The organism is Citrobacter sp. RHBSTW-00524 (genome assembly GCF_013747755.1).
GTDB classification, from domain to species: domain Bacteria; phylum Pseudomonadota; class Gammaproteobacteria; order Enterobacterales; family Enterobacteriaceae; genus Citrobacter; species Citrobacter braakii.
This window is the reverse complement of the sequence record NZ_CP056421.1, coordinates 1,034,226-1,091,896: the sequence shown is the minus strand read 5'-3', so window position 1 is coordinate 1,091,896 and position 57,671 is coordinate 1,034,226. Positions and strand designations below refer to the sequence as shown.

The 57,671-nt window shown below is 51.8% G+C and carries 51 protein-coding genes and 2 pseudogenes (2 of these 53 cut by a window edge); 25 read left to right on the top strand and 28 right to left on the bottom strand.

What is annotated here, in order from left to right; genetic code table 11:
- From queD to HV229_RS26230, 3 genes and pseudogenes are all read left to right on the top strand, one after another.
- Positions 1–362: the 3' portion of a 6-carboxytetrahydropterin synthase QueD gene (gene queD / locus HV229_RS05290; RefSeq protein ID WP_016154218.1), read on the top strand. It extends 1 nt beyond the left edge of the window; the window shows 362 of its 363 coding nt (coding positions 2–363); only part of the start codon is in view: it crosses the left edge, with 2 bases visible at positions 1–2; its stop codon occupies positions 360–362.
- A gap of 81 nt (positions 363–443) precedes the next feature.
- Positions 444–512: pseudogene (locus HV229_RS26235) on the top strand (carbohydrate kinase); the annotation flags it as partial.
- Positions 513–624: 112 nt separating this feature from the next.
- Positions 625–738 (top strand): annotated as a pseudogene (locus tag HV229_RS26230) (hypothetical protein); the annotation flags it as partial.
- Between the two features lie 55 nt (positions 739–793).
- Here HV229_RS26230 and queE read toward each other — a convergent pair.
- Entirely contained in the window at positions 794–1,465 is a 672-nt protein-coding gene (gene queE, locus HV229_RS05280) for a 7-carboxy-7-deazaguanine synthase QueE (RefSeq protein ID WP_181547020.1), read from the bottom strand.
- 113 nt (positions 1,466–1,578) lie between these two features.
- Positions 1,579–2,235 carry a winged helix-turn-helix transcriptional regulator gene (locus HV229_RS05275; RefSeq protein WP_047357915.1) on the bottom strand — a complete coding sequence of 219 codons (657 nt, stop codon included), beginning with the start codon at positions 2,233–2,235 and terminating at the stop codon, positions 1,579–1,581.
- Between the two features lie 383 nt (positions 2,236–2,618).
- Between HV229_RS05275 and HV229_RS05270 the strand changes: the two genes are divergently transcribed.
- From HV229_RS05270 to HV229_RS05225, 10 genes are all read left to right on the top strand, one after another.
- Positions 2,619–3,251 (top strand): winged helix-turn-helix transcriptional regulator, encoded by a 633-nt coding sequence (locus HV229_RS05270; RefSeq protein ID WP_181547018.1) that lies wholly within the window; start codon positions 2,619–2,621, stop codon positions 3,249–3,251.
- A 403-nt stretch (positions 3,252–3,654) separates the two neighbouring features.
- Positions 3,655–4,185 (top strand): fimbrial protein, encoded by a 531-nt coding sequence (locus tag HV229_RS05265; RefSeq protein ID WP_046276152.1) that lies wholly within the window; start codon positions 3,655–3,657, stop codon positions 4,183–4,185.
- 88 nt (positions 4,186–4,273) lie between these two features.
- Entirely contained in the window at positions 4,274–4,948 is a 675-nt protein-coding gene (locus HV229_RS05260; protein WP_047418162.1) for a fimbria/pilus periplasmic chaperone, read from the top strand.
- A gap of 59 nt (positions 4,949–5,007) precedes the next feature.
- Entirely contained in the window at positions 5,008–7,587 is a 2,580-nt protein-coding gene (locus HV229_RS05255) for a fimbria/pilus outer membrane usher protein (RefSeq protein WP_181547017.1), read from the top strand.
- Positions 7,588–7,647: 60 nt separating this feature from the next.
- Positions 7,648–8,616: a fimbrial protein gene (locus HV229_RS05250; protein WP_181547016.1), complete on the top strand. Its 969-nt coding sequence runs from the start codon at positions 7,648–7,650 to the stop codon at positions 8,614–8,616.
- Positions 8,617–8,655: 39 nt separating this feature from the next.
- The gene (locus HV229_RS05245; protein ID WP_080859156.1) at positions 8,656–9,192 is read left to right on the top strand and encodes a fimbrial protein; all 537 of its coding nucleotides are present in this window, start codon (positions 8,656–8,658) and stop codon (positions 9,190–9,192) included.
- A 31-nt stretch (positions 9,193–9,223) separates the two neighbouring features.
- Entirely contained in the window at positions 9,224–9,724 is a 501-nt protein-coding gene (locus HV229_RS05240) for a fimbrial protein (protein ID WP_181547015.1), read from the top strand.
- An 80-nt stretch (positions 9,725–9,804) separates the two neighbouring features.
- The gene (locus HV229_RS05235; RefSeq protein ID WP_181547014.1) at positions 9,805–10,830 is read left to right on the top strand and encodes a fimbrial protein; all 1,026 of its coding nucleotides are present in this window, start codon (positions 9,805–9,807) and stop codon (positions 10,828–10,830) included.
- A 39-nt stretch (positions 10,831–10,869) separates the two neighbouring features.
- The gene (locus tag HV229_RS05230) at positions 10,870–11,385 is read left to right on the top strand and encodes a fimbrial protein (RefSeq protein ID WP_181547013.1); all 516 of its coding nucleotides are present in this window, start codon (positions 10,870–10,872) and stop codon (positions 11,383–11,385) included.
- Between the two features lie 249 nt (positions 11,386–11,634).
- Complete coding sequence (locus tag HV229_RS05225; RefSeq protein WP_181547011.1) at positions 11,635–12,270, top strand: LuxR family transcriptional regulator; 636 nt, start codon at positions 11,635–11,637, stop codon at positions 12,268–12,270.
- Positions 12,271–12,317: 47 nt separating this feature from the next.
- Here HV229_RS05225 and eno read toward each other — a convergent pair whose 3' ends face one another.
- The 5 genes from eno to rlmD all read right to left on the bottom strand — a co-directional run bounded on the left by eno (position 12,318) and on the right by rlmD (position 20,122).
- Positions 12,318–13,616 carry a phosphopyruvate hydratase gene (gene eno / locus HV229_RS05220; protein WP_003034129.1) on the bottom strand — a complete coding sequence of 433 codons (1,299 nt, stop codon included), beginning with the start codon at positions 13,614–13,616 and terminating at the stop codon, positions 12,318–12,320.
- Positions 13,617–13,703: 87 nt separating this feature from the next.
- Entirely contained in the window at positions 13,704–15,341 is a 1,638-nt protein-coding gene (pyrG, locus tag HV229_RS05215; protein WP_016154233.1) for a CTP synthase (glutamine hydrolyzing), read from the bottom strand.
- Positions 15,342–15,566: 225 nt separating this feature from the next.
- On the bottom strand, positions 15,567–16,358 hold the full coding sequence (gene mazG, locus HV229_RS05210; RefSeq protein ID WP_016154234.1) for a nucleoside triphosphate pyrophosphohydrolase: 792 nt from the start codon (positions 16,356–16,358) through the stop codon (positions 15,567–15,569).
- 130 nt (positions 16,359–16,488) lie between these two features.
- A complete protein-coding gene (gene relA, locus HV229_RS05205) occupies positions 16,489–18,723 on the bottom strand; it encodes a GTP diphosphokinase (protein WP_016154235.1) in 2,235 nt (744 codons plus the stop codon).
- A gap of 100 nt (positions 18,724–18,823) precedes the next feature.
- The gene (gene rlmD, locus HV229_RS05200) at positions 18,824–20,122 is read right to left on the bottom strand and encodes a 23S rRNA (uracil(1939)-C(5))-methyltransferase RlmD (protein WP_065554335.1); all 1,299 of its coding nucleotides are present in this window, start codon (positions 20,120–20,122) and stop codon (positions 18,824–18,826) included.
- Between the two features lie 57 nt (positions 20,123–20,179).
- Between rlmD and barA the strand changes: the two genes are divergently transcribed.
- Positions 20,180–22,927 (top strand): two-component sensor histidine kinase BarA, encoded by a 2,748-nt coding sequence (gene barA / locus HV229_RS05195; RefSeq protein WP_047357900.1) that lies wholly within the window; start codon positions 20,180–20,182, stop codon positions 22,925–22,927.
- Positions 22,928–22,986: 59 nt separating this feature from the next.
- Here barA and HV229_RS05190 read toward each other — a convergent pair whose 3' ends face one another.
- The 8 genes from HV229_RS05190 to syd all read right to left on the bottom strand — a co-directional run bounded on the left by HV229_RS05190 (position 22,987) and on the right by syd (position 31,390).
- Complete coding sequence (locus HV229_RS05190) at positions 22,987–24,129, bottom strand: glycerate kinase (protein WP_016154238.1); 1,143 nt, start codon at positions 24,127–24,129, stop codon at positions 22,987–22,989.
- An 81-nt stretch (positions 24,130–24,210) separates the two neighbouring features.
- Complete coding sequence (gudD, locus tag HV229_RS05185) at positions 24,211–25,551, bottom strand: glucarate dehydratase (protein WP_103284169.1); 1,341 nt, start codon at positions 25,549–25,551, stop codon at positions 24,211–24,213.
- 20 nt (positions 25,552–25,571) lie between these two features.
- Positions 25,572–26,912, bottom strand: a complete 1,341-nt coding sequence (locus HV229_RS05180; RefSeq protein WP_029139643.1) for an enolase C-terminal domain-like protein — start codon at positions 26,910–26,912, stop codon at positions 25,572–25,574.
- 2 nt (positions 26,913–26,914) lie between these two features.
- Positions 26,915–28,267, bottom strand: a complete 1,353-nt coding sequence (gene gudP / locus HV229_RS05175) for a galactarate/glucarate/glycerate transporter GudP (protein ID WP_016154241.1) — start codon at positions 28,265–28,267, stop codon at positions 26,915–26,917.
- Between the two features lie 365 nt (positions 28,268–28,632).
- The gene (locus HV229_RS05170) at positions 28,633–29,082 is read right to left on the bottom strand and encodes a flavodoxin (RefSeq protein ID WP_131405302.1); all 450 of its coding nucleotides are present in this window, start codon (positions 29,080–29,082) and stop codon (positions 28,633–28,635) included.
- A gap of 19 nt (positions 29,083–29,101) precedes the next feature.
- Positions 29,102–29,884, bottom strand: a complete 783-nt coding sequence (truC, locus tag HV229_RS05165) for a tRNA pseudouridine(65) synthase TruC (RefSeq protein WP_003825671.1) — start codon at positions 29,882–29,884, stop codon at positions 29,102–29,104.
- Positions 29,884–30,213, bottom strand: coding sequence for a YqcC family protein (locus tag HV229_RS05160; RefSeq protein WP_065554333.1), 330 nt, complete (start codon positions 30,211–30,213; stop codon positions 29,884–29,886). Before HV229_RS05160 ends, truC begins: the two co-directional genes overlap by 1 nt.
- A gap of 631 nt (positions 30,214–30,844) precedes the next feature.
- Positions 30,845–31,390, bottom strand: a complete 546-nt coding sequence (syd, locus tag HV229_RS05155; protein WP_016157357.1) for a SecY-interacting protein — start codon at positions 31,388–31,390, stop codon at positions 30,845–30,847.
- Between the two features lie 68 nt (positions 31,391–31,458).
- Between syd and queF the strand changes: the two genes are divergently transcribed.
- From queF to xni, 5 genes are all read left to right on the top strand, one after another.
- On the top strand, positions 31,459–32,307 hold the full coding sequence (queF, locus tag HV229_RS05150) for an NADPH-dependent 7-cyano-7-deazaguanine reductase QueF (protein WP_016154246.1): 849 nt from the start codon (positions 31,459–31,461) through the stop codon (positions 32,305–32,307).
- A gap of 113 nt (positions 32,308–32,420) precedes the next feature.
- Positions 32,421–33,785 carry a nucleotide 5'-monophosphate nucleosidase PpnN gene (gene ppnN, locus HV229_RS05145; protein ID WP_003840366.1) on the top strand — a complete coding sequence of 455 codons (1,365 nt, stop codon included), beginning with the start codon at positions 32,421–32,423 and terminating at the stop codon, positions 33,783–33,785.
- 562 nt (positions 33,786–34,347) lie between these two features.
- Positions 34,348–35,637 (top strand): HAAAP family serine/threonine permease, encoded by a 1,290-nt coding sequence (locus HV229_RS05140; protein WP_016154247.1) that lies wholly within the window; start codon positions 34,348–34,350, stop codon positions 35,635–35,637.
- Between the two features lie 53 nt (positions 35,638–35,690).
- Positions 35,691–37,058 (top strand): L-serine ammonia-lyase, encoded by a 1,368-nt coding sequence (locus tag HV229_RS05135; RefSeq protein ID WP_019077586.1) that lies wholly within the window; start codon positions 35,691–35,693, stop codon positions 37,056–37,058.
- Positions 37,059–37,195: 137 nt separating this feature from the next.
- Entirely contained in the window at positions 37,196–37,951 is a 756-nt protein-coding gene (gene xni / locus HV229_RS05130) for a flap endonuclease Xni (protein ID WP_016154249.1), read from the top strand.
- Positions 37,952–38,042: 91 nt separating this feature from the next.
- Here the strand turns inward: xni and fucO are convergent, their stop codons facing one another.
- The 7 genes from fucO to HV229_RS05095 form a co-directional block, all read right to left on the bottom strand.
- The gene (gene fucO / locus HV229_RS05125; RefSeq protein WP_115190285.1) at positions 38,043–39,191 is read right to left on the bottom strand and encodes a lactaldehyde reductase; all 1,149 of its coding nucleotides are present in this window, start codon (positions 39,189–39,191) and stop codon (positions 38,043–38,045) included.
- A 27-nt stretch (positions 39,192–39,218) separates the two neighbouring features.
- Entirely contained in the window at positions 39,219–39,866 is a 648-nt protein-coding gene (gene fucA, locus HV229_RS05120) for an L-fuculose-phosphate aldolase (RefSeq protein ID WP_003034062.1), read from the bottom strand.
- A gap of 141 nt (positions 39,867–40,007) precedes the next feature.
- Positions 40,008–41,006 carry a LacI family DNA-binding transcriptional regulator gene (locus tag HV229_RS05115; protein WP_016154251.1) on the bottom strand — a complete coding sequence of 333 codons (999 nt, stop codon included), beginning with the start codon at positions 41,004–41,006 and terminating at the stop codon, positions 40,008–40,010.
- Between the two features lie 66 nt (positions 41,007–41,072).
- Positions 41,073–42,653 carry an FGGY-family carbohydrate kinase gene (locus HV229_RS05110; protein ID WP_181547009.1) on the bottom strand — a complete coding sequence of 527 codons (1,581 nt, stop codon included), beginning with the start codon at positions 42,651–42,653 and terminating at the stop codon, positions 41,073–41,075.
- Between the two features lie 53 nt (positions 42,654–42,706).
- Positions 42,707–43,657 (bottom strand): ABC transporter substrate-binding protein, encoded by a 951-nt coding sequence (locus HV229_RS05105; protein ID WP_016157361.1) that lies wholly within the window; start codon positions 43,655–43,657, stop codon positions 42,707–42,709.
- 73 nt (positions 43,658–43,730) lie between these two features.
- Positions 43,731–44,714, bottom strand: coding sequence for an ABC transporter permease (locus HV229_RS05100; RefSeq protein ID WP_003034055.1), 984 nt, complete (start codon positions 44,712–44,714; stop codon positions 43,731–43,733).
- 3 nt (positions 44,715–44,717) lie between these two features.
- Positions 44,718–46,217: a sugar ABC transporter ATP-binding protein gene (locus HV229_RS05095; RefSeq protein ID WP_046276142.1), complete on the bottom strand. Its 1,500-nt coding sequence runs from the start codon at positions 46,215–46,217 to the stop codon at positions 44,718–44,720.
- A 463-nt stretch (positions 46,218–46,680) separates the two neighbouring features.
- Here HV229_RS05095 and fucI point away from each other — a divergent pair, with 463 nt between their 5' ends.
- The 4 genes from fucI (at position 46,681) to fucR (ending at position 51,184) form a co-directional block, all read left to right on the top strand.
- On the top strand, positions 46,681–48,456 hold the full coding sequence (gene fucI, locus HV229_RS05090; protein WP_181547007.1) for an L-fucose isomerase: 1,776 nt from the start codon (positions 46,681–46,683) through the stop codon (positions 48,454–48,456).
- Positions 48,457–48,555: 99 nt separating this feature from the next.
- Positions 48,556–49,974: an L-fuculokinase gene (gene fucK / locus HV229_RS05085; protein WP_131405305.1), complete on the top strand. Its 1,419-nt coding sequence runs from the start codon at positions 48,556–48,558 to the stop codon at positions 49,972–49,974.
- 1 nt (position 49,975) lies between these two features.
- On the top strand, positions 49,976–50,398 hold the full coding sequence (gene fucU / locus HV229_RS05080) for an L-fucose mutarotase (protein ID WP_047414360.1): 423 nt from the start codon (positions 49,976–49,978) through the stop codon (positions 50,396–50,398).
- A 57-nt stretch (positions 50,399–50,455) separates the two neighbouring features.
- Positions 50,456–51,184, top strand: coding sequence for an L-fucose operon activator (fucR, locus tag HV229_RS05075; RefSeq protein ID WP_181547005.1), 729 nt, complete (start codon positions 50,456–50,458; stop codon positions 51,182–51,184).
- 35 nt (positions 51,185–51,219) lie between these two features.
- Here fucR and rlmM read toward each other — a convergent pair whose 3' ends face one another.
- From rlmM to HV229_RS05055, 4 genes are all read right to left on the bottom strand, one after another.
- On the bottom strand, positions 51,220–52,320 hold the full coding sequence (gene rlmM / locus HV229_RS05070; protein ID WP_003034040.1) for a 23S rRNA (cytidine(2498)-2'-O)-methyltransferase RlmM: 1,101 nt from the start codon (positions 52,318–52,320) through the stop codon (positions 51,220–51,222).
- Positions 52,313–52,708 carry a DUF423 domain-containing protein gene (locus tag HV229_RS05065; RefSeq protein ID WP_003034037.1) on the bottom strand — a complete coding sequence of 132 codons (396 nt, stop codon included), beginning with the start codon at positions 52,706–52,708 and terminating at the stop codon, positions 52,313–52,315. The genes rlmM and HV229_RS05065 overlap by 8 nt, the downstream gene beginning before the upstream one ends.
- 18 nt (positions 52,709–52,726) lie before the next feature.
- Entirely contained in the window at positions 52,727–53,644 is a 918-nt protein-coding gene (gcvA, locus tag HV229_RS05060) for a glycine cleavage system transcriptional regulator GcvA (RefSeq protein ID WP_016154260.1), read from the bottom strand.
- Positions 53,645–54,007: 363 nt separating this feature from the next.
- Positions 54,008–54,235, bottom strand: a complete 228-nt coding sequence (locus HV229_RS05055; protein ID WP_016154261.1) for a YgdI/YgdR family lipoprotein — start codon at positions 54,233–54,235, stop codon at positions 54,008–54,010.
- 192 nt (positions 54,236–54,427) lie between these two features.
- Here HV229_RS05055 and csdA point away from each other — a divergent pair, with 192 nt between their 5' ends.
- Together csdA and csdE are read left to right on the top strand one after the other, a co-directional pair.
- Positions 54,428–55,633 (top strand): cysteine desulfurase CsdA, encoded by a 1,206-nt coding sequence (gene csdA, locus HV229_RS05050; protein WP_115190282.1) that lies wholly within the window; start codon positions 54,428–54,430, stop codon positions 55,631–55,633.
- A complete protein-coding gene (gene csdE / locus HV229_RS05045; RefSeq protein WP_181547002.1) occupies positions 55,633–56,076 on the top strand; it encodes a cysteine desulfurase sulfur acceptor subunit CsdE in 444 nt (147 codons plus the stop codon). The genes csdA and csdE overlap by 1 nt, the downstream gene beginning before the upstream one ends.
- Before the next feature lie 47 nt (positions 56,077–56,123).
- Here the strand turns inward: csdE and tcdA are convergent, their stop codons facing one another.
- Complete coding sequence (gene tcdA / locus HV229_RS05040; protein WP_019077596.1) at positions 56,124–56,930, bottom strand: tRNA cyclic N6-threonylcarbamoyladenosine(37) synthase TcdA; 807 nt, start codon at positions 56,928–56,930, stop codon at positions 56,124–56,126.
- Between the two features lie 39 nt (positions 56,931–56,969).
- On the bottom strand, positions 56,970–57,671 hold the 3' portion of the coding sequence (gene mltA, locus HV229_RS05035; protein ID WP_019077597.1) for a murein transglycosylase A. Its footprint extends 396 nt past the window's final position; only the last 702 of its 1,098 coding nucleotides appear in the window; its start codon lies beyond the right edge, outside the window — the gene reads right to left on this strand; it ends in the stop codon at positions 56,970–56,972.

The following is a 57,671-nucleotide window of genomic DNA, read 5'->3' as shown; positions in this document are numbered from 1 at the left end:
TGTCCACCACCTTGTTTAAAGATTTCACCTTCGAAGCCGCTCACCGCCTGCCGCATGTACCGGAAGGGCATAAGTGTGGCCGCCTGCATGGTCACTCATTTATGGTGCGTCTTGAAATTACCGGTGAAGTCGATCCGCATACCGGTTGGATCATGGATTTTTCTGAGTTAAAAGCCGCGTTTAAGCCAACTTACAACAGACTCGATCACTACTATCTGAACGATATTCCTGGCTTAGAAAACCCAACCAGTGAAGTACTGGCCAAATGGATTTGGGATCAGGTTAAACCGGTTGTCCCTCTGCTGAGTGCCGTAATGGTGAAAGAGACCTGCACAGCAGGCTGCGTGTATCGCGGGGAATGATTGTATCGTCTGTGGCAACGGTCAATTTTACTTAACTAACACTCTGTTAGGGTTATGTGCTCTGGATATCTGGAGCACGACATGTCTGACGATTTCGATATTATTATTATCGGTGCAGGGATAGCGGGCACCGCTTGTGCTTTACGCTGCGTGCCCGCTATGTGGTACTGGCGGAAGGGGCAATAACCTGCTGGCCGAGCGTTATGGATTCCTGCCTCGTCCCTCGACAACCGCAATGGCATTAGGCATTAAAGAGACTTTGGCGCTGAACAAAGGGATTTTCCGTGATTTAACCCAGCACACCGATGTGGTCCTGAAAAAGTCGTATGAAGTGTTGCATGGCGGCCTGGATAACGTTAATTCGATTCAGAGCTGATCTAACGCATAAGGTTGTCCGGCCTACTCAATGCAGGCCGATAAACCCATTATCATCAGGCAATATTCAGATATTTATGGGTCTGCATCGACAGACGCCAGTTCCGCGCAATACAAGTATCAATACACAAACGCGTGGCATCTTCTTTCTGGCTGATTGGCTGTAAGGCGATGATACGCGGTTTGTCGTCGCTCAACGTAGCCAGCAGTTCATCCAGCGCTTCAATATCGCGAACGCGACCAACCGGATGTTTGATTTCATTCGCACGCTCCAGCGCCTGCGACAGCACATCATAACCGCCGCGCATATTCACCTTCGGCGATACGGTCACCCAGGTATTCGGCGTACAGCGCACTTCGTGGGTACCGCTAGTTTCAATCTGGCAGCTAAAGCCGTTCTTTTCCAGCAGGTCTGTCAGCAGCATCAGGTCATGAATGCAGGGCTCGCCACCGGTTATCACCACGTGACGGGCGGTATAGCCCTGACGCACAATGACCGCCAGCAGATCCTCGCTGCTCGCCGCGCCCCATTTATCGCTCTCTTTGGTCTTAGCCAGGATGCTGTACAGGGAAACTTCCCGATCCTCAAGCTTATCCCAGGTGTGTTTGGTATCGCACCAGGCACAGCCAACCGGGCATCCCTGTAAACGAATAAAAATGGCGGGGACGCCGGTAAAGTAACCCTCACCTTGCAGGGTCTGGAACATCTCGTTAATCGGGTACTGCATAGTCATCTCTGTGAGGGGGATAAAGCATAAGTATCGCAGATTTCAGTCATCAGGTCATGTACGGGAGCCACCGCGCCTCTGTGGCTTCAGGTGCTGTCGCCAGCGGTGATGATTTAATATTTTGAAGGTATGTTATTTATCGCTCTGAGCAGGCCTTTTTCAGTCTCGATATAATTTCCGGTCTTCAGCTGAGCCAGTATCTTCATGATGCTGCTGCGTGACAGAAAGGTACGGCTTAAAATATAAGAAACAATGCTGACATTATTTCTCACCTCTTCTGTTTCATCCATCAGTTCATAGAGCTGATAGCATATAATCTCATAAGAAGATAATGCCGAGATCTTCGTGCAGTGATCGAACATTCTTGTGGCACTATAAATTAATAGCGCGGCTACGCCTTTCCACAGGTTACTCCTGTCGATAATCCGGTTAGCATCGGCAATAGAAAGAACGCTAATATCAGAAGTCTCATTCGTTCTGATATAGAAATAATCATGCTCCAGCAACTGCGTACTTAAGCCAAATATGTAGGGAGCTGATTCTGAATTTAAGGCAATACCGTCGGCATGGCGATAAAGCGTAATGTTACCGTGATGAAGTAAAAAACATTTATGTTCCCCTTCCACTCTAAAGTTAAGTGACTGCTTATTGGCGAGCGTCAACTTATTGGCTGAAGGTGTAAGGATACTTATCAGTTGATTGATATCAGCCAGAGGCTTTTTGTGTCTGATGCTGTAACTTATTGAGGTAGCTCTTCTTTTATTATTCACAAATAAATCCCTCCATAGGCTTATGAACATCCCCCTAACGCACTCCCCTCACATAAACGATAATTATGATAATTGTTTTAGATTTTTAAAAGTTGTTTATGGGTGTAAAATTACACCCATAAACAACTTGCATAAATATCCATAATACTATTATGGGTACTGAATTCATTCTTCTTAAAAATCATCCAATTTGATATTACAGCCATTTTAGTAAAAGGAAATAAGTAATAAAACCATAAATTACTTATCAGAATTATTTTGTTATATAAACAAGATTAAATATTACTTTGAAGATATTGATTTAAAAAGAAATAAGATTAAGATCTATCGGATAATTCTGAGTCAAATTTTAAGTGAGCGTCAATCAACATGAGGAGTATGTTATGGATACCGAACATCCGGATCGCAGTCTGATCCTTTCCGCTACCGCCGAACTGCTGGAAAGCCTGACTCCTCTGGCGACTTTTGCTATTTATCCTCCCAACACCCGGTTATATCTTTATAATAATGGCGTTGCGTACTGCTATCTGGTACGAAGCGGCGTGTGCAACGTCTATCATCAGACGAGTGAAATTCTGCTGGGCACGCTGTATGTGCCAGGGATCATGGGTCTCAGTGGAACACTTTACGCCGAGGCGGGGATGTTTATTCAAACCCACAGTACCTCTGAGATCGCCGTTACCCGTACCGATAAGGTCAACCAGTTCGTCACCGAACACAATCTCTGGAGGCTGCTGGCCTGCCATAGCCTTAGAGTCACCTCACGACTGTATACGATAAATACCAGGCTCATGGCCACCTGTGCCTATGAAATTGTCCGCGTTCAGTTACAGGAGTTGATGAGTGAACCAGCGGAATACAGACATGATGTTTCTGCCGCGCAGTATATCCAGCAGAAAACCAGCCTTTCACGTAGCAGCATTATGAAAATCCTCGCCCAGCTTAAAAAGGGAGGCTATATCAGCATTGAAAACGGCATCCTTTTGACAATCGAGCATCTTCCGTTAAAGTACTAACCTATTGTATCAACGAAGAAAAATAACGTACTCATCTTCGATGAAATGTTTACCCTTATAATATTTTCTGGTTTTGTTAACTGGCAGTCGCTATTTTCCCAAGACTTACCCCCCCCCTCTGGCATAACCCTTTTATCGCGGAAAACACACAGGGTGTAAAATTACACCCAAAAAAGTGTTGCCGGATATTTTGAAATGTACAAGAATAATCTCATACAAATTATAATGTTTGACAAACCCGTTTTAAATATAAAAGCAGGGAACTGTCATTCTTATTAATATTATCATTAGAGATCTGTGAGCCTGGAAACGGGACGATATTCTATTGATAAATTTCAAAAAGCTGCCGTTTGCCTGGCAATACATTAATACTAATAAATTGAATATACTCAAGGAATAGATCATGAAAAGCAAATTACTGCCACTGGGAGTGCTGATTTCGTCTCTGGCTGGAGTTTCAGCGATGGCAGCTGACGGAGAGGTGAATTTTAACGGCGAGATTATTGATGCTGCCTGTAAAGTCACCAATAGTCCGGCCAGTCCGCTGACGGTGACATTAGGTCAGGTCAGTAAGAGCGCCTTTACCAACGCAGGCTCTACTGCTGCACCGACCAAATTCACGTTGCAGCTCACGGATTGCCCGGTAAGCGCAACCAAGGCGGCCGTGAAGTTTGACGGCTCCCCGGTAGCAGGGAGTCCTGGCGTGCTGGCCCTGACCGCAGAAACTGGCGTGGCAGGCGGCGTGGGGATTCAATTATACGACGATGCCAATACCGCGATTCCGCTGTATAACGCATCCAAACAATACCCTCTGACGTCAGGTACCGGCGTGGTGAATAATCTGGATTTTATTGCGCGCTATATCGCCACATCGACAACAGTTACCGCAGGCAAGGCTAATTCAATGGCAAGTTTCACCATTGTTTATAATTAATAGCCCGTCATTCCTGCATAGCGAAATTGTTATTCGGGCCGATGGATTATTGTCGGTCCGTCCTTACTCTTTTAATGAATGATTAATGATGAAACTTATTCCTCTCACCTTGCTGACTGCAATAATAATAACCTCAGGTTTAGCCCAGGCTGGCCTGATTGTGGGTGGCACCCGCTTAATTTACGATGGGAGTAAGAAAGAGTCTTCAATTAATGTAAGCAACCCGGACCAGGCACCTTATCTGGTGCAAAGCTGGGTCGAGCCCGAAATTAATCGCGCAGAGAAAACGCCGTTTGTGATCACCCCGCCGTTATTTCGTCTGGACGGCGGGCAGGAAAATGTCCTGCGCGTCGTGCGGGCGGGCGGGAATCTCCCGCAGGATAGGGAATCGCTGTACTGGCTGAATATTAAGAGCATCCCCTCGATAGAAAAAGATCAGGGTAAGAACATGTTGCAGATCGCGGTCAAGACGCGCATCAAACTGATCTATCGCCCTGAAGGTTTAAAAGGATCGGCGGAAGCGTTAACCCATAAGCTGTCCTGGCAGCGCCGCGGCAACCGGCTGGAGGTGAGTAACCCGACTTCATTTTATATGAATTTCCAGAGCGTTATCGTTGCAGGTAAAGAGCTGGAAGATGCCCGGTATGTTGCGCCGCAAAGTAGCGCCAGTTTTGAATTACCCACCGGTGCGGGTAATAGCGTGAGCTGGAAAATTATTAATGATTACGGCGGAATCGGCGAGCTTCATCGGGCTTCATTCTGATAAATAACAGCACAGGAATCCGGCGTAAATTATTTACCCTTCAGGGAAGGACTATACAGATGGGGAGCCCAAAAAACCTGCGCAAATATCCACAAACCAATAATATCCGCAGGCTGATTTATCTTTTTTCGACACCCTTTTTACTATTAAATTTAACGACTTTTGCCTCACACGCCAGGGAATATTTTAATCCGCTGATGCTGGAAATTGACAACCCGCATCAGGAAAAGACCGATCTTAGCGTATTTGAAGAGGAAAACGGCCAGGCACCGGGCGTTTACCGAGTCGATATCTCTGTTAACAACCAGTTTCAGGAAACCCGGGAAGTGGAGTTCAGCATGCAGCCCGGCCCGGACGGGAAAGCGCTTCTGTCGCCATGCCTGAGCGTGAGCCAGCTTAACTCGATGGGAGTCAAAACCGACCTGTTCCCGGATCTGGGCGATGCCGCCGCGCCGTGTGCCAGGCTGGACGCGATCCCCCAGGCTCGCGCAGAGTTTCGCTTTAGCGCGCAGCAACTGCTGTTGAGCATTCCGCAGGCCGCCATTGTGATGAATCCACGCGATTACGTTCCTGAAACGCAGTGGGATGATGGGATCACCGCCCTGCTGCTTAATTACAGCGTGAACGGCGCCAGTACCCGGGCGCGGGATCGTAGCGGCACGGACAGTACGACCCAGTACGCCAACCTGCGTCCCGGCATGAATATCGGTCCCTGGCGGCTGCGTAATTACACAACTTTTCAGCGGGATAATAACGGTCGCGACAGCTGGGACACCGTCTATACCTATTTGTCCCGTGATATTCGCGTCCTGAAGAGCCAGCTGGTGCTGGGAGACAGTGCCTCCCCGTCCGATATTTTCGACAGCGTTCCTTTTCGCGGCGCGCAGCTGGCGTCCGACGAGGAGATGATCCCCGACAGCATGAAGGGCTATGCACCGGCGATCAAAGGCATCGCGCGAACCAATGCGCAGGTGATTATCCGGCAGAACGGGTATGTTATTTATCAGAGCTATGTGGCACCGGGCGCATTTGAAATCAACGACATGTACGCCACCGGCGGCAGCGGTGATCTCTATGTGACGATTAAAGAAGATAACGGCAGCGAGCAGAATCTCGTCGTACCGTTTGCCTCACTGCCGGTGCTCCAGCGTGAACAGCGGCTGAAATATTCATTGACCAGCGGCCAGTATCGTTCGTATGACCGCAGCGTGGAAAAGACGCCGTTTAGCCAGGCGACGCTGATCTACGGCCTGCCCCGGGGTTTTACCCTCTATGGCGGCGGCCAGTTCTCGGATCACTATCAGTCGCTGGCGCTGGGCGTCGGTAAAAATCTGGGGGAAATTGGCGCGCTTTCGCTGGATGTCACCCAGGGCTGGTCGAAGATACAGAACCAGCCGAAGGAGAAAGGCCAGTCATGGCGGATCCGCTACAGCAAAAATATTGTCGAAACCGGGACTAACTTCGCCATTGCCGGTTATCGCTACTCGACCGATGGCTATTACACGCTGGCAGAAGTCATGGATACCTGGCGAGGCGGGAACACCCCGACGTTTTTCGAGCGCAGGCGTAACCGTACTGAACTGTCGCTGAGCCAGAATTTGTGGGAAAGAGCGGGATCGCTGTCGCTGAGCCTGATAAACGAAGACTACTGGAACAGCGGCCGGACCCTGCGGTCGATGAGCGCCGGTTACAACAATAGCTGGAACGGCATCAGTTACGGGTTTAATTACAGCTATAACATTAACTCGACGTCGCGCAGCGGGGGCTCCGGCAAAGAAAAGGTCTATGAGCGCGACCAGGTGTTCTCACTGAATATCAGCATTCCACTGAATCGCTGGTTGAGTAATACCCACGCGTCGTGGAACGTCAGTAGCAGCCAGAAAGGGAGCACCAATCACACCGTGGGTCTCAATGGTACGACGCTTGAGGGCAATAACCTGAGCTGGAGCATCCAGCAGAGTTACGGCAGCCAGGGAACGGGCAGCGGCGGCAATCTGAACGCCGACTATCGCGGAACCTATGCTGAAGTCACTGCGGGATATGCTTACGACAAAAACAGCCAGCGGCTGAACTACGGGCTACAGGGCGGGATAGTCGCGCACGCCAGCGGCGTCACCTTCGGCCAACCGCTGGGTGAAACCATGGCGCTGGTTCAGGCACCGGGAGCCTCCGGGGTTGGCGTGAGCAATCAGAGCGGGGTGAAAACCGACTGGCGCGGCTATGCCATCGTGCCTTATACCTCGCCCTACCGTAAAAACCAGGTGCAGCTGAATACGCTGACGCTGCCCGATAACGTAGAGCTGATGCAGACCACCCGCAACGTGGTGCCGACGCGGGGAGCCGTGGTGCAGGCCAGCTTTAACGCCAGCGTGGGCCAGCGCGTGATGATGACGCTATTGCTGCAAGGTGGAATGCCAGTGCCATTTGGCGCGACGGTCAGCGATACCGCGCAGAAAAGCGCCCAGGCGTTTATCGTTGGCGATGGCGGACAGGTGTATCTGACCGGTCTGGCCGACAGCGGTGAACTAAGAGTGAAATGGGGGAACGGCGCAGAGCAGCAGTGTCAGGTGCACTATTCCCTGGCTAAAGCGCCGCCGGAAAATAGCGATATTCAGATCATTAGCGAGCGATGTCATTAAGTAAATAACTAGCCGTTCAATAAAAATTTTTCTCTACCTGCTGCATATTGAGGTATACCAATGAACAAAATGCAATTTCAGAAAATTATCTGGAGCGCTGCTTTTCTGATATGCAGCTCATTTCCTGCGCTTGCCGCCTGCAATATCGAAAAACGAAAGGGGGTTATAGCCTGGGATAATATAGATATTGGTACAATCTATGCGCAACGTGATATTCCTGTGGGTCAGAAGATCGGTACGATAAAATTATTTCCGTCCTTTACTGGCTCATGGTTCGGTTGTCAGGGGGGAGAATTAATTTCAGTATCCATGTTTCGCGATGCAATTAGCGGTTTTCCCCATATCTATAATACGGGCATCCCCGGCGTCGGGATAAAGGTCTATTATACGGCGTACACGCAAAGTACATTTGATAACCCACCCAGGACAGGAACAATGGGACAGGGTGCGGTCGGTGTCGATAACTCCGGGATGGATAAGGGTGTAACGGTGGAGCTATATAAGACGGGACCGATAACATCCAAAAATATAGATAGCGGACTGTATTTTCAAAAAACCTACGATGACCTTGAGGTTATCAGGGGAATTATCGTCGCAGGTCAGGTTATTCAGTTAGCCTGTTCGCTAAACAGTTCAACGATTACCGTACCGTTGCCTGATGCATTAGGCAGTGCGTTTACAGGAAGAGGTACAACTAAAGGCGATACTGCCTTTACCATCAATCTTAACTGTGATGCGGGCACCCGGATTAACGCATCGTTAAGTGGGACGCAAAGTGCAGAGACCGCCAATGACAGTATCCTGGCGTTATCAGGGGCCGGAACGTCAGGGGTTGCGAGCGGAATCGGGATCCAATTGCTGTATGACAATACGCCCCTGAAGCTGAATAACAACATCGTGCTGAAAACCTCAGCAGGCGGTCAGGAATTCCCTCCGGGAGCCTTTACCGCACGCTATTTTCAGACGAAAGACAACGTGACCGCGGGCAGCGCTAACGCCACTGCGACGCTCAATATTACTTATCAGTAGGCGGCTCCGCCATCAGAGTTATACAAGGAGAGGAATAAAATGAATATTCATAAAAGATTCATTCATCTGGCGCTGGCGGGGCTATATCTGGGAGCGGCAATAAATATTGCCGAAGCAGAACCGGTCAATATTAATATTACCGGCAAAGTCGTCGCCTCACCTTGTACCGTTGACACCACCCAATCACAGCTCAATGTTAATTTGGGTGATAATATTCAGGCCACCGCCCTGGCACAGCCTGGTAACGTCACAACATTCAAAATCTTTTATTTAATCTTAAAAGATTGTCCTTTTGGCACAACATCGGTAACGGCTGCCTTTTCCGGAACGCCAGCAGCAAACAGCCCCGGGGATTATGCCAATACCGGGACGGCAACCAATGTTAACGTACAGCTTAAAGAGAGTCTGGGTTCCGGTAACGGTAAGTTTTTAGGTCCGGGAACCACATTAAAGCGTAATGTTGCAACCGACCGCACTGTCTCCTTCCCGATAGGCGCACGCGCCATTGCTGCAGCGGCAGACGTCATGCCCGGCACGATAGTGAGCGTTTCACAAGTCACCTTCACCTATCAGTAAACCTGACTTCTCTGCTTAACGGGTGTTTATCATGCAGCAACAAATGAAATATGTTCTCCCGGCGCTTTGTCTGGCGTGCCCTGCATATGCTGCGGAGATCAATATCGGTGGTCATGTTGTGGCTTCTCCCTGCGTGGTCGATATCGCCTCGCAAAACCAGAGCGTTAATTTCGGCCAACTCCGCTTAAATGAAATGCGCGCCGACGGAAATGCGTCCGCGTGGAAATCCTTCGAGGTGAGGCTTTTCAAATGCCCGGCAGGAACGACATCGGTGGACGTGACGTTCAACGGACAGCCGGCATCAGAAGATCCCACGTTGTATGCCAATACGGGGACCGCCGCCAACGCCGCCGTGCAAATGGCCCAGGACACGAAAAAGGCGCAGGTGCAGGGAAACGGCAGCAGCATGAACGTCCCCGTTGACGCTCAGCGCAAGGCGACCTTTTTACTGGCTGGACGGGTGATTGTCTCTGACACTACCCTCCCCGGTACGTTTAATTCCCTGGTACAAATGAATTTTACTTACCGATAAACAAAACCACCTTGCTTAGAGCCAGGCTCTGAATGGGTTGCTGAGAATAGTCACCTGAAATAGCGGTGAGGGTATGCGTTATGTTACAGATACAGAAGAATCATATATTCGTCCTGGTACTTGGGTTAACCGGTGCGTTTACTGCCTCTGTTGAAGCGGCCAGCTGTAATAATTCCGGTGGGTATTACACGTTCTCAGGAACGTTAAATTATCAACGTGACGACGCCACCATGAATGTCTTCAGTGATAAATTTGGATCTATTGGCAGCGAAGTATGGGGGTTGGGTTGCTTTGGGGATCCTGACGCCGACAGGGATGTGTACTTGCGTTTACAGGTTAATTCAGCCCCTGTTGCAGGTTATACCGATGTCTATCCCACGAATGTTGACGGAATTGGCGTTCGTTATAATTTTGCCCTGAATACAGGCTCATTGTCTTTTTGCCCGGTGCAGTTTGACGATCATATTTCAAACTCAACCCGGACTTACACCTGCCATATACTTAACAAGGACACGCAGGGTTTATCCATGGGAGCATCACTGCAATTTGTGAAAACAAAGCCCAATATCGCCTCAGGAGCAATAACGACAATACCGTCTGTAACCTCAAGCTATTCGTTAAATAATCAAAGCGGGCAGTGGGATTTAAATCCCATCTGGTCAGGTGCGGGGTCAGTGGTGGTAACGGTCCAGGCCTGTGCAATAAATAACTCGAGTATCGCTGTCCCCCTGGATCCGGTATTAGCGGATAGTTTTACCGGAGCAGGAACCACCAAAGGCGATCGGACCTTCACGATAGACCTGAACTGTGATGCGGGCGCCCGCATTAACGCATCGTTAAGTGGGACGCAAAGTGCAGAGACCGCCAATGACAGTATCCTGGCGTTATCGGGAGCAGGAATGTCAGGAGTTGCGAGCGGAATCGGGATCCAACTGCTGTATGGCAATACGCCCCTGAAACTGAATAACAACATCGTGCTGAAAACCTCAACAGGCGGTCAGGAATTTCCTCCGGGAGCCTTTACCGCACGCTATTTTCAGACGAAAAACAACGTGACCGCAGGCAGCGCTAACGCCACTGCGACGCTCAATATTACTTATCAGTAGGCAACTTCGCCATCAGAGTTATACAAGGAGAGAATTAAAATGAATATTCATAAGAAGTACATTCATCTGGCGCTGGTAGGACTGTATCTGGGGACGACAATCAGTATTGTCGGGGCCGAACCCACCAATATTAATATTACCGGGAAAGTTATTGCGTCCCCGTGTGTCGTAGCCAGTGGCAGCAATATCAATGTTAATTTAGGAGACATCCCGGCTGCAGATATTGCAGTGGCAGGCACAACCTCTGCCCCGGTTAATTTTACCATTAACCTTGCCAGTTGCCCGGTGGGAACCACCAGCGTGGTCGTGACGTTTACCGGAACGGAAGATCCCGACTTTCCGGTACGCTATAAAAATAGCGGAACGGCGAACGTTGCAATAGAACTGATCCAGGTCAGCACCGGTTACCTGAAAGGAAATAATACAAATATTACTCAATCGGTACTCGCCGATCGTACCGTTACATACAATTTACGTGCCCAGGCCTATTCCAAAGGCAATGTGATGCCGGGGACGATCTCTGGTATCGTTCAGGCCAACTTTACTTATAATTAAGTTACTATTTTGTAATTCACAATGACTTATCAGTAAACCGAACTATTTCTGTGTAAAGGATATTTATCATGGTGCAACAAATGAATTATTCTATTCTGGCACTTTGTCCCCTGTGTCCAGCGACCTTTTTACTGGCTGGTATCTGCCCCCTTCCCAATACGTTTAATTCTTTGGTACAAATGAATTTTAATTAATAAAAAATACCCTTATTATTAATAAATGCCTCTGCTGGCTTCTGGTATATTAAATATGAAAATACTTATACAGGACCCTTACGAATTTTATTGCGATGGATTGAAACATTTTTTTATAGAGATATTCTTTGGAAGAACCGCCAATAACATTATTTTTTTAACATCTTACTCCCAACAAAACTTTGATAAGGCAGATATCGTCGTTATTTCTCTGGCTCCGGGAGAGCATCTCATGTGTTTTCCTGAACTGCAGAACAGGACAACAGGCATTATTATTGGCTTAACCGATGAGGTGGTTGCCTCCCCCTCCGATCTACCCTTTTGCATTGCCAGGATCATTTTTATTCACCGACAGGACTCACTGTTGACAGTCAAAGAGAAAGTATTAACCGCCTGGCGGGAGTCAAGAAAAAAGCAAATACAGCCAGGGAAAACATTATGTTTTCATTGTCCACATAAAGTCCTGACCAGACAGCAAAGGCGCATTATGTCCTTTATCTGTCAGGGCATAACGACATCTGAGATTGCCCGCAACATGTCAATCTCAGAGAAAACGCTCTATGTGCATAAATACATCATCCGCAAAAAGTTTAACCTGCGAACGAATCATGCGCTATTTTGCTTCCTTCAGAAACTTGCCGGTAAAAACAGCCAGCAGATTTATCTGCGTCAAATTCCGCTGAACGTATAAAAAAACCCGCCGCAGCGGGTTTTTACGTTAAGAGTTAAAGAACAGGATTACGCCTGACCTTTGATCTCTTTACGACCGTTGTACGGCGCTTGTTCACCCAGAGCTTCTTCGATACGAATCAGCTGGTTGTACTTAGCAACGCGGTCAGAACGGCTCATAGAACCGGTTTTGATCTGGCCTGCAGCGGTACCAACAGCCAGGTCAGCGATGGTAGCGTCTTCAGTTTCGCCAGAACGGTGAGAGATGACAGCGGTGTAGCCAGCGTCTTTCGCCATTTTGATCGCAGCCAGAGTTTCGGTCAGAGAACCGATCTGGTTGAATTTGATCAGGATGGAGTTAACGATGCCTTTTTCGATGCCTTCTTTCAGGATCTTGGTGTTGGTTACGAACAGATCGTCACCAACCAGCTGGATTTTGTCGCCCAGAACTTTAGTCTGGTATGCGAAACCGTCCCAGTCAGACTCGTCCAGACCATCTTCGATGGACACGATCGGGTACTGTTTGGTCAGTTCTTCCAGGAAGTGGGTGAATTCTTCGGAGGTGAATGCTTTGTTGCCTTCGCCAGCCAGAACGTATTTACCGTCTTTGTAGAATTCAGAAGCTGCACAGTCCATCGCCAGGGTGATGTCTTTGCCCAGCTCGTAGCCAGCTGCTTTAACCGCTTCAGCGATTACAGCCAGAGCTTCAGCGTTGGAACCCAGGTTCGGCGCGTAGCCGCCTTCGTCACCCACTGCAGTGTTCATACCTTTAGCTTTCAGAACTTTAGCCAGGTTATGGAACACTTCAGAACCCATACGTACGGCTTCTTTCAGGGTTTTAGCGCCAACCGGCTGAATCATGAACTCCTGGATGTCAACGTTGTTGTCAGCGTGCTCACCACCGTTGATGATGTTCATCATCGGAACCGGCATGGAGTATTTGCCCGGAGTACCGTTCAGTTCAGCGATGTGTGCATACAGCGGCAGGCCTTTAGCAGCAGCTGCTGCTTTGGCGTTCGCCAGGGACACAGCCAGGATGGCGTTTGCACCGAAGTTGGATTTGTTTTCAGTACCGTCCAGATCGATCATGATCTTGTCGATGCCAGCCTGATCTTTAGCATCTTTACCCAGCAGAGCCTGAGCAATTGGGCCGTTAACAGCTGCAACAGCTTTCAGTACGCCTTTACCCATGAAACGGGATTTGTCGCCGTCGCGCAGTTCCAGTGCTTCGCGGGAACCAGTAGAAGCACCTGACGGAGCTGCTGCCATACCAACGAAACCACCTTCCAGGTGTACTTCGGCTTCAACAGTCGGGTTACCACGGGAGTCGATGATTTCACGACCGATGATTTTAACGATTTTGGACATTAGATTTTCCTCAGTACAAGTTAAACTAAAACTCCAGACAAACAATGCACCCGGATGGGTGCATTGCCGTTCTAACTTTTTTACTTCTTACTTCGCCTGACGCTTCTGATGTTCACTGGCGGCTTTCACAAAGCCGGCAAACAGCGGGTGCCCATCACGTGGCGTGGAAGTAAATTCCGGGTGGAACTGACAGGCCACGAACCACGGATGATTCGGTACCTCAATGATCTCGACCAACTGATCATCACCGGAACGGCCTGCAATACGCAGACCCGCAGCTTCAATCTGTTTCAACAGCATATTGTTGACTTCGTAACGGTGGCGATGGCGTTCAACAATTGTCGGCGCGCCGTACAGCTGACGAACCAGGCTATCGTCGCTCAACTGACACTGCTGGGCGCCAAGGCGCATTGTGCCGCCCAGATCGCTCTTCTCGGTACGGACTTCAACGTTGCCGTCTTCATCGCGCCATTCGGTAATCAGGGCCACCACCGGGTACTTACAGTCTGGCACAAATTCCGTGGAGTTGGCGTTATCCATACCCACTACGTTACGTGCAAACTCAATCAACGCAACCTGCATACCCAGGCAAATACCCAGATAAGGAACATTGTTTTCACGCGCAAAGCGCGCTGTCGCGATCTTACCTTCAACACCACGGTAGCCGAAGCCGCCAGGGATCAGGATTGCATCAAGACCTTTCAGGATCTCAACGCCGCGCGTTTCGACATCTTGCGAATCGATCAGCTTAATGTTGACGGTGACACGATTCTTCAGACCACCGTGCTTCAATGCTTCGATAACTGACTTATAGGCATCCGGCAGTTCAATATACTTGCCAACCATACCGATAGTCACTTCGCCTGCCGGATTCGCTTCTTCGTAGATAACCTGTTCCCATTCAGACAGATTAGCTTCCGGACAGTTCAAGCTGAATCGTTTACAAATATAATCGTCAAGGCCCTGGGATTTCAACAGGCCTGGAATTTTATAGATGGAATCGACATCTTTCATTGAAATAACGGCTTTTTCTGGCACGTTACAGAACAATGCAATTTTTGCACGTTCGTTGGCCGGAACCGCGCGATCGGAACGACAGATCAGAATGTCAGGCTGAATACCGATAGACAGCAACTCTTTTACCGAGTGCTGAGTCGGTTTAGTTTTGACTTCACCGGCAGCGGCCAGGTAAGGAACCAGAGTCAGGTGCATGAACAGCGCGTGTTCACGACCGATATCTACCGCTAATTGGCGAATCGCTTCCAGGAATGGCAGGGATTCGATATCACCGACCGTACCGCCGATTTCAACCAGAACGACGTCATGACCTTCGCCACCGGCAAGGACACGCTCTTTAATCGCGTTGGTGATGTGCGGGATAACCTGTACGGTTGCCCCCAGATAGTCGCCACGGCGCTCTTTGCGCAGGACATCGGAGTAAATTCGACCGGTAGTGAAGTTATTGCGGCGAGTCATTTTGGTACGAATGAAACGCTCATAGTGACCCAGGTCCAGGTCGGTTTCAGCGCCGTCTTCAGTAACGAACACTTCCCCGTGTTGGATTGGACTCATAGTACCTGGATCGACGTTGATATACGGATCCAGTTTCATCATGGTCACGTTGAGGCCACGAGCCTCAAGAATGGCTGCCAGGGAGGCTGCGGCAATGCCTTTACCCAGAGAGGATACGACCCCGCCGGTCACAAAAATATAGTTCGTTGTCATGCTGGACCTGAGAAGTTAGGGTGAAACGATGGAATTACCAAGACGGGAAAGTAGTATACCCGAACATGACGAGCGCCACAAACTTTCATTATTCCTCCTCTTCACCAGGCTCACATAAACATCGGGATGTGAGAAAATAGCCCCTTTGGGGTAAATGTTTTTGACGTAAATCAAGCGCTTGTTATTTAAAAAATCACACAAATCGCCCTTGACCGACGAAATCCCTTAGAGATCAATTTCCTGCCGTTTTACCTGTTGCCAGACTTCTTCCATAGTTTCCAGATCAACACCAGTCATTTCCAGACCCCGGGCCGCTACAATTCGCTCAACCTCACGAAAACGGCGCTCAAATTTCTCGTTCGCTTTTTGCAATGCGGTCTCTGCTTTAGTGCCTAAATGCCGAGCCATATTGACCGTCGCAAACAGCAGGTCGCCCATTTCCTCCTCCAGTTTAGCCTGGTCGACAACAGCCTGCTTCGCCTCAAACATGACTTCATCGATCTCTTCGTAAACCTTGTCGACAACCGGTCCTAATGTTTTCCAGTCGAAGCCAACATTAGAGCAGCGTTTCTGGATTTTTTGGGCGCGCATTAACGCCGGTAAGCTACGGGGAATATCGTCGAGTGCGGAATGCTGCGCCTTCTGGGCGCGTTCTTCGCTTTTGATTTGCTCCCAGCGGGTCAACACCTCAGTGCTGTTACTGGCAGAAACATCAGCAAAAACATGTGGGTGGCGACGCTCAAGCTTATCGCTGATAGCGGCGCAAATATCATTGAAATCGAAACGTCCTTCTTCCTGCGCCATCTGGGCGTAAAACACCACCTGGAACAGCAAGTCACCCAGCTCTCCACGCAGGTCGTCGAAGTCTTCCCGCGCAATTGCATCCAGCACTTCATAGGTTTCTTCGAGGGTGTAAGGGGCAATAGTGGCGAATGTCTGCTCTTTGTCCCAGGGACAACCGTTTTCCGGGTCGCGCAGGCGCTGCATAATACCGAGCAGTCGGTCGATTTGGTTCATTGGAATATCCTGAAATTTCAATACGCGAGGCCAGATAAGACGACAGCCGATATCCGGCAACATGGCAATGCCTGATGGCAACGCGAACGCGCCTCACCAGGCATGCAAACTTATCTGGCCTATAAAATAATTAATTACCGTGCAGACGACGTGCGTCGATCACATCCGGCACCTGGTTCAGCTTGCCAAGCACGCGCCCGAGCACCTGCAGGTTATAGATTTCGATGGTCATATCGATGGTAGCCAGTTGCTGTTTGGTATCACTCCGGCTGGCAACCCCCAGCACGTTCACCTTCTCGTTGGCAAGAATCGTGGTGATATCACGTAATAAGCCGCTGCGATCGTTAGCCTGGACGCGAACCACCAGCGAATATCCTGCCGAGTAGCTTTCGCCCCAAACCGCATCAACAATACGTTCCGGCGCATGGGAGCGCAGCTCGGTCAACTGTTCGCAATCCGCCCGGTGCACGGAAATACCGCGGCCCTGAGTGATAAACCCGACAATTTCATCGCCTGGAATCGGCTGGCAGCAGCGCGCGATGTGGTGCATCAGGTTACCCACCCCTTCCACCACCACGCGACCGTCGTCTTTACGGCGACTCTGCGGCGCCTGCGTTTTCTGCTGAAGCTGTTTCAGCGCGGCGGCATCCTGTTCGGCTGCGCTTGGCTTATTAAACTGCGCCTGCAGGAAGTTCACCATCTGGTTGAGGCGAATGTCCCCCCCACCAATCGCCGCCAGCAGCTCATCCAGCTCATTGAAGCTGTAGCGCGGCAGCAGGTGCTTTTCCGCTTCTTTCAGGCTAATGCCTAAATGCGCCAGCTCATCGTCGAGGATCTGGCGGCCAGCAAGGATGTTTTTGTCGCGGTCCTGTTTACGGAACCAGGCGTGGATCTTCGAACGCCCCCGACTGGTGGTTACATAGCCGAGGTTAGGGTTCAACCAGTCGCGGCTTGGGTTGGGCTGTTTCTGGGTGATAATTTCAATTTGATCGCCCATCTGCAGCTGGTAGGTAAACGGTACGATGCGCCCGCCAATTTTCGCGCCAATGCAACGGTGCCCCACATCACTGTGAATATGATAAGCAAAATCGAGCGGTGTGGAGCCCGCAGGTAAGTCCACAACGTCGCCTTTTGGCGTAAAGACGTACACTCGGTCATCAAAGACCTGGCTACGGACTTCATCCAGCATTTCGCCAGAGTCCGCCATCTCTTCCTGCCAGGCGATCAGCTTACGCAGCCATGCAATACGATCTTCATGACCAGAACGCGCCACGCCGGAAGCAGTGCCCTCTTTGTACTTCCAGTGTGCCGCAACGCCCAGTTCGGCATCTTCGTGCATCTGTTTCGTACGGATCTGAATTTCAATGGTTTTGCCGCCCGGTCCCAGCACAACCGTATGAATTGACTGATAGCCGTTGGGTTTCGGGTTAGCAACATAGTCATCGAATTCATCCGGCAGATGGCGATAGTGAGTATGCACTATCCCGAGCGCGGCATAGCAGTCCTGTAAACGCTCCGCCACGATACGCACCGCGCGCACGTCGAAAAGTTCATCGAAGGCCAGCTGCTTTTTCTGCATTTTGCGCCAGATGCTGTAGATGTGCTTCGGACGTCCGTACACTTCGGCTTTGACGCCTTCCGTTTTCATCTCTGAGCGCAAATGACCGACGAACTCATCAATGTAATGCTCGCGATCGATGCGACGTTCGTGCAGCAGCTTGGCAATACGTTTGTATTCAGCCGGGTGCAGGTAACGGAAGCAGTAATCTTCCAGTTCCCATTTTAATTGCCCGATACCCAAACGGTTGGCCAGCGGCGCATAGATATTGGTGCACTCTTTTGCCGCCAGAACGCGTTCATCTTCTGGAGCGTCCTTCACTTCACGCAGATGTGCAATCCGCTCCGCCAGCTTGATGACCACACAGCGGAAATCATCCACCATAGCCAGCAGCATGCGGCGAACGTTATCGACCTGTTCGGAAGAGACTGAATCGGTATGAGTGGCCTTAAGCTGGCGTATTGCCGCCATATCCCGCACGCCGTGGATAAGATGAACAATGGATTTGCCCACGCTCTCGCGCAGGATGTCTTCACTGACCACGTTGGCATCTGCCAGAGGGAACAGCATTGCTGCGCGCAGCGTGTCGATATCCATGCTCAACATGGAGAGTATTTCTACCATCTCCACGCCACGCCACAGCAGCAGATCCGCATCCGGATGCCCCTGTGTCTGCTGCTGGCAGTACGCCCAGGTTTCGGCTAAGCGTTCACACGACTGCTGGCTGGAGATCCCCAGACTCGCGATCCATTTCTTTGGATCAAACTCACCAGCTTTATTTATATGTGCACTTCTTACCGCAACCATTGTCCTCTCCTTAAGGGGCCTGGCCTGTCGAAGTCGACAAGCCATACCCATTGTCTTTCACGCTGCATTACCACCCGAAATCCAATGGGTACAAAATTTATTACATACGCTCAAACAGGACCATTGATTCCAGGTGTCCAGTGTGCGGGAACATATCAAGCATCGCCAGTCGCCGTATGGCATATCCCGCGTTGAGCAAAGCGTCGCTGTCACGAGCCAGCGTTGCCGGGTTACAGGATACATAAACAACGCGTATAGGTTCTAATTTTATAATATGTTGCATCACACCTGCAGCCCCCGCACGCGCAGGATCGAGCAATACTTTGTCGAATCCGTTTTTCGCCCACGGCTGCCGGGTAACATCTTCCTCAAGGTTTTCATGAAAGAATGTCACATTGTGTAATCCGTTATTCAGCGCGTTTTCCCGGCCTTTTTCCACCAGCGCCGGTACCCCTTCCACCCCCACCACGTTTGCAGCCCGGGTTGCCAACGGCAGGGTAAAATTACCCATTCCACAGAACAGATCGAGTACGCGATCTTCAGGTTGCACATCAAGCCATTCGAGCGCACGGGCCACCATTTGTTGGTTTACCCCTTCATTGACCTGAATAAAATCACGCGGGCTGAAGGTTAACCGTAGTCCATTTGAGTCATACCAGGGCGACTCTTCTGATATTGATTCCAGTATCTCGCTTTGCGGGGCCAGAAACAAAGACAGCCCCTGAGAATGCGAAAAGCATTCCAGTTTTTCTTTATCCTGAGCACTTAATGGCGCCGTGTGGCGCAAAATCATCAGGGTTCCGCTCCCCGCCTGCACCAACTCGACATGACCAAGATGGCGTAACCCTTGCAGACTTTCCAGACACGCCCGGATGTGGGGCAAGAGCGCTTCAAGCTGGGGCACCAAAATAGGGCATTGTTTAACATCGATAATGTCGCTGGATGCGGATTTGCGAAACCCCATCTGCAATTTTTGTTCTTTTGGCCGATAGTTCAGGCTCAACCTGGCGCGACGACGATAGCCCCACGGGGTATCAGCTATAACATCCGACACTTCACATTTCATTAAACGCGACAACGCCGCGCTTTTGCTACGCTGCTGCAACGAGATGCTGGCATGCTGCTGCTGGCAGCCGCCGCACACGCCAAAATGCGGGCAACGTGGCACTTCACGCTGCGGACTGTCGTTTAAACGTCGTTTTACTTGCGCGCGGGCGAACTGTTTTTTATCTTCGGTAATCACCACCTCGGCGCTTTCCTGAGGTAGCAATTCCGGTATAAACAACGCCTTTCCGTTATGGCGAGCAACGCCCTGGCCGAAAGGATCAAGGTCATTGACGGTAACGGTTATGATCTGACGCGTCGTCACGCGTCGTTTTGCAGAGTAGAATTGCGCCATCGACGAGATATATCTCTATTTAACAGTGTGACCTTAATTGTCCCATAACGGAACTCCATGACCAACTACAGCCTGCGCGCACGCATGATGATTCTGATCCTGGCCCCGACCGTCCTGATTGGTTTGCTGCTCAGTATCTTTTTTGTTGTGCATCGCTATAACGACTTGCAGCGTCAACTGGAAGATGCTGGCGCCAGCATCATTGAGCCACTCGCGGTCTCCAGCGAATATGGCATGAATCTGCAAAACAGAGAATCCATCGGCCAACTTATCAGCGTGCTGCATCGTCGCCATTCCGATATCGTGCGGGCAATTTCTGTCTATGACGAGAATAACCGGCTGTTTGTCACATCCAATTTTCATCTCGATCCGTCTGAAATGCAGCTGGCAACCGGTTCACCATTTCCCCGAAAGCTGAGCGTCACCCGGCTCGGGGATATCATGATCCTGCGAACGCCAATTATATCGGAAAGCTATTCGCCGGATGAATCTGCCGTCAGCGACGCCAAAAATACGGAAAATATGCTGGGGTATGTGGCGCTTGAACTGGACCTTAAGTCAGTAAGATTGCAGCAGTATAAAGAGATCTTTATCTCCAGCGTAATGATGCTGTTTTGTATCGGTATTGCGTTAATTTTTGGCTGGCGTCTGATGCGCGACGTGACTGGCCCGATTCGCAATATGGTGAATACCGTTGACCGAATACGTAGAGGCCAGCTCGACAGCCGCGTCGAAGGTTTCATGTTGGGCGAGCTGGATATGCTCAAAAATGGCATCAACTCGATGGCGATGTCACTTGCGGCCTACCATGAAGAGATGCAGCACAACATCGACCAGGCCACCTCTGACCTGCGCGAAACGTTGGAGCAGATGGAAATCCAGAACGTCGAACTGGATCTGGCGAAGAAACGCGCCCAGGAAGCGGCGCGTATTAAGTCTGAGTTTCTGGCTAACATGTCGCATGAGCTGCGTACGCCGCTGAATGGCGTGATTGGCTTCACCCGCCTGACGCTAAAAACCGAGCTCAACACGACGCAGCGCGATCACCTGAATACGATTGAACGCTCGGCCAACAATCTGTTGGCCATCATCAATGATGTGCTCGACTTCTCCAAACTTGAGGCGGGCAAACTGATTCTGGAAAGCATCCCATTCCCGCTGCGTAGCACGCTGGATGACGTCGTCACGCTGTTAGCGCACTCATCCCATGATAAAGGGCTTGAGCTGACGCTAAATATTAAGAATGACGTGCCGGACAACGTCATCGGGGACCCGCTGCGCTTACAGCAGGTAATCACTAATCTGGTTGGCAATGCCATCAAATTTACCGAAGGCGGCAATATCGACATTCTGGTCGAGAAACGCGCCCTCAGTAACACGAAAGTGCAAATTGAAGTGCAAATCCGCGATACCGGAATTGGCATCCCTGAGCGCGATCAATCACGCCTGTTCCAGGCCTTCCGCCAGGCCGATGCCAGTATTTCCCGCCGCCACGGCGGGACCGGACTGGGTCTGGTCATTACGCAAAAGCTGGTCAATGAAATGGGCGGGGATATCTCCTTCCACAGCCAGCCGAACCGGGGCTCCACGTTCTGGTTCCATATCAGCCTCGATCTCAACCCTAACGTTCTCGTGGATCGCTCAACCACGCACTGTCTGGCCGGAAAGCGGCTGGCCTACGTTGAACCTAACGCCACAGCGGCGCAATGCACGTTAGATATCTTGAGTGAAACGCCGCTGGAGGTGATTTACAGCCCTTCATTCTCCGGGCTGCCGAAGGATCACTACGATATTCTGCTGCTTGGCATACCGGTCACTTTACGCGAACCGCTCACCATGCAGCATGAGCGGCTGGCAAGCGCAGCGGCGATGACCGACTTTTTGTTACTGGCTCTGCCTTGCCATGCGCAGATTAACGCCGAGAAATTAAAGCAGGGCGGCGCGGCGGCGTGCCTGTTGAAACCTCTTACCTCAACCCGCTTACTGCCAGCGTTGACAGAGTATTGTCAACTGAACCACAGCGCGGCTCCGCTACTGTTAGACGAGAGCAAAATTGCGATGACCGTCATGGCGGTGGACGACAACCCGGCGAACCTCAAGCTGATTGGCGCACTGCTGGAAGATAAAGTGCAGCACGTCGTGCTCTGCGACAGCGGACATCAGGCAGTGGATCGCGCCAAACAGATGCAGTTTGATCTCATCCTGATGGATATTCAGATGCCAGACATGGACGGTATTCGCGCCTGCGAACTGATCCACCAGCTTCCTCATCAACAACAGACGCCGGTCATTGCGGTCACCGCGCATGCCATGGCCGGGCAAAAAGAGAAGCTGCTCAGCGCCGGGATGAACGATTACCTGGCGAAGCCTATCGAAGAAGATAAGCTGCATAATCTGCTGTTACGCTACAAACCCGGCGCGAGCTCATCGCTGAGGGCGCTCGCTGTTGAACCGGTCGTCAATCCGAATACCACACTCGACTGGCAACTGGCGTTAAGGCAAGCCGCCGGTAAAAACGATCTGGCGCGGGATATGCTGCAAATGCTGCTCGATTTTCTACCCGAAGTGCGTAACAAAATTGAAGAACAGCTGGTAGGTGAAAACCCTGAAGGACTGGTGGATATGATCCATAAACTGCATGGCAGTTGCGGTTATAGCGGCGTTCCCCGCATGAAAAACCTGTGTCAGCTGATTGAGCAGCAATTACGTAGCGGGAGCAAAGAAGAAGAGCTGGAGCCTGAGTTTTTAGAGCTTCTGGATGAAATGGATAACGTTGCGCGCGAAGCGAAGAAGTTGTTAGGGTAAAGATCTGATTGCCGGATGACGACGCTCACGCGTCTTATCCGGCTTTCATGCCACATCATTCAACGTAATTGCTGACCCGCTTTCAGGGTCGCGGCCACGTTTCGCGCCGTCATTCGCACGTTCTCACTCGCGTTCTTCAGCGCCTCATCCAGTGTGCAAACGGTATAGATAACGCTAAAAACCGCATCCAGCCCATGCTCATGTACAACACCGACATCAGCCGTCAGGCTGCCAGCAATGCCGATAACCGGTTTGTTGTAACGCTTTGCCACCTTCGCCACGCCAACCGGAACCTTACCGTGAATGGTCTGGCTGTCGATACGTCCTTCACCCGTAACCACTAAATCCGCATCCGCAACGCAGTCGTCGAGGTGTAACGCATCCGTCACGACCTCAATACCGCAGCGTAACTGCGCACCGCAAAACGCATACAGTGCCGCCCCCATACCACCAGCCGCGCCACCACCCGCCAGTTCCAGCACGTTGACGTCCAGATCGCGGGCAATGAGTTGCGCATAATGCGTGAGCGCCCGATCAAGACGAAGAATCATCTCCGGCGTCGCCCCCTTTTGCGGACCGAAGACCGCAGAGGCCCCCTCTTCACCGGTCAACGGATTAGTCACATCGCAGGCCACTTCAATACGGCACGCGGCAAGACGCGGGTCTAGCTGAGAAATATCAATCCGGGCGAGTGATTCAAGGCCAGTCCCGCCATGAGCAATATCGTTATTTTGCGCATCCAGTAATTTTGCTCCCAGCGCTTGCACCATCCCGGCACCGCCATCATTGGTGGCGCTGCCGCCAATCCCGATAATGATATGTTCAACGCCCGCATCCAGCGCATGACGGATTAGCTCCCCGGTTCCCCAGGAGGTCGTTTTCAGCGGATCGCGTAAACCTGCGGGAACCTGCTCCAGTCCGCTGGCGGCCGCCATTTCGATAAACGCCGAACGCTCATCCCCGGATAAACCATAAAATGCCTGAATCGTTTTACCCAGAGGGCCGGTAACATCAACATGCACAAGGTGGCCTTGCGTTGCGGCAACCATCGCTTCGACCGTTCCCTCACCGCCATCCGCGACCGGGATCTTCACGTAATTCGCCTCAGGCCAGATCTCACGAAATCCCAGCTCAATAGCCGTTGCCACTTCAAGCGCACTCAAACTTTCCTTATAGGAATCCGGTGCGATTACTATTTTCATAAAGCATCCTTACGCATGTTGACTGTGTTAAGCATACACCAGGAGAAAAACCGCCCCTTTGTGGGAGCGGTCCCAGTTCGCTTAGCGTACCATGCACGGACGCTTATTATCAAACGTCCAGTTCGGGATCAGATACTGCATTCCCATGGCATCATCGCGCGCTCCCAGTCCATGTTGCTGATACAGCTCGTGAGCTTTCATAACCTGATCCATATCCAGCTCCACGCCCAGACCCGGCTTCGCCGGTACCTGCACCATGCCGCCTTTGATCTCAAACGGCTCTTTGGTCAGGCGTTGATTGCCTTCCTGCCAGATCCAGTGGGTATCGATAGCGGTAATTTTGCCCGGCGCCGCCGCCGCAACATGAGTAAACATCGCCAGCGAAATATCAAAGTGGTTGTTAGAGTGCGAGCCCCAGGTCAGCCCAAACTCATGACACATCTGCGCAACGCGGACAGAACCCTGCATAGTCCAGAAGTGCGGATCCGCCAGCGGGATATCCACGGACTGCAACGACAGCGTATGTCCCATCTGACGCCAGTCGGTGGCGATCATGTTGGTGGCGGTCGGCAAACCGGTAGCACGACGGAATTCCGCCATGACTTCACGGCCTGAGAACCCCTGCTCGGCACCGCACGGATCTTCCGCATAAGCCAGCGATCCTTTCAGGTACTTACCAATTTTAATCGCTTCATTCAGCGACCAAGCGCCATTGGGATCGAGCGTGACGCGTGCCTGTGGAAAGCGTTTCGCCAGCGCCACAATAGATTCCGCTTCTTCTTCCCCGGCCAACACCCCGCCTTTCAGTTTGAAATCGTTGAAACCATATTTCTCATATGCCGCTTCCGCCAGGCGTACCACCGCATCCGGGGTCATCGCCTCTTCATGACGCAGGCGATACCAGTCGCATTTCTCATCCGGCTGGCTCTGATACGGCAGCGGCGTCGCGTTACGGTTACCGACGAAGAACAGGTAACCCAGCATTTCAACTTCGCTACGCTGCTGACCGTCGCCCAGCAGAGATGCGACGTTAACGCCCAGATGCTGACCCAGCAGATCCAACATGGCCGCTTCGATCCCGGTAACCACATGAATAGTGGTACGTAAATCGAAGGTCTGCAAACCACGGCCACCGGCATCACGCTCGGCAAAGGTATTGCGGACCGCATTCAGTACGTTTTTGTATTCACCTAACGTTTTGCCCACCACCAGCGGAATGGCATCTTCCAGGGTCTGACGAATTTTTTCGCCGCCGGGAATCTCACCCACGCCGGTATGACCGGAGTTATCTTTGATAATCACAATATTACGCGTGAAGAACGGAGCATGTGCGCCGCTCAGATTCATCAGCATGCTGTCATGGCCCGCAACCGGGATCACCTGCATCGCGGTTACGACTGGGGTAGTAAATTGTGCGCTCATAATTAAGTCCTTATTCAAAATTAGTGGCGGCCGAAAACGGGACGTTTACGGTCAAAAGTCCATCCAGGGATCAGATACTGCATCGGGCCTGCGTCATTACGCGCGCCGCCGGGCAGCGCCTTATAGGCTTCATGCGCTTTCTGTACCTGATCCCAGTCCAGTTCCACGCCCAGGCCGGGCGCGTCGGGTACCGCAATTTTTCCGTGTTTAATCTCCAGCGGATTTTTGGTCAGGCGGCAATCGCCCTCCTGCCAGATCCAGTGGGTGTCGATCGCCGTTGGGTTGCCCGGCGCAGCGGCACCGACGTGGGTGAACATCGCCAGGGAAATATCAAAATGATTGTTAGAGTGGCAGCCCCAGGTCAGTCCCCAGTCATCGCATAGCTGTGCCACACGCACCGCGCCGGAAAGGGTCCAGAAGTGCGGATCGGCCAGTGGAATATCTACCGAGTTGAGCATCACCGCATGGCCCATCTCACGCCAGTTGGTGGCTATCATATTCGTTGCTACCGGCAGACCGGTTGCACGGCGGAACTCGGCCATCACTTCGCGGCCAGAAAAGCCCTGTTCTGCGCCGCACGGATCTTCGGCGTAAGTCAGAACATCGTTCAGCCCTTTACACAAGGAGATAGCTTCATCCAGCAGCCAGGCACCGTTAGGATCGACCGTAATACGCGCATCCGGGAAGCATTGTTTCAACGCGCGAGCGGTGTCGATTTCCTGCTCGCCAGGCAGCACACCGCCTTTGAGTTTGAAATCTTTAAAGCCGTAGCGATCCTGCGAAGCCTGAGCCAGACGTACCACCGCCTCACTGTTCATCGCCTGCTGGTGACGCAGGTGATACCACTCATGGTTGCCCGGCGTGCTATCGAGATACGGCAGATCGGTTTTGCTACGATCTCCCACGTAGAACAGATAGCCGAGCACGGTGACCGCATCGCGCTGCTTGCCAGGCCCTAACAGTTCGCAGACCGGCACGTTCAGCGCCTTGCCCAGCAGGTCGAGCAGTGCGGCTTCCAGCGCGGCCACCGCATTAACCCGCAGTTCAAAGGTCCAGGCACCTTTGCCAAAGGTGTCAAAATCAGCGGCCTGGTTGCCTTTATGCACCTGCTGAACCACCTTATTCAGGCGCGCGACTTCCTGACCCAACACTTGTGGAATCGCGTCCACCAGCGTCTGATAAATCACTTCACCGCCCGGCGCTTCACCGACGCCGGTATTTCCGGCGTTATCGGTGAGCACGACGATATTGCGGGTAAAGTATGCGTTATGCGCCCCGCCAATATTGAGCAGCATGCTGTCATGACCGGCCACCGGGATGACCTTCATATCGGTAATAATGGGACTCGATTGTGTTGTCATCATCATTGCCCTGCGACAGGTTTCAGTTCGATACGTTTAATATCACCCACCAGCACCAGATAGCTCACTACAGCAATCAGCGCATGCACCCCGACGTAAATCAACGCACCGTTAAACGAGCCAGTGGTACCTACGATGTAGCCGATAGCAATTGGCGTAACGATACCGGAGATGTTGCCAAACATATTGAACAGACCGCCGCTCAAACCGCTGATCTCTTTTGGCGCAGTATCGGCCATCACCGCCCATCCCAACGCACCGATACCTTTGCCGAAGAAGGCCAGCGCCATAAAGCCGATGATCATCCACTCCACGTTGACGTAGTTACAGAACACCATCACCATCGACAACAGCATACCCAGTACGATTGGCGTTTTACGGGCGATATTCAGCGAACCGGTACGGCGCATCAGCCAGTCGGAAATAATGCCGCCGAGCACGCCGCCTGCAAATCCGCAAATGGCCGGGACCGAGGCAACAAAACCAGCTTTCAAAATCGACATACCGCGTGCCTGTACCAGATAAACCGGGAACCAGGTGATAAAGAAGTAGGTCAGCGCGTTTATGCAGTATTGGCCGATATAAATACCGATCATCATCCGTGAGCCCAGCAGTTGCTTGATCTGCCCCCACTTCACGCTGAACGGCACTTTGGCTTTGGCTGCCGCCTGATCCATATTGATCAGCGCTCCGCCTTCGGCAATGTAGTCCAGCTCTTTTTGGTTTACGCCCGGATGCTGGTTCGGTTCATGAATCACCTTCAGCCAGATAAAGCTGATAACAATCCCGAGACCGCCCATAAAGAAGAACACATGCGACCAGCCCACTTCGTGGGTCAACCAGCCCATGATTGGCGCGAAGATCACGGTGGCAAAGTACTGCGCCGAGTTAAAAATAGCGACCGCCGTGCCCCTTTCCTGCGCCGGGAACCACGCCGCCACAATACGACTGTTGCCAGGGAAGGATGGCGCTTCGGCTAACCCCACGAGGAAGCGCAGGGTAAACAGCGCAACGATAATGCCGAAGCCGCTGAAGATATCGACGAAGCCCTGCAGCAGGGTAAACATGGACCAGATAAAAATGGACCAGAAGTAAACACGTTTTGAACCGAAGCGGTCGAGCAGCCAGCCGCCGGGGATCTGACCGATAACATAGGCCCATGAAAAAGCGGAGAATACATACCCCATCCCTACCGCATCCAGACCAATATCTTTGGCCATCTCCGAGCCGGCGATGGATAAGGTGGCGCGATCGCCGTAGTTGAAGGATGTGACGATAAACAGCATCACCACTATCCAGTAGCGAGCGTTAGTGCGTTTTTCCGCGCTGCTCGCCGCCTGACTTAATGAACTCATTGTTGCACTCCTGAATCTTGGCTTTCGCCAGTTCATTCTGTACAGCACCTGTAGGGTGATCAGAATGAGAGGTTAGTGTGTGGCAGTTTTGGTACAGCTCAGGGCCGTTTTATTCTGACTCGCTGCCTTTTCGGGAACTGACGGGAAAAGTATATGAAGGAGTGCCTCTTACCCTCACCGTGCAAAAACACAACATTGCGGGAGGTGAATGAGGTTGTTTATGGCATAAGCCTAAGGGAATGGAAGATGCTTCACGAAATTGGCGTTTGGTGGGCGTTTTGTTGCCGGGTAGCAACGCCTTACCCGGCCTACGATCCAAAAGAGAGTAACAGGCCCGTGCAAACAAAGCGCTGCCGGGCGCAAGGTTATTTAAGCAAGGTTCCCCAGTTTTCTACCCAGGGATTGGATTCGCTTTCCGGTTCAGGATGCTCGCTGGCGTCAATCAGCAGCATTTCCCCTACACGTTGGGCGCTTTGTTCCTGCAACAGTGCATCGAACTGCTTGCCGCCATTGCAGAAATTAACATAGCTACTGTCACCCAGCGCAATTACCCCGTAATGCAGATTTGGCTGGAAACCGAGATTATCTTTGATCCCCTGAAACAGCGGCGCGATGCTATCCGGCAGATCGCCCTGCCCGGTCGTTGAGGTCACCACCAGCACATATTTTTCCTGATATGCCTGCCAGTCGCTGAGCTCGGGATCTTCGAACACCGTGGCTTTATGGCCCTGCGCCGTCAAAATAGCTTCGGCCTCTTCGGCAACCAGCAACGCGTTTCCGTACATCGTGCCGACAAAAATTCCAATTTCCGCCATAACCGTAATCTCCTGGGACTTAAGAATCTATCTGCTCATCCTGACCTGACAGCCCGCTGAACTCAACCCTTTCATTCTCAGGGAGAAGTCCACGCCAGCCAAACTGTGATAGCGCCTGCATCCAGACATCATCCAGCCCGGCGCGAATAACCAGCGGTTCGCCGGTGAAAGGATGAGTCAGCGCAAGCTGGCTGGCATGAAGCATCAAACGCTGACAGCCAAAGTGCTCAGCGGCGCTGCGGTTTTGCCGCAAATCACCGTGCTTACTGTCACCGATAATCGGATGGCGTAAGTGCGCCAGATGGCGTCTGAGCTGGTGTTTTCGACCGGTTTTAGGATCCAGTTCCACCAATCCGTAACGGGTCGTCGGATAACGTCCGGTCGCTACCGGCATCTCAACCGTCGCCAAACCGCGATAATGGGTGACGGCAGGCTGCGGGCCTTTATCATCACGGGCAAATTTATCGGCGATCTTATCCAGTTCTTCGACCAGCGGGTAATCCAGCACGGCATCATCCATCAGCCAGCCACGCACAATCGCATGATAGCGTTTCTGAATTTGATGATGTTCAAATTGCTGTGACAGCAGCCGCCCGGCTTCGCTGGACAGCCCCATCAGCAGTACCCCGGAAGTCGGTCTGTCGAGTCGGTGGGCGGTAAAAACGTGCTGACCAATTTGGTCGCGTACCGTTTGCATCACCACCACTTTCTCATCCCGGTCGAGCCAACTGCGGTGAACCAACCAGCCCGAAGGTTTATTAACTGCGACCAGCCATTCGTCCTGATACAGAATCTCCAGCATCAGGCGTTATCACTTTTAAACAGTGCATCCAACTCCTGCAATGCAGTCAGCAGAATTTCGCGTTGCGGGTGATCGGCTGCCAACGCCATTTCGTAATACGGTGCGACGGCAAAAGCCTGCGGAAGCGGCTGAGCGTTATCAATCAGCGTATGCATGCGGGGAATCAATACCCATTGCAGCCACTCAACCGGCTCCATGGTATCCATACAAAAAGGCTGCGTGCTGGTAAACAGATGCTCTGCAGGCTCATCCAACCGCCAGTGATTATGTTCACGCAGTAGCGCTTCAAGCGCGTGTAACTGCTGGCGCACACGGTCATGAGTCGTCATGAAATTAACCTCAATGATGAAAAATCTGGCGCGAAGAATAGCACTAGTGAAGGGAAATAAAAAAAGGGAGCACTGTAAAAACAGTGCTCCCGGTTCGTTTCGCAGCGTTCCAGCTACTTTTAGTGCTCCCTGCTCATCCGTGACAACTTTTCCTGTGGTCTTGCGACCTTGTTCATCCTGAACTCGTGCATCCTGCTCACATCACCCCGATGTGAAAACTTCATCCTGAAGTGTCCTGGCCATCCTGACCCGCCGAACATCCTGACCGGCTCTCATTCTCCATCCTGGAGGTGTCCCTTAACGCATCCAGCGCTTTCCGCTTCGCTTCATCCTGAAGCCTGTCCTTGTAACACCGTCCTGGTGTGTCCTGCCGAAGAGCCATCATCCTGATGTTCTCTTCGTTGTGCGACTCCTTGTCGACAGATATAGAATCGCCTGTTTCGCCTTGTCTTACAAGATGCTTACAGACACTCCCTTAAGATTATTTTCGTATGAAAGTTGACAATAAAACATTAACTTCATGAATAATAAGGAATAATTATTTTATCCGTTCATTAAGTCTTTACTTATCACCTGGCAATGTCCTACAGGGTTTGTAAGAGATCTCTCACAAGGTTCAGGGCAATCTGGATTACAGAACTGGCTTAAGCTGAGTGAGAAATTCCGCAAGTGAGTCCGCCAGCACCGTTCGTTTACGGGTTCCCAGCGTTTCCTTGCACACTTCACCGGAGAGATTGCACACCGAAATGACGTCAAGCTCATTGTCCTGGGTGGCAATAAAAAGCGTAGGCGACAGCTTGAGGCGCTTTTGCGTAACCAGGTGACCAATCAGGTTTTCCTGAACGCGCCTAAAGTCGTCTTCGCTCCAGGTTTGCAGCAGCGTTAGCTTTTCATCCGCAAACTGCGCGTGCATGTCCCCGGCAAACTGGGTGGTGTAAAAAGCGTGAACGGCTGGTTGTATCACGATATCAAAGGCGCGTTCAACCGCATTGAGGTTTTTTTCGCCTACAAAAGGCTGAGGTTGCCAGAATACCGCATCGTCTGTGGAAGAAATGATGCACGGAGAAGGTACGCCATACAGCTCTTCGCTGAGGGGCCAGCTGTTGTTTTTTTCGTACCATGCGTCGCAATAACGTGTCGTAAAGGCTGTCAACGCCTGCGCTGTCAATTCGTCCACTGATTTCTCTCTTCACAAAAGCCAGGATACACTTGTCGCATAGTGTATCTGGTTTATGACGGTGAAACATGTCCTCTTATGAAAATCATCAGGCGCTTGACGGCCTGACTCTCGGTAAATCAACAGATTACCGTGACAATTACGATGCCAGCCTGCTGCAGGGCGTTCCACGCAGCCTGAACCGCGACCCGCTGGATTTACAGGCCGATAATCTGCCTTTTCACGGTGCCGATATCTGGACGCTATATGAACTGTCATGGCTGAATGCCAACGGTTTACCGCAGGTAGCGGTCGGTCATGTAGAACTGGATTATACCAGCGTAAATCTGATCGAATCGAAAAGCTTTAAGCTTTACCTGAACAGTTTTAACCAGACGCGTTTTGATTCCTGGGATGCGGTACGCCAGACGCTGGAAAACGATCTGCGCGCTTGTGCTCAGGGTGATGTCAGCGTAGCGCTGTACCGTCTTGACGAACTGGAAGGACAACCGATAGCCCACTTTAACGGCACCTGTATCGACAATCAGGATATCGTCATCGATAACTACCAGTTCAGCACAGAGTATCTGGAAAATGCCGTTGGCGGTGAAAAAGCGGTGGAAGAGACGCTGGTCAGCCATCTGCTGAAGTCTAACTGCTTGATCACCCACCAGCCGGACTGGGGCTCCATACAGATTCAGTATCGCGGACGAAAAATCGATCGCGAGAAGCTGCTGCGTTATTTGGTCTCCTTCCGTCACCATAATGAGTTTCACGAGCAGTGCGTGGAACGCATTTTCAATGACATTCTGCGCTTCTGCCAACCGGAGAAACTGAGCGTTTACGCGCGCTACACGCGACGTGGCGGCCTGGACATTAACCCATGGCGCACCAACACAGATTTCACCCCAGCAACGGGGCGTCTGGTACGTCAGTAATCTTTTTTCTCAATTTTGCGTGCCGGATTCCGCGCGCAAGGTTGTGAAAGGTCATAAGCCAGGGCTATTGTAATCAACAGGGAATGACGTGTTGCGTCCCATAAGGAGTTTACTTGATTACACATATTAGCCCGCTTGGCTCAATGGACATGTTGTCGCAGCTGGAAGTCGATATGCTTAAACGCACGGCCAGCAGCGACCTGTATCAACTGTTTCGTAACTGTTCGCTTGCCGTTCTGAACTCCGGCAGTTTGACCGACAACAGCAAAGAGCTGCTGTCACGCTTTGAAAGTTTCGACATTAACGTGCTGCGCCGCGAACGGGGCGTAAAGCTGGAACTGATCAACCCGCCTGAAGATGCGTTTGTTGATGGACGCATTATTCGCGCACTGCAGGCCAACCTGTTTGCTGTGCTGCGCGACATTCTGTTCGTCAATGGCCAGATCCATAACGCCGGTCGCTTTCAGCATCTGGATCTCGAAAGCTCGGTGCATATTACCAACCTGGTATTCTCGATCCTGCGCAATGCCCGGGCGCTACACGTGGGTGAAGCGCCGAACATGGTCGTCTGCTGGGGGGGTCACTCAATCAACGAAAACGAGTACCTGTACGCCCGTCGCGTTGGTACCCAGTTGGGCCTGCGCGAACTGAACATCTGTACCGGCTGTGGTCCGGGGGCGATGGAAGCGCCAATGAAAGGCGCTGCGGTCGGTCACGCCCAGCAACGATACAAAGACAGCCGCTTTATCGGTATGACCGAACCGTCAATCATTGCCGCTGAGCCGCCTAACCCGCTGGTTAACGAACTGATAATCATGCCGGACATTGAAAAACGTCTGGAAGCGTTCGTGCGTATCGCCCACGGTATAATCATCTTCCCAGGCGGCGTAGGGACAGCAGAAGAGCTGCTGTATCTGCTGGGGATCCTGATGAACCCAGCCAACAAAGATCAGGTTTTACCGCTGATCCTGACTGGACCAAAAGAGAGCGCCGATTACTTCCGCGTGCTGGACGAATTTATCGTGCACACACTGGGGGAAGATGCGCGTCGCCACTATCGCATTATCATAGACGATGCAGCAGAAGTGGCTCGTCTGATGAAAAAAGCGATGCCGCTGGTGAAAGAGAACCGCCGTGACACCGGTGATGCCTACAGCTTTAACTGGTCGATTCGTATTGCACCTGATTTGCAGATGCCGTTCGAGCCGTCCCATGAAAACATGGCTAACCTGAAGCTGTACCCGGATCAACCCGTGGAAGTACTGGCGGCAGACCTGCGCCGTGCGTTCTCGGGGATTGTAGCCGGTAACGTGAAGGAAGTCGGGATCCGCGCCATCGAAGAGTTTGGCCCGTACAAAATCCACGGTGACCGCGAAATGATGCGCCGCATGGACGATCTCCTGCAGGGCTTTGTTGCACAGCATCGTATGAAGTTACCTGGCTCCGCGTATATCCCTTGCTACGAGATTTGCGCCTAACCTCCAACAGCCGCCAGCAGACGCTATCGCGGTGACAGTTTTGTCCATATCAAAGCCGGGTTTGGCGCATCAGCCTCCCGGCTTTTTTTAGTGATACCAGTCACATAGCTCAGACGATCATATAAATACCGATGATGTTTCATTAAAAATAACGCGCTGCGCAAACGATTACCTTTAAAACCCAACCGTGATTTATCTTAGGAAATTATTATTATTCGCCAAAATCCTCTAAAAACAACAGTTTTTACAGCGTAACACTCGTATCTTCGCGCCTTCGCTTTCATGATATATGTCGTTAATGTTAGCCTTCGCGCCCGTAAATTCGCTTTGACTATTTTTTAACAGATTAATGGTCCAAATTTATCCACATAAAAGGTGGATTATTGCATTTGGGATCGCGATCACTGATACATTCATTACTAAAATGTATCTTTCCGCCCGCAAATTATTACGGCGAAAAATTATATAAAAAATCGCTCAACGAATTTCGATTTACAGTCGGGTATTTTCTCATTGGATTGACCCCAAACCCGACTTTTTAAGCTTCCTCCAGGAGAAATAGATGGAAAACACTCAAACCAGCACTATCGTTACGGGCCAGACCCGCAGCGCATGGCGCAAGACAGACACCATGTGGATGCTGGGCCTTTACGGCACGGCGATTGGCGCGGGTGTATTGTTCCTGCCGATTAACGCAGGCGTAGGCGGTATGATTCCGCTGATCATCATGGCGATCCTTGCTTTCCCAATGACCTTCTTTGCACACCGCGGCCTGACTCGCTTCGTGCTGTCCGGTAAAAATCCGGGTGAAGACATTACTGAAGTTGTAGAAGAACACTTTGGTGTAGGCGCAGGTAAACTGATTACCCTGCTCTACTTCTTCGCTATCTACCCAATTCTGTTGGTCTACAGCGTAGCAATCACCAACACCGTCGAAAGCTTCCTGACCCACCAGCTGGCAATTACGCCGCCGCCGCGCGCAATCCTGTCTCTGATCCTGATTGTCGGCATGATGACCATCGTGCGTTTCGGTGAGCAGATGATCGTGAAGGCGATGAGCATCCTGGTATTCCCGTTTGTTGCCGCCCTGATGCTGCTGGCGCTGTACCTGATCCCTCAGTGGAGCGGTGCCGTTCTGGAAACCCTGTCCTTTGACTCTGCAGCAACCACCGGCAACGGACTGCTGTTGACCCTGTGGCTGGCAATTCCGGTAATGGTGTTCTCCTTCAACCACTCACCAATCATCTCCTCCTTCGCCGTGGCGAAGCGTGAAGAATACGGTGATGAAGCTGAGAAGAAATGCTCTAAGATTCTGGCATTCGCTCACATCATGATGGTGCTGACCGTTATGTTCTTCGTCTTCAGCTGCGTATTTAGCCTGACCCCAGCGGATCTGGCTGCAGCGAAAGAGCAGAACATCTCTATCCTGTCTTACCTGGCAAACCACTTTAACGCGCCGATCATTGCCTGGATGGCACCGATCATCGCGATTATCGCTATCACCAAATCCTTCCTCGGCCACTACCTGGGCGCACGTGAAGGTTTCAACGGTATGGTGATTAAGTCTCTGCGCGGCAAAGGCAAAACCATCGAAATCAACAAACTGAACAAAATCACTGCGCTGTTTATGCTGGTAACCACCTGGATTGTGGCGACGCTGAACCCAAGTATCCTCGGTATGATTGAAACCCTGGGTGGCCCAATCATCGCGATGATTCTGTTCCTGATGCCGATGTATGCAATTCAGAAAGTACCGGCAATGCGTAAATACAGCGGCCATATCAGCAACGTCTTCGTTGTGATTATGGGCCTGATCGCTATCTCCGCTATTTTCTACTCTCTGTTCAGTTAATTCCCCTGCGCCGCTCCTCGGGGCGGCGCACCTCGATACACAATGGACGCCTCATGATTAGCGTATTCGATATTTTCAAAATCGGCATTGGCCCTTCCAGCTCCCACACTGTTGGCCCGATGAAAGCAGGCAAACAATTCACGGATGACCTGATTGCACGCGGAATTCTCACTGACGTAACCCGCGTAGTGGTTGATGTCTATGGCTCCTTGTCTCTGACGGGGAAAGGTCACCATACCGACATCGCGATTATTATGGGCCTGGCGGGTAATCTGCCGGATACCGTAGACATTGATGCCATCCCGGCCTTTATCCAGGATGTGAATACTCATGGACGTTTGCTGCTGGCGGACGGTCAACATGAGGTCGAGTTCCCGGTCGACAAGTGCATGAATTTCCATGCGGACAATCTGTCCCTGCACGAAAACGGGATGCGTATTACCGCACTGGCGGGCGAAAAAGCCATTTACAGCCAGACTTACTATTCCATTGGCGGTGGGTTCATCGTTGATGAAGAACATTTTGGTTTACCGAACAACTCTCCGGTAAACGTGCCGTATCCGTATAAATCTGCGGCTGATTTGCAACGTCATTGCCAGGAAACCGGCCTGTCACTTTCCGGTCTGATGATGCAAAACGAACTGGCGCTGCACAGCAAAGAAGAACTGGAACAACACTTCGCCAACGTCTGGGACGTCATGCGCAGCGGGATTGAGCGCGGCATCACCACCGAAGGTGTATTGCCGGGCAAACTGCGCGTTCCACGTCGCGCGGCGGCGCTGCGTCGTATGCTGGTCAGCAGCGACAAAACCACCACTGATCCGATGGCGGTTGTTGACTGGATCAACATGTTCGCGCTGGCCGTGAACGAAGAAAACGCCGCCGGTGGACGCGTGGTTACGGCGCCAACTAATGGCGCATGCGGGATTGTTCCTGCCGTGCTGGCGTACTACGACAAGTTTATCCGCGAAGTGAACGCTAACTCGCTGGCACGCTACATGCTGGTCGCGAGCGCCATTGGTTCACTGTACAAGATGAACGCCTCTATCTCTGGCGCCGAAGTGGGCTGTCAGGGTGAAGTCGGCGTTGCCTGCTCCATGGCTGCGGCCGGTCTGGCTGAACTGCTGGGCGGTAGCCCAACGCAGGTGTGCATCGCGGCGGAAATCGGTATGGAACATAACCTGGGTCTGACTTGCGATCCGGTTGCCGGCCAGGTGCAGGTACCGTGCATTGAGCGTAACGCCATTGCTTCGGTTAAAGCAGTGAACGCCGCACGTATGGCGCTGCGCCGTACCAGCGAACCGCGCGTGTGCCTTGATAAAGTCATCGAGACCATGTACGAAACAGGTAAAGACATGAACGCCAAATACCGTGAAACATCTCGCGGCGGTCTGGCGATGAAGATTGTCACCTGCGATTAAGTTCCACCACGTTTCAGGATCTGTAGGCCGGATGAGGCGCTCGCCGCCATCCGGTCTACGGATAACGCTATTTCGCAACACTCGCCTCCCCTCGCCGTGAATGTTACCCTACAAACTTATTTGTTAGGGAGAACACCGTGGCCGTCCACCTGCTCATTGTCGATGCACTGAACCTTATCCGCCGCATTCACGCCGTACAGGGCTCACCCTGCGTAGAGACGTGCCAGCACGCGCTCGATCAGTTGATTGTGCACAGTCAGCCTACGCACGCCGTGGCGGTATTCGATGATGAAGCGCGCAACAGCGGCTGGCGTCACCAACGGTTGCCTGACTACAAAGCTGGTCGCCCCCCGATGCCTGATGAATTGCACCAGGAAATGCCCGCCTTACGCGCCGCTTTTGAACAGCGCGGCGTCTGCTGTTGGGTCTCCAGCGGGAATGAAGCCGATGATTTAGCCGCAACCCTGGCGGTTAAAGTGAGCCAGGCGGGACATCAGGCTACCATCGTATCAACCGATAAAGGCTATTGTCAGTTGCTCTCCCCGACGCTACGTATTCGTGACTACTTCCAGAAGCGCTGGCTGGATGCACCGTTTATTGAGAAAGAGTTTGGCGTGCTGCCGCAGCAGTTGCCTGATTACTGGGGACTGGCCGGGATCAGCAGTTCGAAAGTACCGGGGGTTGCAGGTATTGGTCCCAAAAGCGCCACGCAGCTGCTCGTACAGTTTCAACATCTGGAAGGCATTTACGCGCATCTTGATGAAGTACCGGACAAGTGGCGCAAGAAACTAGAGATGCACCAGGAGATGGCGTTTCTGTGTCGCGATATCGCACGGCTGCAAACGGACTTACATATCGACGGAAACCTGCAGCAATTACGGTTGGTGCGATAGGTCTGTTGCCGAATGGCGCTGTGCTTATCTGGCCTACACGTCGAACACCCCGGTAGGCCAGATAAGGCTTTCACGCCGTCACGCTGAAAAATTACCAGGCGGTGTGGTACAGCTCAACGATATCCCCAAGATTCGCTTCACGGGGATTTCCCCCGGTACAAACATCGTCAAATGCCGCCTGCGCCAGCGCAGGAATATCCTCTTTGCGTACGCCAACATCGCGTAAATGCAGCGGGATCCCTACATCGCGGTTAAGGGCGAAGACGGCATCTACTGCCGCTTTACGTGCCTCAGCCAGCGTCAGTCCTTCAACCTTAACCCCCATCACCCGGGCGATATCGCGGAATTTTTCCCCGGTGAATTCGGCGTTATAGCGCATCACGTGCGGCAGCAAAATGGCATTTGCTACGCCGTGCGGCGTGTTATAAAACGCGCCTAACGGGTGTGCCATTCCATGCACTAATCCCAGACCAACGTTGGAAAAACCCATCCCGGCCACGTACTGGCCCAGCGCCATCGCTTCCCCGGCCTGGGTATCGCCCGCAACGGAACCACGTAATGCCCCGGCTATCATTTCAATGGCTTTAATGTGCAGCGCATCGGTAAGCGCCCACGCCGCCCGCGTGATGTACCCCTCAATAGCATGGGTCAGGGCATCCACTCCGGTGGCGGCTTTTAGCGCCGCTGGCATGCCGTCCATCATGTCAGCATCGATGAACGCTACCTGTGGGATGTCATGGGGGTCGACACAAACAAACTTACGCCGATTTTCTTCGTCAGTGATTACGTAGTTAATGGTCACTTCCGCTGCCGTTCCCGCGGTGGTTGGGATAGCCATAACCGGCACGCTCGGGCTGTGCGTTGGCGATAACCCTTCAAGGCTGCGTACATCCGCAAACTCAGGGTTATTATTGATAATGCCAATCGCTTTACAGGTATCCTGAGGGGAGCCTCCGCCGATGGCGATCAGATAGTCTGCGCCGCTTTGCTGAAAGACACCCAACCCTTCCTGCACCACCGCAATGGTTGGGTTAGGAATAACGCCTGAATAGATTTCCCATGCCAGACCTGCAGCATCCATTCGGGAAGTCACCTTATCGACAACGCCGCACTGCACCAGATTTTTATCAGTCACAATCAACGCCTTGCGATAACCACGACGGATGACTTCATCGGTTAATGCACCAACAGCTCCCCGGCCAAACCATGCCGTTTCGTTCAGAATCATTCTGTTCGCCATCGTATTTCTCCTTTTCGCTATGCGAAATTACTCTTCAATGCGTAATCCGTAAGATTTGAATTTCTCCAGCACAATGGCGATCTCCTCGTCATCCAGCACCGGCACCGGGTCAACAATCGCCAGCGTGCTCAGATAAAGGCGGGCCAGAACTTCCACTTCATGCGCCAACCACAGTGCTTTTTCCAAATTCGCTTCACAAGCAATCAACCCATGGTGCTGTAAAAGCGTTGCCTTACGGTTTTTCAGGGCGACGCTCACATGCTCTGACAGCTCTCGTGTACCAAACGTCGCATAAGGCGCACACGGAATAGAGTTCCCCCCAGCCGCCGCAATCATGTAGTGAATTGCCGGGATAGGGCGATTAAGAATAGAAACGGCCGTGCAATGTACGGCATGGTTATGGACAACCGCATTGGCATCCGGACGTGTCTGGTATGCCGCCAGGTGAAAACGCCATTCACTGGAGGGTAATTGTCCTTTATCATATTTCCCGTCGTTATCTACATACACGATCATATTTTCAGTAAGTCTTTCGTAAGGAATACCGCTGGGCGTGATCAGCATCCCATTTTCATAACGCGCACTCACATTTCCCGCCGTCCCCTGATTCAATCCAAGGCTGGTCATTTCAAGGCAGGTTTCAATGATTTCTCGTGACAAACGCATTCTTTCCATAATGATTCTCCGGGTACAGTTTCCCCTCGTCTTTATTGCGAAAAATGCAGCCGCAGAGTAAGACGGGTCAGGTTTCAGATACAGGCAGCCACTGAACGTATATATTCAGGTTCAGTAGGCCGATTTATTTATAGCGGCGTATTAAGGTTGTCTTACGCGCTTAATAAGTTTCATCTCAACTTTTACAGTTTCTTTAATTGGCTGGTCATCAATAGCACTCATCATCATATCGAACGCTTTTTCCGCCCAAACATTTTCATCCTGCTGCATTGACCAGACATTATTGGCGAGGAATCCCAGCATCGGGTGTTCATCAAATGTCCCAATATTAATTTCAGGTGGAATTGTGCCAAAACGATTACGAATAGCGTTAATGGCCCCCTCCAGTACGGGTAATGATGAGGCAATAAATGCCTGTGGGCAGCCCTGTTCGCCGATCAACTCATCCATCAGTCGATAACCCCCCTCGGGCGTGTTGTCCGGCCCTTCGCGCACCCAATCGCTATGCAAAATACCATTATTGTTCAATGCATTAAGATAACCTTGCAAACGGTCGCCGATGCTGGGTAATCCGGTATCTCCCACCAAAAACCAGATCGGCGACTTTCCAGCGTCAAACAAACTTTGCGTCAATTTTTCGCCGCCCAAAATGTTATGGCTTTCTACCAGAGCGTTATCGGTATACTTAAAATCACGGTCAAGTAACACCATCGGTTTTCTGACCTGACGTAAATGGTGCTGCTGATTCTCTAATGTTGAGGGAACAATAAAAAGGCCATCGACATTGCGAGCTATTAACGCTTTGGTCAGTTTATTTTCGTAATCAACATCGTCATAGGTACAGCTAATCGTTAGCTGATAACCGGAACGACGACAGCGTTGCTCAAGTTTTTCTGCGAGTGTGGCAAAAAACACGTTGGAAATATTGGGCACAATCAATCCCAACGTATCCGTTTTATTCAATTTCAGGCTGCGTGCTGAATGGTTAATGACGTAACCATAGCGCTCGACATATTCATTAATACGCGTTTGGGTTTTGACACTGATTCGATATTGCTCTGCTTTCCCGTTCAGCACCAGTCGTACGGTCGTAACCGATAAATTCAGATCGCTGGCTATCTGTTCTACTGTTTTAGCCATTTATATGCCCCAGTTCACATCCAAAAACGTCAATCTACAATCATAAAAGTATTTTAAACTTTTGTCTTACTGCATAAGTTGGTTAATCGCCTGCTGCTGATCCCACATCATCAGATAAGCCTGATATTTGCGGTCATAGAAGTTGCGCCGTGCCGGGTTAGCCTTAATCACCTCGCCTGATCGAACCATCGCCTGGCATGCAGATGGAATATTTTCCCACGCGCCGCAGGCAACCGCGCCGGTGATGGCCGCACCTAACGTCACCGCATCCTCTTCCTGCATCAGATGAATATCGCATCCGGTGGCATCGGCATATTCTCGCAACCATAGTGGGTTATGCGTTGCGCCGCCGCACAGCGTCAGTCGGGAAATGGTGTGACCGTTTTCGCGCATCACTTCCATAATATGCCTCGTACCGCAGGCGATCGCCTGTAATGTCGCCAGGTACAGACGAGCAACCTGCATCTCGCCTCGCTCAAGAGTCAAACCGCAAACACTCCCCCGGGCATCGGGTCGCGCGCGCGGTGAACGATTACCGTGATGATCGGCCAGCACATGCAAATAACGACCAGGCTCTGACTCCTGCGCCTCAAGTGCGGCAACCCATTCATTAACTAAAACGATGGGATGGCAACCCCGCGCCTCAGCCTTGTGAAATAGCGCCGCGCTGGCTCCTGACTCCTGAAGCGTCCAGTCGACTAACGCCCCAGCGGCACTTTGCCCCCCTTCTGTCAGCCAGTAGCCTGGCAGCATGGCTGACCAGTACGGCCCCCATACACCAGGTGTATGAATTTCCTGCTCGCTGCACAGCATATGGCAATTTGACGTTCCGCTGATCAACGCCAACGTCCCCTCAGGCTCAACACCGGCAAGCGCTACTCCTCCCGCATGGGCATCAATCATTCCGCTGGCGACGACCACTGCAGTCGTCAGCCCCAGCGCCTGGGCCGCATCGGTGCTAAGCGTTCCAACGGCAGCGCCTGGCGGCAGGATCCGCGACGGGATTTTTCCCAACAAATCCGTTAGCTCAACAGCGTCAAGCAGGGAGTGGCTAAAGCGTTGTTCATGTGCCAGATAGTTCCATTTACAGGTCAGCGTGCACAGACCAGCAACATCACAGGCGGTAGCTTTAGAGACCAGAAAGTCCGCCAGATCGTAGAAGCGATGCGCACTCTGCCAGGTGGCTGGAAAATGGTTTTTCAACCACAGTACTTTAGGAAGCTCCATTTCGACGCTGACTTCACCGCCAACGTAGCGCAAAGCCGGATCCTGCGTGGCGTTTATACGTTGCGTCTCCTGCGCCGCACGATGATCCATCCACATGATGATGTTATGGTCTGATGGTTCGCCTGGTGAAACCGCCAGGCCCCGCCCCAGTTCATCCAGTGCCACCAATGAACAGGTGGCATCAAATCCCAATGCGCGGATCTCCTCAATGCGAACCCCGGATGACGACACCGCCTCCTTCACTGCATGGCAAACCTGCTGCCAGATTTCTGCAGATGACTGCTCAACCCGCTCAGGACCGGGTCGAAACTGCGAGATGGCGTGTGTCGCAAAAGCCAGCCGTTTGCCACTGGCATCAAAGACACCAGCCCTGACGCTGGCGGAACCGACATCCACACCGAGGAAATATCCACTGCCCATAGTAACTCCCTGACGCTGGCGAATGATGGGGCGAACACATCGCCCCAACGGTGTTATTTTTTACCGAATGGGTGTAACAGCTTGTCAATTTCCGGGGTGTCAATGTTCTTCGCATTAACGAATTTAACCGGAATATCAATTTCTTTCGGTACAGACTGACCCGATACCGCTGCATTTAGTGTCTTGATACCCTGGTAGCCAATCTGATAAGCGTCCTGCACGACAAAGCCCTGAATGACCCCAGACTTCAGGAAAGCAATGATTGCCTCGGTGCTATCAAAACCAATCACTTTCACTTTGCCTTTCAGGTTTTGACTATCAATGGCGTTTGCTACGCCCAGCGTTGAGCCTTCATTGGTGCCATAAATCCCTGCAATATCAGGGTTGGCCTGGATCATATCGATGGTTTTATCCATCGCTTTTTGCGGATCGCCATCGCTGTACTGGACCGGCAGCACCTGGATTTCCGGGTATTTCTCCTTCATGCGGGCAATAAACCCTTCCGAACGCTCAATCGCTGAGGAGGTCCCCGCTACGTGCGCAATAATGCCCACTTTACCTTTGCTGCCCACTTCCGCTGCCAGTGCATCCGCCGCTTCAGCACCGGCTTTACGGTTATTCGTGGCGACAAAGCTCACCGGGATATCGGAATTCACGCCGGAGTCAAACGTCACAACTTTAATGCCGCGTGAATTTGCGGTCTCAACTAATGGCGCCAGCGCATTGGCATCTAACGCTGCCAGCAATAGCCCATTGGGTTTTTGCGCCATCGCGTTTTCAACTAGCTGAATCTGCTCGGCAATCTGAGTTTCATCCGCCGGGCCAACATAGCTGGTTTTATCACCCGACTCTTTTGCTGCCGCTTCCGTCCCCATTTTTACGGTTTGCCAGAATTCATGCTGGAAACCTTTACTGACCACCGGAAGGTTCATATCTTTAGCCAATACGCTGGATGTCATACAGGCCAGCAGGGATAACGCATAGACAAAATTCCTGGTTCTCATTGTTTTACTCCGTTCTGAGTGAGTCACCCTAAACGTCAGGGTTATGATGCCCCGTGACTTCCGGGAGCGTAAATCAACGAATTTTTTTGCGTAATGTATCGAGATAAACCGCAGCAATGACCACCACGCCCATGGCCACCATTTGCCAGAACTGGGAAACCCCCATCAGGTTCAGACCGTTTTTCAACACGCTCATAATGAATGCGCCGATGATAGTCCCGCCGATGGTGCCAATTCCTCCCATCAGGCTCGTACCGCCAATAACAACCGCCGCGATGGCTTCCAGTTCATAACCCACACCAACCGTTGGCTGACCAGAGTTCAGACGTGAGGCCAGAATAACGCCAGCGATCCCGGTCAGCAGACCACAAAAGGCGTAGACGAAAATTTTGACGCGTTGAACTTTAATACCGGAAAGATGTGCGGCCACCTCATTGCTACCCACAGCGTAAACATAGCGACCAATCACCGTTTTCTTCAGGATGTAGGCGGCGATTAGCGCCACCACCACTAGGTAAAAAACGGGATAAGGCAACACATCGAACAAACGTCCCTGGGCCAGCATTTTGAAGGTGGGGTAATCAGCGAAATAAATCGCACGACCATCTGTCATCACCATATTGATGCCTCTGACGGACATCATCAGGCCCAGCGTGGCGATAAAAGGTGGGATAGTCATTTTGGTGACCAGCAGACCATTGATATAGCCGCATAATCCACCGGCCAGCACCCCGGCCAGAATACATACGGGCAGAGGCAATCCCAGCGTGGCGCTGATGCCCACCGCAACACCAGAAAAGGCCACCACCGAGCCAAGAGAAAGGTCGATTCCTGACGTGATAATGACGAAGGTAACGCCAATCGCCATAATGCCAATCACTGAAGTTTGCAGAGCGATTGTCATGATGTTTTCAGTGTTAAAGAAAAATGGCGAACCAAAGCTAAAAAATATTACTAAAATAATCAGACTCAAAAGCGGTGCAAGGCGCATTAAAAGTTCTTTGTTAATTTTTATTTTCTTATTATTGCTGTCTGAAGAGGTTACAGAGATAGTCATAAATTAGTCCTCTAACGTCGCATATTGCATGATTTTTTCTTGTGTGGCGTCATCAGAAGCTAACTCCCCGGTAATACGTCCATTACGCATCACTAAAATGCGATCGCACATACCCAGCACTTCCGGTAATTCAGAGGAGATCATGATAATTGACTTCCCTTTGGCCACCAGTCGATTCATTAATTCATAAATCTCAAGTTTGGCACCCACATCAATACCGCGAGTGGGTTCATCAAAGATGAGAATATCGGTGTCTTTACACACCCATCTGGCAATAATAATTTTCTGCTGATTACCACCACTTAAATTCAGAGCAGCCTGTTCTAAATGTGGTGTTTTAATGCGTAGGGCTTTCACCTGTTCTTCGCTGGTTTTCTGACAACGTTTGCTGTCCACGTTGCCATAACGATCGGAATACTCAGGATAATTGCCCAACATAATATTGCGCTCAACGGACAGTCCTAATGCCAACCCCTCTTTTTTCCTGTCCTCGGTTAAATAGCTGATACCCTGTTTGATAGCATCAGGAATATCTTTAATTACCGTCACGTTACCGTTCAGCTTGAGGGTTCCGCCATCAATGGGATCCGCACCAAAAATCGCCCGCGCCAGCTCAGTACGTCCTGCCCCCATCAGACCGGCGAAGCCCAAAATTTCGCCCTGATACAGAGTGAAATCAATATTGTTCAATACGCCATTGCGCGTCAGACCGCTTACTTCCAACACCGGCTTGCGTTGAGCCAAAGGTTCGCGGCGAGGATAGATATTGCCAAGATCGCGCCCAACCATCATGGCAATCAGATCGCTAATTTTAACCGCATCATAATCCACAGTGGCAATAAACTGGCCATCCCGCATCACCGTCGCGCGATCGGCGATCAGCGCCAGTTCCTCTAACCTGTGCGAGATATAAACAATGCCCGTTCCCTGTTCTTTCAGCAAACGAGTTACCTGAAATAAGCTGTCAATTTCCGTTTCAGTTAGCGCTGCCGTCGGTTCATCCATAATAAGAATCTTGGCATTCACCGATATCGCTTTAGCAATCTCAACCATTTGTTGTTGCGCGACGGTCAGATCGGCCACCAGCGTTTCTGGAGAGATATTCAGGTTTAATTTTTGCAAAATATCGATAGCTGCCTGTCGCTGTTGTTTTTCATCCAGACGCCAGCGATTATTTTTGCAAAACTCCCTGCCAATAAATATATTTTCTTCCACCGTGAGTTCAGGGAAAAGGTTAAACTCCTGGTGAATGATGGTGATACCTGCGCTTTGTGCACTCAACGGATTCGCAAAAGTAACAGGTTGTCCCTCAAAAATAATATCCCCTTCATCAGGCTGATAAACACCGGATAAAATCTTCATCAACGTAGACTTTCCTGCGCCATTCTCACCCAGCAGCGCATGAACCTCTCCTTTGCGTAAAGCAAAATCCACATTACTCAACGCTAATACGCCGGGAAAACGTTTCGTAATATGACTCATCTGTAAAAATGTTTCAGACATTGCTGCTTTCCTCAATATACAGAAACTGCAATCAGTGAATCAGGCGCAAAACGTTGCCAGGAAGCCATCGTCACCGTTAATGCGAATACTACCTATAAGTTCATATGCGTTTTATCAATTATGCTAACTCGAGTTAGCGAAGTGCCTTTTAAAGCTATTTTAGCTACTCAAAATAGCCAAATCATTTGGTTTAAAACTGTGACGCTGAACAGACAATTTATTACAACCAATTAATTTAAAAAGGATTTATTGAAAATACCCGTCCTGGTTTATTTGACGCAGATCGAATTTTAACCACTTCTCGTGAAGCCTCTCACAGTTCCACAACAAAAAAGTTGTGCAAAAAACTCTCTAATACCTAAGCTAACTCGAGTTAGCAAAAATGGGTTATTCAGCCAACTGCGACGGTGGTGTTCAACATCCGCTTTTGCAGCACGGCATAAAGTGAGATGAGGAACCTCGAATGAACAAAAATAGCTTACCGAAAATTGGAATTCGTCCGGTGATTGATGGGCGCCGTATGGGTGTTCGTGAATCGCTCGAAGAGCAAACCATGAATATGGCCAAAGCCACTGCTGCGCTGATCACAGAGAAACTTCGTCACGCCTGTGGTGCACAAATTGAATGTGTGATTGCCGACACTTGCATTGCCGGGATGGCTGAATCTGCCGCCTGTGAAGAAAAATTCAGCAGCCTGAACGTAGGCGTGACGATTACTGTTACCCCATGCTGGTGCTACGGTAGCGAAACCATCGACATGGATCCGATGCGCCCGAAAGCTATCTGGGGCTTTAACGGAACAGAACGTCCCGGCGCAGTTTATCTGGCCGCAGCATTGGCTGCGCATAATCAAAAAGGACTTCCCGCCTTCTCTATTTACGGCCATGACGTACAGGATGCCGGTGACACCACGATCCCTGCCGATGTTGAAGAAAAATTGCTGCGCTTTGCCCGCGCGGGCCTGGCGGTTGCCAGTATGAAAGGCAAAAGCTACCTGTCCGTAGGCGGCGTTTCAATGGGCATTGCCGGCTCGATTGTCGATCATAACTTCTTTGAATCCTGGCTGGGAATGAAGGTTCAACCCGTTGATATGACCGAACTGCGTCGTCGCATCGACCAAAAAATCTATGACGAAGCTGAGCTGGAAATGGCGCTGGCGTGGGCGGATAAAAACTTCCGCTACGGTGAAGATCAGAACGCACAGCAATATAAACGTAACGCAGAGCAGAGCCGTGTGGTGCTGAAAGAGAGCCTGTTGATGGCCATGTGCATTCGCGACATGATGCAGGGTAACCAGAAACTGGCAGACAAAGGTCGGGTTGAAGAGTCGCTGGGGTACAACGCGATTGCCGCAGGCTTCCAGGGCCAGCGTCACTGGACCGATCAATACCCGAATGGCGATACCGCCGAAGCACTACTCAACAGCTCCTTTGACTGGAACGGCATTCGCGAACCGTTCGTTGTCGCCACCGAAAACGACAGCCTGAACGGCGTGGCGATGCTGTTTGGTCATCAACTCACCGGCACAGCGCAGGTCTTTGCCGATGTGCGCACCTACTGGTCGCCAGAGGCGGTTGAACGCGTCACGGGTAAACCGCTAACCGGCCTTGCTGAGCACGGTATTATTCACCTGATTAACTCCGGCTCGGCAGCGCTGGATGGCTCCTGCAAACAGCGCGACGGCGAAGGGAAACCGACCATGAAGCCGCACTGGGAAATCTCACAGAAAGAGGCGGATGATTGCCTGGCGGCTACCGAATGGTGTCCGGCTATTCACGAATACTTCCGCGGCGGCGGCTATTCTTCTCGCTTCCTGACCGAGGGCGGCGTGCCGTTCACCATGACCCGCATCAACATCATCAAAGGCCTGGGCCCGGTGCTGCAAATCGCGGAAGGCTGGAGCGTGGAATTACCGAAAGAGATGCACGACCAGCTTGATGCGCGCACCAACTCCACCTGGCCAACCACCTGGTTTGCCCCGCGCTTAACCGGTAAAGGCCCGTTCAGCGATGTCTATTCCGTCATGGCTAACTGGGGCGCAAACCACGGCGTACTGACGATAGGTCACGTGGGCGCGGACTTTATTACGCTCGCCGCCATGCTGCGTATCCCGGTTTGTATGCACAACGTGGAAGACGAAAAAATTTACCGCCCTTCAGCCTGGGCAGCCCATGGTATGGATATGGAAGGCCAGGATTATCGCGCCTGCCAGAACTACGGCCCGCTGTATAAGCGTTAATGCGACTCTGGCCCGGTGGCGCAAGCTTACCGGGCCTGCGCGGTGAATTTTGTAAGCCGGGTAAGCGCTGCGTCATCCGGCTACGTTTGGGGAGCGATTATGAAACAAGACGTTATCCTGGTTCTCGACTGTGGCGCGACCAACGTGCGGGCTATCGCCGTTGACCGACAGGGAAAGATTGTCGCCCGCGCAGCGACCCCGAACGCCAGTGACATCGCAACAGAAAACAGTACCTGGCATCAGTGGTCGCTGGAGGCCATTCTGCAACGCTTCGCCGATTGCTGTCAGCGCCTCTGCACGCAACTGGCCGCCTGCCATGTCCGCGGGATCGCCGTCACCACTTTTGGCGTAGACGGCGCGCTGGTTGATAAGAACGGTAAGCAGCTGTATCCGGTGATTAGCTGGAAATGCCCACGCACCGCAGCGGTGATGGAGAATATTCACCGCTACATATCACCGCAGCAATTGCAGGAAATTTCCGGCGTCGGCGCATTTAGCTTCAACACGCTGTATAAACTGGTGTGGCTGAAAGAAAACCATCCGCAATTTCTGGAGCAGGCGCACGCCTGGTTGTTTATCTCGTCGCTTATCAACCACCGTTTAACCGGCGAGTTCACTACAGATATCACCATGGCGGGCACCAGTCAGCTGCTGGACATCCGGCAGCGCGATTTTAGTCATGACATTTTGCATGCTACGGGCATACCGCGCCGTCTGTTCCCGCGCCTGGTTGAAGCAGGCGAAAAGATTGGGGCTTTGCAACCGGAGGCTGCCAGCCTGCTCGGGCTTACGGCGGGAATTCCGGTCATCTCTGCCGGACACGACACGCAGTTTGCGCTATTTGGCGCTGGAGCCCAACCAGATGAACCGGTGCTCTCTTCCGGCACATGGGAAATTCTGATGGTGCGCAGTGCGCAGGTGGATACCTCCCAGCTCAGCCAATATGCGGGTTCCACTTGTGAGCTGGATAGCCAGGCTGGACTGAATAACCCCGGCATGCAGTGGCTGGCTTCCGGTGTACTCGAGTGGGTGCGTAAGCTGCTGTGGACTGCCGACACCCCCTGGCAGACGCTGATCGACGAAGCCAGGGTCATCCCGGCAGGCGCCGAAGGCGTGAAGATGCACTGCGACCTGCTGGCCTGTCAGAATGCGGGCTGGCAAGGGGTTACGCTCAATACCACCCGTGGTCACTTTTATCGCGCCGCGCTGGAAGGACTGACAGAACAGCTGCAGCGAAACCTCCATACGCTGGAAAAAATCGGTCATTTCCAGGCCACTGAACTGCTATTGGTAGGTGGGGGAAGCCGCAACGCGTTGTGGAATCAGATCAAAGCGAATGTTCTCGGGATACCTGTCAAAGTGCTGGATGACGCCGAAACCACCGTGGCAGGTGCCGCAATGTTTGCGTGGTCAGGCATTGGGGAATTTGCCTCACCGGAACAGGCACGCGGGCAGGTACGCTACCAGTACCGTTACTTCTATCCGCAAACCGAATCCGAACTAACAGGAGTCGAGTAACATGCTCAAAACAATATCTCCCTTAATTTCGCCCGACCTGCTGAAGGTACTGGCTGAAATGGGCCACGGCGATGAGATTATATTTTCCGATACCCACTTCCCGGCCCACAGCATGGGACCACAGGTTATCCGCGCCGACGGTCTATTGGTCAGCGACCTGCTACAGGCGATTATTCCGCTCTTTGAACTGGACAGCTATGCCCCACCGCTGGTGATGATGGCGGCTGTTGAAGGCGATGCCCTCGATCCTGACGTCGAGGCCCGCTATCGTCAGGCGCTTTCACTGCAAACCCCCTGCCCGGACATCACGCGTATTGACCGCTATGCCTTCTATGAACGCGCGCAACAGGCGTTTGCGATCGTTATCACAGGAGAGCGGGCAAAGTACGGGAATATTCTATTAAAAAAAGGAGTAACCCCGTAATCTCTGATCTGAATGCCCGTCAGCTACGGGCATTCATCATAAGATGAGGATCAGAACATGAAAGCGGCGCGCCAGCAGGCGATCGTAGATCTGCTTACCAACCACAAAAATCTGACAACCGAAACCCTTGCTTTGCAACTTAAGGTCAGCAAAGAGACTATCCGCCGCGATCTCAGCGAGCTACAAGCCCAGGGAAAAGTGCTGCGCAATCACGGGCGGGCCAAAGTGATTCATCGGGAAAATCAGGACAGCGGCGACCCGTTTCATATGCGACTCAAAAGCCACTATGCCCACAAAGCGAATATTGCCCGCGAAGCGCTGGCATGGATCGAAGAAGGTATGGTGATAGCCCTGGACGCCAGCTCAACGTGCTGGTACCTGGCGCGACAGTTACCGGACATCAACATTCACGTCTTTACCAACAGCCAGCCCATTTGCCAGGAATTGGCTAAACGCGAACACCTTCAGCTCATCAGCTCCGGCGGTCGCCTTGAGCGTAAATACGGTTGCTATGTTAACCCCTCGCTCATCTCGCAGCTCAAACCACTCGAGATCGATCTGTTTATTTTTTCCTGCGTAGGGATCGACAGCGACGGCGCACTCTGGGACTCTAACGCGACCAATGCCGACTTCAAGTCCATTCTGCTTAAGCGCGCAGCGCAGTCATTATTGCTGATCGATAAAAGTAAATTTAATCGTTCGGGAGAGGCCCGGATTGGGCATCTGGATGATGTGACCCATATTATTTCAGATACGCCGATGATTGAAACAATGCAGGCCGGATGAGACATTTACGCCTTCATCCGGCCTGCAATTTTACCTTATCGCTCGTCGCGACGACCACCAACAGCAGCCCACAGGCGACGGACGTGCACGGTGACTTCTTCACGGTCATGATACAGCTGACGCGCCTGAATCTGGGCATTTACGCCATGCTCGTCAAGCTGTGCCTGAATATAAGCCAGGTTTTGCGACACCTCTTCGTAGCGTTTTTTCATCGGCAGCTTGAGGTTGAAGATAGTCTCACGACACCAGCCGTTGACCAGCCACTGCGCCATCAGGGCGGCAACCTTCGCGGGCTTTTCCACCATGTCGCAAACCATCCACGAAATGTTATTGCGATTTGGCCGGTACTTAAATCCGTCTTCGCGCAGCCAGGTAACTTGTCCGGTATCCATCAGGCTTTGCGCCATCGGACCATTATCCACGGAGTAAACCCACATGTTGCGTTTAACCAGTTGATAGGTCCAACCGCCCGGGCATGCCCCTAAATCCACCGCATACATTCCGTTAGCCAGACGTTCATCCCACTCATCGGCAGGAATAAACACGTGCAGCGCTTCTTCCAGCTTCAGTGTTGAACGGCTCGGCGCATCGGCCGGGAACTTCAGACGCGGAATGCCCATGTAGAACGGGGAGTTATTGTCAGGCCAGGAATAGCCGGTATAGCAGCAGCCAGGTGCGATAAAGAACACATGAACCACCGGACGTTTTGGCGTTTCATACTTTGCCAGCACGCCCGCTTCCCGCAGCGCCGCGCGCAGTGGTACGGTAAATTTACGGCAAAATTTAACCAACTCTTTGCTTTCATTGGTGTCAGCAACTTCAACGCGCAGATCGCCGCCTTTCTCCACCACGCCCTGCAACATGCCGACAATCGGCGTAATGCGGTCTTCCGGCGGTAAATATTGCAGCAGTTCGCCCACCACAAACATTTGACGGGCAAAAATCAGCGAGCTAAACGGCAACTCTTTCACTAACTTTTCGGCATCGTCCTGCTGATAGCATTCGAAGATGACGTAACCCGCATTGTCTTTCACGCGGGCAAAACCGAAGATTTCCCGGCGTCCTGCTTTATCCGTAATTTCTGCGGCGCACTCTTTTTCAAAACCTGGGCGACACAACAATACAACCTTATTCATGGCTAACGCCCTTACGTTTCAATCGAATAGCGCCCACTAACATCAGCGCCCAGCCCACAAGGAAGCTGAAACCGCCGACGGGGGTAACAAACGCCCACAGGCGTAAATGCGAGAGCGCGAGGCAATACAGGCTGCCGCTAAACAGCACCGTTCCTAATGCCAAAAACACGCTACTCCAGTAAAACCAAATGCTAATGCGCCGCTGCATGGCGACGGCCAGGCCAAATATAGCCAGCGTATGGAACGCCTGATACTCGAGGCCTGTCTGGATCCACCCCATCTCAACGACACCGAGGGTTTTACTCAGAACATGTGCCCCAAAGGCGCCCAACGCCACAAAGATAAAGCCACTTACGGCGGCAAAAATCAGCATAAAACGGCTGGTCATGTGAATACCCTACGTAAATTATTGTTCATAACGAAAGCGGAATTTTTCTTGTTCCGTGGCCGCTTTCGCCAGAATCCACTGACGGAAGGCGGCTATTTTACCCAGTTCTGCCTGACTGTCATGACAAACCAGATAAAATGCGTTTTTGCTGACCAGAACATCATTAAACGGACAGACCAGACGTCCGGCTTCTATTTCGGATTGCGCCATGACGTTATTAGCCAACGCAATTCCCTGTCCATGGATAGCAGCCTGGAGCACCATGGCGCTATGGCTGAAGATGGGTCCCTGCTGTACGTTGATATGATTCAGGCCAAGCTGGCGCGTATAGGCTTGCCAGTCACGGCGTGACGCATCGTGCAATAATGTGTGCTTCGCCAGATCTTCGGGCGTCTTTAGCGGTTTATCACCGGTGAGTAATAGCGGCGAGCAGACCGGCAATAAATATTCTGCGTACAATTTTTCAACGCGCAGACCCGGCCAGTTGCCACGTCCGTAGAAAATCGCCACATCAACATCGTCAGCCAGTTTGTCTTCCTGACGGTCCACCGCCTGGATCCTGACATCGATTCCCGGATAAGCTGAGTTAAAGCTAGAGAGTCTGGGAACCATCCATTGGATTGCAAAACTGGGCAATAAACTCACGGTGAGCGCACCTTTTGCACTGCGTGCCTGAAGTTTACGCGTCGCGTCGGTTAATTGCGAAAAAATCTCTTTGATGTCGAGAAAGTAGCTTTGGCCTTCTTCCGTTAACAGCAAAGATCGATTGCGTCGACGAAACAGCTTCAGCCCCAGGAAATCCTCAAGTGACTTGATTTGATGACTTACTGCGGCCTGCGTCACAAAAAGCTCTTCTGCTGCGCGAGTAAAGCTCAAATGACGCGCTGCAGCATCAAAAACACGCAACGCATTTAGGGGTGGTAATCGTTTTGACATGACTTTTAGGCTTTGATGTTAAATGAATTTAACAATTAACCAACAGGTTGTAACCTATTAGTTTTTTTTATCTGAGCCATTATAAATTGTCCGTTGAGGTTCTACCAGCAAATACCTATAGTGGCGGCACTTCCTGAAGCCGGAACGAAAAGTTTTATCGGAATGCGTGTTCTGGTGGGCTTTTGGCTTACGGTTGTGATGTTGTGTTGTTGTGTTTGCAATTGGTCTGCGATTCAGACCATGGTAGCAAAGCTACCCTTTTTCACTTCCTGTACATTTACCCTGTCTGTCCATAGTGATTAATGTAGCACCGCCAAATTGCGGTGCTTTTTTTTGTCCGACTCTTTGTCGATGGGCGACCGGTTAGTTATCCAGTTCTACCATCTCTTTCACATCGGTACGGTTAATCTGCTGTTTGTTGCCGTTAGCGTCTTTATACGAAATCATCCCCGTTTCATTGTCGGTCTGTGGCTTACCATCAGATACGATTGATCGACCATCATTGGTGTGCATCACGTAATTCGAACCAGAACAGGCGCTCAGGGCAAAAGTCAGCATACAAGCAGAGATAATTGCGGCAGTCTTTTTCATCTTTTTCTCCTTAAAGCGATTTATGCTATTAAAAACACACTCCGTAACAGGCTAAATTGCTCGCCTAACGGTATATAGCATAAGACACTGCGTGGACTTTGCCAGGATATCCAGAGTATTCCGATGGTTAGCACACCCCTTGTATCAGCGCCCTTTTTGCGCCACGATCGGTTTACTGAACTGAGGAATACCATGAACGCTTTTAACCCCGCGCAGTTTCGCGCGCAATTTCCCGCACTCAACGATGCTGGCGTCTATCTCGACAGCGCTGCTACCGCACTGAAGCCGCAGGCAGTGATTGAGGCCACCCATCAGTTTTATAGCCTGAGCGCCGGGAACGTCCACCGCAGCCAGTTTGCCGAAGCACAGCGCCTGACCGCACGCTATGAAGCCGCGCGGGAAAAAGTCGCAAGCCTGATTAATGCGCCGGATGATAAAACAATCGTCTGGACCCGCGGTACGACGGAAGCGATCAACATGGTTGCCCAAAGCTATGCGCGACCGCGGTTACAACCGGGTGATGAGATTATCGTTAGCGCAGCAGAACATCATGCCAACCTCGTGCCCTGGCTGATGGTGGCGGAGCAAACGGGGGCGAAGGTCGTCAGGCTGCCGCTTAACGCCCATTTATTGCCAGACGTTGAAAGCCTCGCGCAACTCATCACTCCACGCAGCCGCATTCTGGCGCTTGGGCAGATGTCGAACGTTACCGGCGGTTGCCCGGATCTGGCCCGCGCCATTACGCTCGCCCATGCGGCTGGCATGGTGGTGATGGTGGATGGTGCACAGGGGATTGTCCATTTCCCCGCCGACGTACAGCAATTAGACATTGATTTCTATGCGTTCTCGGGCCACAAGCTGTATGGCCCCACCGGCATTGGCGTGCTGTACGGTAAACCGGAACTGCTGGATGCCATGTCTCCCTGGCTCGGTGGCGGTAAAATGATTAGCGAAGTCAGTTTTGACGGTTTCACCCCCCAGGCTGCTCCATGGAAGCTGGAGGCCGGTACGCCTAACGTTGCTGGCGTTATCGGACTAAGCGCGGCGCTCGAATGGCTGGCGGACGTTGACGTGGTGCAGGCCGAAAACTGGAGTCGGGGTCTGGCGACGTTGGCAGAAGATGCGCTGGCGAAACGCCCCGGCTTTCGCTCCTTCCGCTGCCAGGACTCCAGTCTGTTAGCCTTTGATTTCGCAGGGGTTCATCACAGCGACATGGTGACGTTGCTGGCCGAATATGGCATTGCACTGCGTGCAGGACAACACTGTGCGCAACCGCTGCTGGCAGAACTGGGCGTATCCGGGACGCTACGCGCCTCATTTGCACCTTATAATACGCAAAGTGATGTAGATGCGTTGGTCACAGCCGTTGACCGCGCGCTGGAAATATTGGTGGATTAATGACAAGCCCTCTGTTCGCCGGACACCCGTTTGGCACAAACGTAACGGAAGAGACGTTACACAATACCTTTACCCCGCTCACCCAGTGGGAAGATAAATATCGCCAGCTGATTCTGCTGGGTAAGCAGTTGCCAGCTCTTCCTGATTCGCTAAAGGCACAGGCCAAAGAGATCGCGGGCTGCGAAAACCGCGTTTGGCTGGGGCATACCCTTCATGAGAATGGTACTTTGCATTTCTTCGGCGACAGCGAAGGTCGCATTGTTCGCGGGCTGCTGGCGGTATTACTCACGGCGGTCGAAGGTAAAACTGCAGCCGAGTTACTGGCGCATTCGCCAATGGCATTATTTGACGAGCTAGGTTTACGCGCGCAGCTCAGCGCCTCGCGTACCCAGGGGCTGCATGCTCTGAACGAGGCGATTCTTGAGGCTGCCCGACAGGTTTGATGGTTGCCGGATGGCGACGCGAACGCGCCTTATCCGGCACAACACACTCAACTCTGGCGCGCCGCTTTCGCCATCATCTTCTTCAGCGCATGTGAGACGGCAACAAAGCCAAAGGTGGCGGTCACCATAGTGGCCGCGCCAAAACCGGATGCGCAATCCATGCGCTTCGGCCCTTCCGCCGTCGCCTTCATCGCACATACCGAGCCATCTGCCTGCGGGTAAACCAGCGCTTCGGTCGAGAACACACAGTCCACGCCCAGCTTGCCTTTGCTGTTTTTCACCACGCCAAAATCGCTTTTCAGTCGCTCGCGTAGCTTGGCTGCCAGCGGATCCTGGATAGTTTTTGCCAAATCAACGACCTGTATCTGCGTCGGGTCGATCTGCCCTCCCGCACCACCGGTGGTCACCAGCGGAATTTTGTTACGCCGACACCAGGCGATCAGTGCCGCTTTTGGGCGCACGCTATCAATAGCATCAATGACATACGAATAACCCGCACTCATATACTCAGCAACATTATCCGGCGTGACAAAATCATCGACCACGTTCACCCGGCACTCCGGGTTAATCTGGCGGATACGTTCAGCCATCACTTCAGCTTTTGCCAGGCCTACGTTATCGCGCAGAGCATGGATCTGGCGGTTAGTATTGGTGACGCACACATCATCCATATCGATGAGCGTGATGGCGCCAATACCGGTACGCGCCAGCGCTTCCGCCGCCCACGACCCTACCCCGCCAATCCCAACCACACAAACGTGCGATTGGGCAAACAACTGCAGCGCATTTTCGCCATACAGACGCGCCGTACCGCCAAAACGCTGGCGCCAGGCATCACTGATAACCACAGACATAACACCTCAAATTCATTAATATCGAGCGCCATCCGGCTATTAACCGCTGAACACGTTACCCGTACCCGGCGCTGTTTTCAGTACCCAGACGCGACCGTAGTGATTATACCACCCCGCACGGTGTCCGGCGTCAGCACCAATGCCCTGATAGATATCGAAGTGTTGCCCTTTAATAGCGCCACCCACATCTAACGCCACCATCAGGCGCAGTTCGTACTGGCCGGTAAACTTGCCGTTATTGTCCAGTAACGGGACTTCCGCCAGCAATGTTGTGCCCGCCGGAATGATACTGCGGTCAGAAGCCACAGACGCGCGGCCAATCAACGGTACCGCGCTGGCCCCTTTGACCGGTGCAAAAGATTGCGGTTTAAAGAAGACAAACGATGGGTTCTGCTCCAACAGCTCACGCACTTCGGCTTCGCTGTGCGTTTCACCCCAATGGCGAATAGCCTGCATCGACATATCTTCTTTTTTCACTTCGCCACGGTCGATAAGCACTTTACCGATGCTGCGATAGGCGTGGCCGTTTTTCCCGGAATAGCTAAAGAAGTTAAGCGGGCTGCCATCGCCAAAATCGATGTAACCACTGCCCTGCACATCCATAATGAAGTTATCCATTAGGGAGTTGCTGTACGCCAGAATGTAGTTGTCGCTCAGCGCGCCCGCGTAAATCTCGGCACGGCTTGGTAAGCGCCCACGTTTTGGCGGCATGCGATAGATAGGATACTGAAACTCGCCCTG

Excerpts from the sequence above, each read along its gene's own strand:
- fucI (WP_181547007.1), top strand. The coding sequence starts at position 46,681 with ATGAACAAAAATAGCTTACCGAAAATTGGAATTCGTCCGGTGATTGAT.
- HV229_RS05135 (WP_019077586.1), top strand. The coding sequence starts at position 35,691 with ATGATTAGCGTATTCGATATTTTCAAAATCGGCATTGGCCCTTCCAGC.
- rlmD (WP_065554335.1), bottom strand. The coding sequence starts at position 20,122 with ATGGCGCAATTCTACTCTGCAAAACGACGCGTGACGACGCGTCAGATC.
- fucO (WP_115190285.1), bottom strand. The coding sequence starts at position 39,191 with ATGGCGAACAGAATGATTCTGAACGAAACGGCATGGTTTGGCCGGGGA.
- tcdA (WP_019077596.1), bottom strand. The coding sequence starts at position 56,930 with ATGTCTGTGGTTATCAGTGATGCCTGGCGCCAGCGTTTTGGCGGTACG.
- truC (WP_003825671.1), bottom strand. The coding sequence starts at position 29,884 with ATGCTGGAGATTCTGTATCAGGACGAATGGCTGGTCGCAGTTAATAAA.
- HV229_RS05160 (WP_065554333.1), bottom strand. The coding sequence starts at position 30,213 with ATGACGACTCATGACCGTGTGCGCCAGCAGTTACACGCGCTTGAAGCG.
- HV229_RS05115 (WP_016154251.1), bottom strand. The coding sequence starts at position 41,006 with ATGGCTAAAACAGTAGAACAGATAGCCAGCGATCTGAATTTATCGGTT.
- fucK (WP_131405305.1), top strand. The coding sequence starts at position 48,556 with ATGAAACAAGACGTTATCCTGGTTCTCGACTGTGGCGCGACCAACGTG.
- HV229_RS05240 (WP_181547015.1), top strand. The coding sequence starts at position 9,224 with ATGCAGCAACAAATGAAATATGTTCTCCCGGCGCTTTGTCTGGCGTGC.
- HV229_RS05100 (WP_003034055.1), bottom strand. The coding sequence starts at position 44,714 with ATGACTATCTCTGTAACCTCTTCAGACAGCAATAATAAGAAAATAAAA.
- HV229_RS05235 (WP_181547014.1), top strand. The coding sequence starts at position 9,805 with ATGTTACAGATACAGAAGAATCATATATTCGTCCTGGTACTTGGGTTA.
- gcvA (WP_016154260.1), bottom strand. The coding sequence starts at position 53,644 with ATGTCAAAACGATTACCACCCCTAAATGCGTTGCGTGTTTTTGATGCT.
- eno (WP_003034129.1), bottom strand. The coding sequence starts at position 13,616 with ATGTCCAAAATCGTTAAAATCATCGGTCGTGAAATCATCGACTCCCGT.
- HV229_RS05140 (WP_016154247.1), top strand. The coding sequence starts at position 34,348 with ATGGAAAACACTCAAACCAGCACTATCGTTACGGGCCAGACCCGCAGC.
- queE (WP_181547020.1), bottom strand. The coding sequence starts at position 1,465 with ATGCAGTACCCGATTAACGAGATGTTCCAGACCCTGCAAGGTGAGGGT.
- HV229_RS05065 (WP_003034037.1), bottom strand. The coding sequence starts at position 52,708 with ATGACCAGCCGTTTTATGCTGATTTTTGCCGCCGTAAGTGGCTTTATC.
- fucA (WP_003034062.1), bottom strand. The coding sequence starts at position 39,866 with ATGGAAAGAATGCGTTTGTCACGAGAAATCATTGAAACCTGCCTTGAA.
- HV229_RS05170 (WP_131405302.1), bottom strand. The coding sequence starts at position 29,082 with ATGGCGGAAATTGGAATTTTTGTCGGCACGATGTACGGAAACGCGTTG.
- fucR (WP_181547005.1), top strand. The coding sequence starts at position 50,456 with ATGAAAGCGGCGCGCCAGCAGGCGATCGTAGATCTGCTTACCAACCAC.
- HV229_RS05255 (WP_181547017.1), top strand. The coding sequence starts at position 5,008 with ATGGGGAGCCCAAAAAACCTGCGCAAATATCCACAAACCAATAATATC.
- rlmM (WP_003034040.1), bottom strand. The coding sequence starts at position 52,320 with ATGAATAAGGTTGTATTGTTGTGTCGCCCAGGTTTTGAAAAAGAGTGC.
- gudD (WP_103284169.1), bottom strand. The coding sequence starts at position 25,551 with ATGAGCGCACAATTTACTACCCCAGTCGTAACCGCGATGCAGGTGATC.
- mazG (WP_016154234.1), bottom strand. The coding sequence starts at position 16,358 with ATGAACCAAATCGACCGACTGCTCGGTATTATGCAGCGCCTGCGCGAC.
- queF (WP_016154246.1), top strand. The coding sequence starts at position 31,459 with ATGTCCTCTTATGAAAATCATCAGGCGCTTGACGGCCTGACTCTCGGT.
- HV229_RS05110 (WP_181547009.1), bottom strand. The coding sequence starts at position 42,653 with ATGGGCAGTGGATATTTCCTCGGTGTGGATGTCGGTTCCGCCAGCGTC.
- HV229_RS05230 (WP_181547013.1), top strand. The coding sequence starts at position 10,870 with ATGAATATTCATAAGAAGTACATTCATCTGGCGCTGGTAGGACTGTAT.
- HV229_RS05055 (WP_016154261.1), bottom strand. The coding sequence starts at position 54,235 with ATGAAAAAGACTGCCGCAATTATCTCTGCTTGTATGCTGACTTTTGCC.
- HV229_RS05225 (WP_181547011.1), top strand. The coding sequence starts at position 11,635 with ATGAAAATACTTATACAGGACCCTTACGAATTTTATTGCGATGGATTG.
- csdA (WP_115190282.1), top strand. The coding sequence starts at position 54,428 with ATGAACGCTTTTAACCCCGCGCAGTTTCGCGCGCAATTTCCCGCACTC.
- HV229_RS05250 (WP_181547016.1), top strand. The coding sequence starts at position 7,648 with ATGAACAAAATGCAATTTCAGAAAATTATCTGGAGCGCTGCTTTTCTG.
- HV229_RS05095 (WP_046276142.1), bottom strand. The coding sequence starts at position 46,217 with ATGTCTGAAACATTTTTACAGATGAGTCATATTACGAAACGTTTTCCC.
- HV229_RS05105 (WP_016157361.1), bottom strand. The coding sequence starts at position 43,657 with ATGAGAACCAGGAATTTTGTCTATGCGTTATCCCTGCTGGCCTGTATG.
- HV229_RS05270 (WP_181547018.1), top strand. The coding sequence starts at position 2,619 with ATGGATACCGAACATCCGGATCGCAGTCTGATCCTTTCCGCTACCGCC.
- gudP (WP_016154241.1), bottom strand. The coding sequence starts at position 28,267 with ATGAGTTCATTAAGTCAGGCGGCGAGCAGCGCGGAAAAACGCACTAAC.
- barA (WP_047357900.1), top strand. The coding sequence starts at position 20,180 with ATGACCAACTACAGCCTGCGCGCACGCATGATGATTCTGATCCTGGCC.
- fucU (WP_047414360.1), top strand. The coding sequence starts at position 49,976 with ATGCTCAAAACAATATCTCCCTTAATTTCGCCCGACCTGCTGAAGGTA.
- HV229_RS05245 (WP_080859156.1), top strand. The coding sequence starts at position 8,656 with ATGAATATTCATAAAAGATTCATTCATCTGGCGCTGGCGGGGCTATAT.
- pyrG (WP_016154233.1), bottom strand. The coding sequence starts at position 15,341 with ATGACAACGAACTATATTTTTGTGACCGGCGGGGTCGTATCCTCTCTG.
- HV229_RS05260 (WP_047418162.1), top strand. The coding sequence starts at position 4,274 with ATGAAACTTATTCCTCTCACCTTGCTGACTGCAATAATAATAACCTCA.
- HV229_RS05190 (WP_016154238.1), bottom strand. The coding sequence starts at position 24,129 with ATGAAAATAGTAATCGCACCGGATTCCTATAAGGAAAGTTTGAGTGCG.
- relA (WP_016154235.1), bottom strand. The coding sequence starts at position 18,723 with ATGGTTGCGGTAAGAAGTGCACATATAAATAAAGCTGGTGAGTTTGAT.
- csdE (WP_181547002.1), top strand. The coding sequence starts at position 55,633 with ATGACAAGCCCTCTGTTCGCCGGACACCCGTTTGGCACAAACGTAACG.
- HV229_RS05180 (WP_029139643.1), bottom strand. The coding sequence starts at position 26,912 with ATGACAACACAATCGAGTCCCATTATTACCGATATGAAGGTCATCCCG.
- HV229_RS05265 (WP_046276152.1), top strand. The coding sequence starts at position 3,655 with ATGAAAAGCAAATTACTGCCACTGGGAGTGCTGATTTCGTCTCTGGCT.